The sequence below is a fragment of the Paenibacillus filicis genome (genome assembly GCF_038070315.1).
GTDB lineage: Bacteria > Bacillota > Bacilli > Paenibacillales > NBRC-103111 > Paenibacillus_G > Paenibacillus_G filicis.
Genome location: NZ_JBBPCC010000001.1, coordinates 229,312 through 286,982 on the forward strand (window position 1 = coordinate 229,312; position 57,671 = coordinate 286,982).

Here is a 57,671-nt window from a genome sequence, read left to right on the forward strand (position 1 = left end):
GCTGTTCCAGGGCATTTTCGTAAGCTTCAATTTTCTTGACTAAACGTCGAGAAAGCGAACGCTCATCAGCATCTGCAACTGTACCAAAATCCACTAACCCGGCGTGATGCCCCGCAATGACATAAGCGAGAATATGAGAAGTAACCATTGGCTTATCGCCACGCTTCCAGAGCCGACAAATATATTGTGCTCCTGCTGTAGCATGATCAACAGGAACTGGAGTACCTTCCAGCCTCCGCTGGAACTTATCTGAAAATTTTCCTGCATCGTGTAACAATCCTGCAAGCCTGCCCCATGGGGCTGCCTGAAACTCTGCTGCAAATTGTTCCGACAATTGCGCTACCTTCTGAAGATGAACGGTTAAAAGTTGCCATCTGCTTTTATCCCGTTCTTTGGTCCGATGTGCATAATAATAATCCATTTTTCCTCCTTTCATGTAGAAAAATAGGATATTCAAAACTTACATCATCTTTATTAAATCGACAAAATGGTTCTTTTTACTCATTCTCTACATCCTCTTCCGTTCCTTCTTTTCCAATATTTAATTTTTCTTTATGATTCATCCAACCACAAATATACATTTCTTTTGCAGACAATGAAAAGAGACCTGTACGTCCCACAGGTCTGAGAATGTGCTATGGAAAAGAAGTCGGAGGTAAAAATTTATACTGCTCCCGCACAGGGAGCGACAGGCAGAAGCCCACAACTCGTTCCCCACAGCGGCGTTTCAATCCACGCTCCCGCACGGGGAGCGACTAAAAAGCCGCCTGAGCGACTTTACACTTATGCCGTTTCAATCCACGCTCCCGCAAGGGGAGCGACAGGAACGACTTCTATACCTTATACGGGTGATGGCCCGTTTCAATCCACGCTCCCGCACGGGGAGCGACCTCTTCAACCGTGCGCGTCGTTCCAGTTCCCTCTGTTTCAATCCACGCTCCCGCACGGGGAGCGACGTTATCGTTGATGATTCTAAGCCTGGTCAAGTTAGCTTGTTTCAATCCACGCTCCCGCACGGGGAGCGACATTTCAAAAAGCAGCGTCCAAGTTCATCTTAAAGTTTCAATCCACGCTCCCGCACGGGGAGCGACCGGACCCGTCGCAGCCCGGAGCGATCAGTACGTACCAGTTTCAATCCACGCTCCCGCACGGGGAGCGACCAGTGGACACCGGTTATTTGTGTTGGGCATGGTTTGTTTCAATCCACGCTCCCGCACGGGGAGCGACCGGAACCAAGCGGAGCGCCTTCGCGTCGGGTCCGTGGTTTCAATCCACGCTCCCGCACGGGGAGCGACACTGCGAAAAACTACAAATGTCCATGTCAAGTCAGTTTCAATCCACGCTCCCGCACGGGGAGCGACTTCGCCCCTATCGACCATAATAAAATCTTGGAGGTTTCAATCCACGCTCCCGCACGGGGAGCGACAACTTACCCTCGCTGATCGCATTAAGGGTAACGCGTTTCAATCCACGCTCCCGCACGGGGAGCGACGCCAGGGCTGGACCTCTTTCTTCTTGCGCTTAGGGTTTCAATCCACGCTCCCGCACGGGGAGCGACGGAGTCGCTGCGGCAAAGTCGGTCATCTCCGCCTGGTTTCAATCCACGCTCCCGCACGGGGAGCGACTGGCCCTGGTTATCGAGACTCGCGAGCGTCTGGAGTTTCAATCCACGCTCCCGCACGGGGAGCGACTGGACTTTCGATCGTCTTTCAGTAAAATCATCTGGTGTTTCAATCCACGCTCCCGCACGGGGAGCGACACCTCGTACAGGCCAGCGCAATCAAAGTATGCGTCGTTTCAATCCACGCTCCCGCACGGGGAGCGACTTAGCCACCTGCGTATAGCGGACGGTCGGGTCCGCGTTTCAATCCACGCTCCCGCACGGGGAGCGACAGAAATTTGTTCAGGCGGTCGTACTTGGACAGCTCGTTTCAATCCACGCTCCCGCACGGGGAGCGACGTGGTTCCAGATACTCAATCTCAACCTCACCGAAGTTTCAATCCACGCTCCCGCACGGGGAGCGACCGATTTGGCGTCCAAAACGGACGACACATCAAGGAGTTTCAATCCACGCTCCCGCACGGGGAGCGACTAAGACTGATCCACCGAGAGATTCAGAAACTGCTCGTTTCAATCCACGCTCCCGCACGGGGAGCGACCTAATGCTAGTAGCCCTGCGGTTGTACTCAGAGGTGTTTCAATCCACGCTCCCGCACGGGGAGCGACAAAGTCCGCCGTCCGTGAACTCCATTTCGATGTCGTTTCAATCCACGCTCCCGCACGGGGAGCGACGTAAGGACTGGCGGACGCTCCCAGTCGAGCACTGGTTTCAATCCACGCTCCCGCACGGGGAGCGACGTATAGTTCAACGCTTGGCCTCTGATGCCGGGGTGTTTCAATCCACGCTCCCGCACGGGGAGCGACCATACCGGAGGAAAAGATCGAGATGCCGAATCCGGAAGTTTCAATCCACGCTCCCGCACGGGGAGCGACGGTCATTTTGAGGATTAGGAGGTAGGGACATGACAAAGTTTCAATCCACGCTCCCGCACGGGGAGCGACCATAATAACGCGATTCATATGTTCGCCTCCGAATGAGTTTCAATCCACGCTCCCGCACGGGGAGCGACACGAAAAGGAACGTGATCGAATGTCACTGTTTACGTTTCAATCCACGCTCCCGCACGGGGGGCGACTTTTAAGCGGGCGTGTGCGGCATCACTTTCCGACGTTTCAATCCACGCTCCCGCACGGGGAGCGACCCTGGCGCATGTGGCTAACGAAACGGTACTCATCGTTTCAATCCACGCTCCCGCACGGGGAGCGACGTTGACGTGGAGGTAACGGTGGGTGCGGCGCAAGCGTTTCAATCCACGCTCCCGCACGGGGAGCGACTCCTTCCCGGCATGAGGGTTCACCTCCCAATTCCTGTTTCAATCCACGCTCCCGCACGGGGAGCGACGAGAAACTTCGGGTCATTCGCCTGCAGCTTGGATAGGTTTCAATCCACGCTCCCGCACGGGGAGCGACAGCACCGCCCGTAAACCCTTGCCCAGCAAGGTTTTGCGGGCCCATTTGCGCGAACCTCCTGCAAAGCGGTTCATTTTCCCAGCCCAATTTGCGTCAAAATGCCAAAATCCCTTGCGGAGCCTGAGGTGCGAACCTCCCAGGGATTTCATGTGAGCTTGGGGTTCGCGCTAATAGAACTACTACACTCATTCTCCGTCCAACTCTTTTTTCCTGCCTCAGCCTCAGCGCATCCTTCGTCAACCCTAGTTCCGGTCTTTGCAGCCTCTCAGCCCAAACAAAACCCGCTCGCCCATGCAGGCGTGCGGGTCTCTCGTATTTTCCTATGCCGTCCCCTGCTTCTTCTCCTCTGTACCCCGGTGATACTGCTCCACCAGCTTGTCGAGGCGGCCAATGTGATAGCTGTAGTCGAATAAAGCCGAAGCCACGATGCTGACGCGCAGCTCATCGTCCGGCCGCTCGGACGAGATGCTCATCATTTCGCGTATGAAGCGCACGTTCTCGGCCTCCATCAGCTCGATCTCGGGAGGGTCCGTTTCCTTGAGCTTCTCGTCGAATTTCAGAAGCACGTGCTCGTGGAATTTACTGAGGCGCTCCATCTGCCGGTCGAACTCGGCATCATGCCTCTTCTCCCGGTCGGTCTGGAAGTAGTGCTCCTCCACCGCATCGAGCACATCCACCCCTTTTCGCAGCGCGACGAGCATCTGATGATAAACGACAAGGTCGCGTATTTTGCTGAACTGCTTGCCCCGGAGCTTCTTGTATTCCTCCTCGACGAGCTTGAACTTATCGGAGAGCGACTTGAGCGAATCCTCCAGCCCCCGCTTCTCATCGCGGAAAATATTCTCCTTGATCTCGTTGGAAATCGCGGTGCGCAGCAGCAGCGACAGCTTGGTGAAGACGCTGTGGATCTGGAGGACGAACTGCTCGCGCGGCTTCGGGGGCAGGAAGAAGATATTGACCATCGACGCCGTTCCGATGCCGACGAGAATCTGCACGAACCGGCTGAGCGCGAACTGCCACTCGCCCGAAGCCTCCATCACAGCGATGACGGTGACCAGCGTCAATCCGATGCTGTCCTGCATCTTCAGCTTCAGGCAGATCATGATGACTACGATGCAGATCAGGCCGATCGCGAACGGGTCCTTGGAAAAGTACATCCCAGCCAGCAGCGCCAGCACCGCGCCCAGCGTATTGGCCTGCAATTGCTCCAGAAAATGCCGCCACGAGCGATAAATGGTGGGCTGCATGGCGAACATCGCAGCGACCGCCGAGATGACGGGGGACGGAAAATGTAAGAAAAATGAGTTAAAGTACAAAGTCAAGGTCACGGCCAGGCCGGTCTTGAGCATGCGTGCTCCGAAAGCCACGTCGATCCCTCCTGGTTCTATAGCTTGGAACCGGCTCCGTCGCAATTGTAAGGATTGTGCAGATGCTGCCGGTATTCGGACGGTGACTGTCCGTAGGTTTTCTTGAATTGCTTGGAAAAATACAGCGGGTCGGTGAAGCCGATCGAGGAGGCCACCTGTTCCACGGTCAGCGACTCTTGGAGCAGCAGCTTGGCCCGCTCCATCCTAACCTTCAATAAATATTGCATCGGCGACAGCCCGGTATGCTGCTTGAACATTTTGGACAAGTGCGTGCGATGATACCCGAGAGAGTGCGCCATCTGCTCGATGGAGATCGGCTGATAATATTGCAGCGTCAGCCAGCGGATCGCCTGCTCGATCTGCCGCTCGATGATCGGTCCCTCCTGGTTGCGCACCTCGCCAACCTTGGAAGCGGACGAGTATTCGGCCAGGATCAGGCGCAATACGCCTCCGGACGCCAGCTCCTTGCGAACCTGTCCTTCCTCTCGCAGCGATTGCTCCAGCCGCCTATATAGCGTATGCATGCGGCGGGGGCGTGCTGATAAGGCAGTCGGCGCATGGCGGGTGATTCCGCAGGCGCTGAGCAGCTCCTCGGCGTGAGAACCCTTGAACGCGGCCCAATGATACCGCCACGGGTCTTCGTCCGAGCATTCGTAGCGGACCAGCTCGCCGGGAAAAATGATAAAGCTATGTCCGGGCCCGAGCCGATAGTCCGTATGGCGGCAGCGGAAGACCCCCTGTCCCGAGACGACTGTATGAACCAGATAATAATCGAGTACCTGGGGGCCAACACGATGGCCAGGCATCGTCTGGGCGTGACCGCTAAACAGTACCGTAAGCTCTCCCTTAGCGGGAGACGGATTAAAGGCTGCATCGTATTCTCTATGCGGCATGTGCAAAAACCCTCCTTTTCTCCATAACCATCCTGCATCTGTCTCTTGCGATTATACCCGGCTTTGTATCCCGTGACAACCGCTTCCACTTCGATGCACCAGCAGAGTGAGAAACCATGCTTCAACCTACAAATGTCTATGAGCAAATGGTTTCTATCCATGTTCGTCTTCCCCCGAATCCGCTATAGTCAGAAGCAGGAACTCCCATTGACCTCCATTACGAAAGGAAGAGAAACCTTGAACAAAATTACATTTATCGGTGCTGGAAGTACGGTATTTGCCAAAAACGTGCTCGGAGATTGCATGCTCACCCCTTCGCTGCAGGAGTTTGAACTCGCCTTGTTCGATATTGACGAGCAACGTCTCAAGGATTCCGAGAGCATGCTGAACAATCTTAAGTTGACAACTGGCAGCGGTTGCAAAATCAAAGCCTACAGTGACCGCAAGGAAGCTCTGCGCGGAGCCAAATACGTTGTCAATGCCATTCAAGTAGGCGGCTACGACCCGTGTACGATCACCGATTTCGAGATTCCGAAGAAATACGGCCTGCGCCAGACGATCGCCGATACGCTGGGTATCGGAGGCATTTTCCGTAATCTGCGGACCATTCCGGTCATGCTCGACTTTGCACGGGATATCCAGGAAGTTTGTCCGGATGCCTGGTTCCTGAACTACACAAATCCCATGGCTGTCCTGACGAACGCGATGAACACCTACGGCGGCGTCAAGACCGTTGGCCTCTGCCACAGCGTCCAGGCTTGCTTGCCTCATCTGTTCAAGGACCTCGGCATCGATACGACAGGCGTCCAGACAAAGATCGCCGGCATCAACCACATGGCCTGGCTGCTGGAATGTACCCGTGACGGTGTAGATCTCTACCCGGAGATCAAACGCCTGGCTGCCGAGAAGCAGAAGGAGAAGCATCGCGATATGGTCCGCTACGAGTTGATGCTCCGCTTCGGCTACTACGTGACCGAGTCCAGCGAACACAATGCCGAGTACCATCCGTACTTCATTAAGAAGAATTACCCCGAATTGATCGAAGAGTTCAACATTCCGCTGGATGAATATCCGCGCCGCTGTGTCAAACAGATCGAACGTTGGAAAACGATGCGTGAAGAGCTAGTCCATAATAAGGGTCTGGAGCATACGCGTTCCCATGAGTACGCTTCCTACATGCTGCACGCGATGGAAACCGACGAGCCGTTCAAGATCGGCGGCAACGTCATGAATACGGGACTGATCACCAACCTGCCGAAGGAAGCTGTCGTCGAAGTGCCTTGCCTCGTAGACAGAAGCGGCATTACGCCAACCTACGTAGGCGATCTGCCTCCGCAACTGGCTGCCTTGAACCGCACGAACATCAACACCCAACTGCTCACGCTGGAAGCGGCGATCACAGGCAAGAAGGAGCATATCTATCATGCGGCTCTGCTGGACCCTCACACGGCTGCCGAGCTGTCCATCGACGACATCGTCCGCATGTGCGACGATCTGATCGAAGCGCACGGGAACTGGCTGCCTAAGTACGTCTAGGTTCCGTTCATCGGATTAGCAGTCCTGGCTAACCCAAAAAGGCTTCATACCGGCACCCTACCGGTATGAAGCCTTTTTCCATAACCTTGCCAACAGCATCCTTTATTTAGGAGCGCTCGCCTCCTTGGCTTGCTTCTCTTCCTGCTCCTTCTTGGTGCGGTTCAATATTTCCTGACCTTGCTCCTGTATGACCTTGAGCGCTTCGTCCGCCGTCTTCTTATTGTCGATCACAGCCTGGATCTCTGTTGTAGCCAACTGGGTGAACTGCATGTAGAAATCCTGTGGCAGCTTCTCCATCCCCTTGTACAGAGAAGTTTCATTCATCTTCAGCATATAGAACGGCTCCAGACTCCGTCCTTCGCGCTCCTTCACATAAGCGGTACGCGAGGACATCCCGCCCTGATCAATATTTTTCATCAGCCTGGCCATCTCTTCGCCGTTGATATACTTAATAAACTCCCAGGCGGCTCTTTTCTCGGCGGACTGTGCGTTAACGGCGAATAAATTGGACACCGATACGGCCCCGGACACTTCGCGGTTCTGCGGATCTACCGGAACCGTCACAAGATCCCAGTTCACCGGAGTGACATTCTTGACGTCCTTGGCCCGCTCCAGCTCGGTAAACGTATAGGTATTTCCGATGGTCATCGCCGCTTTTCCTGCTATAAAAGGATTTCTTAAGGCGAAGTCGGCCATCGTCATCGGCTTGTTCGAATCGAAAGCCATCGGGTCCTCCGACAGTACGGCCTTAGAATGGTAGGCGTCCACAGTCAGCTCCAGCACCTTCTTCCAGCCATCGCTCTGAATCGTCAGCACTCCTTTGTCCGCGTCTACGTACGACATGCCCTGTGTAGTGGCGATATTATTCATCATATAATACGCTCCGCTCGGTCCCATGCTGTTCACGCCCAGCCCATACACCCGTTCGTTGTCGGGTCCGTTCGCAGGGAAACGCTTGGCCAGCTGCAGCACCTCTTCCCACGTCATCTTGTTCGTTGGCAGCGGAACGCCATGCTTCTCGAACAAATCCTTGTTATAGAAGAGAGCCTGGCTGTAGAACGTCGGTGACAAGCCGTACAGCTTACCTCCGCCCTTAGCCCGTATGGACCCGGTCACGCTTTCGAGGATATTGTTCAGATCGAACTTGTCCTGCTGGATCAAACCATCCAGCTCCAGCAGCTTACCCTCCTCTGCCGCGGTCTGGAATTCATCGGGACTCATGTACAGCAGTACGTCCGGCTTCTCTTCATCGAGCAGCTTCTGATAGGCCTTCTTAGGATCCGTACCGTCGCCCGCATACACACTATTCATCGATACGACGCTAACCTCAATATTCGGATACTTAGCCATAAATAAATTCCCATACTGCTGGAAGAACGAGGACTTGTCGTAATACAAAACCTTGATGCTTGCCTTCTCATCCTTGCCGAGCTTCTTTAGCGTCTCCCCCTGGGCTGAACTTCCCCCATCGTTAGCTACAAACTGACAACCCGTCAGCCCCATACAACATAGAGTTATGGCCATTCCTGTTTTTGCCCATGTCTTCATTCCATTCCCCTTCTCCAATTATTCGTATAATTACCAAAACCCTCATAATAGACGCAGCTTCTAGACAAAATGTTCCAGTAAACTGAATTTTTACGACGCGCCAGCTCGAACCAGAAAGCGAGCCTCTATAGCATGACAGGGTCCCGATTCCGTATAATAAGGGATATCAAGCTTTGAACAAGGCGGTGAACACGATTACGGAAGAGCTTTCCTACACAACCGAAGAAATTGCCAAGCTGCTGAAGATTTCCAAGCTGACTGTCTATGATTTGATCAAAAAAGGCGACCTGCTCGCCTACCGGGTAGGCCGGCAGATGCGTATCGACGCCAGTGATCTGGAACGCTACAAGCGGCAGGCCAAGGGAGCAACCCCACAGTCAGTCTCTCCCGCCTCCGGACCGAAGGAGGCTTCCTCAGCCCCAAGACCGCTGGTAATTACCGGCCAGGATGTCAGCCTGGATATGCTGGCCAAGCATATTGAGCGGCAAAACAAGGCAGTCCGTCCCCTGCGCTCCCATGCCGGAAGTCTGGACAGCCTGATTGCCATGTATCAGGGGCAAGCCGACATCGTCAGCACGCATCTGCTGGATGGAGATACCGGAGAGTACAATGTACCGTATATTCGCAAACTCTTGGCCGGCTTCAGTTATGTCGTCGTGAACCTCGTAAGCCGCTCGGCTGGACTGTACGTGCAGCGCGGCAATCCGAAGGGAATTTCGGCCTGGACGGATCTGCAGCGGGAAGATGTTCGCATGGTCAACCGGGAGAAGGGAGCCGGAGCCCGTATCCTGCTGGATGAGCAGCTTCGTCTGCATGGCATCGCTTCTAGCAGCGTTCAGGGGTATGACGATGAGAAATCGAATCATCTGAGCGTGGCAGGGCAGGTCGTCAGTGGGGCAGCCGACACGGGAGTGGGCATCGAGAAGGCCGCAGCACTGGTCGGAGCAGAATTCATCCCGCTGATCCGCGAGCGCTATGATCTCGTCATGCTCAAAACCCCCGATAACCTGGACTGGCTCGGCACGGTGATGAGCGTTCTGAAGTCTGAGCTGCTGCATCAGGAGCTCGCATCGATCCAGGGCTATGATCTCAGCCTGACTGGAACGATCCTATACGAAACTTGAGCCCCGTGCCCATAAATGACGACGAGGACGGCCGCCGGGAAGACTCATTCAGAGTCTTCTTCGACAGTCGTCCTCGTTTTTCTAAACCGTATAGAGCTCCTGGCCGATCATATATTAATAGAAACGCGGAGCTTGCTGCAGTTCTTCCCGCTTCTGTAGATAACGGAAGAAGGCGGTAGCTGCTTGGGCACGATTGACATCCTCAGACGGCTTGAAGCTTCCGTCGCTCAAGGACATAATGCCCAGACCTACGACGATCGCCACCTGCCCAACATGCTTCAGCTCCGACGCATCGGCGAAGTTCTTGTTGAATACATCCTGATTCTCGGCAAGCTGCTTGTAGCCAAGGGCACGGACGATCAACTGACTCATATCCTCGCGGGACATCTTCTCATTCGGATTGAAGTTAGTCCCCGGATCGATTAGCCCACGGTCAACCCCGTTCTCCACGTAAGCGAAGTACGCAGAACCGTTAGCTACATCCTTGAAGGAAGCTGTACGTTCAGCTCCGTAATAGATGCCGTAATTGCCTCCGTTCATCGCAATTACGAGCATCTTGATCATCTCACCGCGCGTCATCGCCTGATTAGGGATAACCTTGCCGTCCTTCAGATCCAGCGCCTGATAATCCAGCATCAGCTGAAGCTCCCTCTGCGCCCAGTGACCATCGATGTCCGTAGCCTTCACCGTTTCCAGCACGATGGGCTCTCCGTTGGAGGCATTGCGCCATTGTCCGTTCTGTGCATCGAGGAAGAACGGCTCGCGGGTATATTTCGAAACAAGCGTGTACACGAGCTTGGCTTCGACTTTACCGCTCGCATTGAGAGCAGAAGGAGGTATTTCTCCGGCAGCAATCATCACCTTTAATTTCTGATCCATGATACTATTCCCGGCATACGTTCCGAATCCTTGGCTTGCCACATAGGATAATTGAACATCGTATTGCGAGAAGAGCAGATCCTTGGCCTTCTCTTCGCTGATGACCTCAGGCTTGGTAGTTGGGTAATCAATTTCGCTCAGCGAACCGTAGTAATTCACGATTTGACCCGTTTCCCGGTCTATGCCGATGCTGACATTCTCATGATTCGCGTTGACTCCGTCGATCACACGGTTAAAGCGGATATCCCACGTTCTGAGTTCTTTCAGCTGCTCCTCGGAAACTTGCTGAAGTCCAGCATCGTCAAGCACGAGCTGATGAGTGTGAGCGGGCAGATATTGACGCACAAATTCGATAGCCTTCTTCTTGGCCTCATCCAGTCCGACCTTCGGTTCGAACTTCGTCTGGCCATCCACGGTATAAGGTATGTTCCGGCTAAAGTTGGTCACTTCCCCAGTTTTGGCGTTCACGTTGGCCCAAGCGCCTTCAAAGCCCCTAAGCTTCGAATCCTTATCCGAAGAGTCGACATTCCATCGCAAGGACCAGCTGGCACTGGTTTTGCCGGTAGTCGGGTCAATTTGCTCGTTATAGGACGCATTGTCCAGCTTGTAGCCCTTCAGCAAGCCGAAAGCCGCAGTCGCCTTGGCAATCGCTTCTTCCTTCGTCAGATTCAGGTCAGATGCGGGCTTGCCGGCAAGGGGCTTGTCGGTAAGCGGCTTCTTATCTGAGCCTGATAATACCGGGAGATTCAGCGGATTCCAAGGCTGGCCTTTGCCCGCATCGATCATGAAATTATTCATGGAATACGTGATGATGGGCTTGCGCTCTTCCCGCGGCTGGTAAGGGATTTCATAGGACAGCGCAATATCGGCCTTGTCCCGGAATGCCTGCAGCGCTTTCTCCAGCCCAATCGGCTGAACGCCCTGCTCGAACGTCACGCCGTCCGTCCAGCGGAAGCTGTAGCCCAGAACATCGCCTTCGCCATTCACATCGACGTTGATTCCGTCTTGTGGGAAAATAACGCCATTCACAACCCGGTCATACCGGATATTGTACGTATAATTGCCGTTAAGCGGAGTGCGGAATGATTTTTCCGCCTGATCGTTATACTGCACGGTCTCATCCGGGTTCAGCTTCTTCAGCCAGCCGTCAGCAATGTTCTTAGCTGCCTGGAAATCCACCTTGGGCGGATAGCTCGGTTTCTTCTCCGGGTCGGCGGTATAGGCATTGTAACCCGTAAGCTTACCGTTCAAGCCATGAATGCTGACGTTGATGTTGGCATAGTAGTGGTCTTTGATTTTCTTCGTATAGTTCAGTGACCAGCTCGGAATGTTCTGTCCTGCGTAGCCCCAGAAAGCATTCAGGCTTGCCGACTCCAGCTTGTAATCTGCAGGAATCGTCACGTACTTCTTAGCCAGCTCAATAGCTTGTTCCTTCGTCACAGTGGGTTCAACAGTCTTGCCTTCCTGTTGGCCGGGAAACGGGAGAGAGCTTTGCGTGCTGGCCGTAGCTGCTGGCTCATCGGCGGCCCAGGCCTGAGGAGCTATGGATAGGAGCAGAGCGGATGCGACCGCAATCGGAGCGGCCTTCTTGATCAGTTTCATAGGAATCGTCCTCTCATATAGAAGATCTTGGATCATCTAATACCCTAGACGGAGCGTTCCAGGAAAAGGTTGCGGTGATTTGTCCGTAAAAGCCTAAATATCCATCGCCAGCCGAAAACCCGTGTTGCCGGAGCTGCTATCCGGCGTATTTTTGCTGCGTGCAGCCACTCTGTATCGGTTGCAGTAAGAGCGATGGCAGAGATAGGACCCGCCCCGCAGCGAGCGCAAGCCGCTTCCTGCCGCCCCTTGAGGATTGGTCTGCGAAGAGCGCCGATGGTAGTCACGGTCGAACCAGTCTGCACACCATTCCCATACGTTGCCTGCCACATTGTAAAGTCCGTATCCGTTGGGCTCATAAGCATCGACCGGAGCGGTACCCGCATAGCCGTCCTCGGCATGATTCACAGCGGGGAATTTTCCCTGCCAGATGTTACACCGGTGGCGACCGTCCTGCTTGAGCACATCCCCCCAAGGGTAGGTTCGCTGCTCCAGTCCACCTCTGGCGGCGTACTCCCACTCGGCTTCGGTCGGCAATCTGCCTCCCGCCCACTGACAATAGGCGGACGCATCATGCCAGGAGATATGGACTACAGGATGATCCAGACGCTCCCCGATCGTCGAGCCTTCTCCCTCCGGCTTGGCCCAGTAGGCTCCGCGGACTCCGAGCCACCACGGCGCTTCACGAGAAGAGCCCGCTACATCCGCCCGCCGCTCCTCCGGTACGAACAGATGGAAGACATAGGTCCAGCCGAATCGCTCCGCTTCGGTGATATATCCGGTAGCTTGGACGAAGGACTGAAACTGTCCATTTGTCACCGCATGCGCAGAGATACGGAAGGCGTCCACCGTTACCTTGCGGACCGGGCCCTCCCCGTCATCCGGGAAGCCATCCGAAGCCTGCGTCCCCATCAGATACTCCCCACCGGGAAGTGTAATCATCGAATGCTCAAGACCGGCTCGCAGCCCGGCTGCACGATCCCCAGCCTTAATGGCTGGAGCGGCTGCACGTTCCTGTAGGTGCCCTGAACCAGCGGACAGCTCACCACGGCCGGCGGCGCAGCAGGATTTCGGATTCCTTTCACTCATCGTGCTTGTCCCCTTCCGGAATCAGTAGTCGTCAACACCTGGGCGGGTTACTGACGGAATGCAGAGGAATACCCAGGCTTTACGCAAACGGGCTTGGACAGTGAAAGTGTCCGGCCCGTCGCCGTCAATCGGCCTGTTTCCTTATTGATGTAATAGGTGACGATATTATCCGTGTCGCGGTTCGCCACGATCAGGAAGCCGCCTCCTGGCGTCAGGGCGAAGTGGCGAGGATGCCCCCCCTGTGTCGAAACATGCTCCACCAGAGAGAGAAGACCGGTCTCCGGGTCAGCCTCGAACACCACGATGCTATCATGACCGCGATTGGACCCATAGACAAAGCGACCGTCCTCGGAAATCGTAATTTCAGCGCAGCCGTTCTCTCCTGTAAAGTCCTGAGGCAGCGTTGACACCTGCTGAATCGTGTGCAGCTGTCCTGCTTCAGCATCGTACCGGAAGGCCACGATCGTGGAATCCAGCTCATTGATCACGTAGGCAAAATGTCCATCCGGGCGGAATACCAGATGGCGCGGTCCTGCTCCCGGATGCACCGGAGCATCTCCATGAACACGCAGCTTGCGCTGCTGCGGATCAACCGTGTACGCACGGATCAGATCAAGCCCCAGATCAGGCACGAACAGAAACCGGTTATCCGGGCTAAAGAAAGCCGAATGCGGATGCGGTCTGTCCTGACGCTCCGGGTTCACGCTATGTCCGGTATGTTGGCTCAGATCGAGCACCTCGCCGATCCGGCCGCCTTCCGTCACATCGACCAGTACCACATGACCGCCGTGGTAGCTGACCTGCACCAGGTAACCGACTTCCTCTTGGCGTTGAATATGGCAGGTAGGATCCGGGGAAGTGAACGCACGGCTAATCTCTGCAAGCTGACCTTGCGCCGTATCGATAGAGAAGGAGATGGCTTCGCCTCTTCTGCGCCCGGTCTCGTCCACGCCTTCGGCGATGGCGTAGAGTCTGCCGGCGGCTGTATCGACATTCAGAAACGTCGGATTCTTCAACCCGGATGCCTGATGCAGCAGAGTCAGCTCTCCTGTGGTTTCGTCGAGCTCGCATACATAGACACCGGGGTCTGTTGCTTCGGCATAGGAACCGATATAGATGAGCTTGCGCTGAGATGATGCGGACATAAGATGTACCTCCTGTAATGGGTCTGGCTTCGACATTATTCTTATCTTACAAACAGTTCCACTTCCATGCAAGCCACAGAACCGCTCAGCTTGAATGATCATACGACGAATGGGGCAGCCGCCAGTCCATCGAGTGAATCGGAAGGCTGCTTGACAACGGCAAAAGACCAGGTCCGCGAAAAAAAACGGCCTGGTCCTCTATGACAAGGGCAACCTGTAATTATACGATGGAAACGCGAATGCCACGTTCCTGAAGCTGAGCGACCGTCTGCTCGCCGACGCCACGGTCGGTGATGATCGCAGAGGCCACGTCAAGCTCGGCCACATGGGTGAACGCCCGGACGCCGAACTTGCTGGCATCTGCCAGCAGAAATACCTGCTCGGCGATGCCGATCATCCGCTGCTTCACAAGCGCCTGCTGCTCATTGGATTCACTGATGCCGCGCTCCAGATGAATGCCCTTGCAGGACAGGAACAGCTTGTCGACATGATAAGCATCCATCGACCGTTCGGCCAGCGGGCCTACGAAGGACAGCGAGCGCTTCGCCAGACGGCCGCCCGTGGAGATGACCTCGATCTTCTCCTTGCCACTGAGCTCGCTGACTACCTTCACGGAATTCGTAAGCACCGTCAGCGGGATATCGGGGAGATACGAAGCCATGTACCAAGCCGTCGTGCTGGCATCCAGCAGGACGCGGTCATACGGCTGAATCCAGCGGATCGCTTCCTGCGCGATCCGCCGCTTCTCTTCCGCGTTGAGGATCTCCCGCTCGAAATACGGAATTTCCGCCTGCGCCTGCGTCTCCTTGACACTGACCGCTCCGCCATGCGAACGGCGCAGCCGTCCTGCCGATTCCAGGCGATCCAGATCCCGACGGATCGTCTCCTCGGTCACGCCGCACAGCTCGCTCAGCTCGGAGACACGGATGCTGCCCCGTTCGTTAACCAGTTGGACAATAAGCTCGTATCTTTCCGCTACCAGCATGCGCTCCCTCTCCCATCGTTACCTTGCAGATTCATAAATTCTTCAACTTACTCTGCGATCTATCCTTATATATATCAGCCTTGTAGCTGGCTTTTTCCTATAGCTTCCTGACTCAGCCAAGCCCTGTCAGCGTCTTGAACCGGTCATACGCTTCCGCCCATGCGGTGCTGTTCTGAGGCTCATACGTCCGTACCGGGAACGAGTCGCGGATCGTACGGCGCGCTTCCCAAATATCCGCGAACACGCCCTGCGCGATCCACTGGACGGCCAGATTGCCGATGGCGCTGCCCTCGGCCGGGCCTGCCCAGACCGGCTTGCCGATCGCATTCGCCGACCACTGGCACAGCAGCTCGTTCTGAATCCCGCCTCCGACCATATGCAGACCGCCGAACTGCCGCCCGGACAAGCTCTCCGTCAGCTCCAGGACATAACGGTATTTTAACGCCAGACTCTCCAAAACACAACGGACAACCTCGCCCGGCTGTTCCGGGGGCTTCTGCCCGGTCCGGCTGCAGGAGTCGCGAACCCGTACACGCATATCCCCAGCCGCGAGGAATAGCGGATCGTCGGGATCGATCCAGGCGGAGAAGGCCGGCGCTTGATCCGCCAGCCGGACCAGCTGGGGGAACGAGTAGTCCAGTCCTTGGCGTTCCCACTCCCGCTTCAGCTCCTGTACAATCCATAAGCCCATGATGTTTTTAAGCAGACGGAAGGTCCCGCCCACGCCACCTTCATTGGTAAAGTTATAAGCGAGCGCCCGCTCGCCGAGCACCGGCACATCCACTTCGGTTCCCATCAGCGACCAGGTGCCGCAGCTCAGGTAAGCGAACGAGCGCTCCCGGGTCGGCACGGCGGCTACCGCAGAGCCGGTATCATGCTCGGCCACGGCGATCACCGGGATCGCGTCTACGCCGAGCTCCCCGCTCACCGAGCGGAGCAGGGAGCCTGCAGCTGTGCCTGGCTGAACGACCTGACCGAACCAGGCCGCCGGGAGACCCAGCCTGGCGAGCAGCTCCGCATCCCAGGCGCCCTGCAGCGGATTGTACAGCTGTGTCGTCGTCGCGTTCGAGAACTCGCTCAGCTTCTCGCCGGTCAGGAAGTAGCGCAGCAGATCGGGAATCATCAGGAATCGGTCTGCTTCGCGCAGCAGCGGAGAACCGGCGCGTTTCATGGCCGCAAGCTGGAACGCCGTATTGAACGGCAGAAACTGAATACCCGTGCGGGCGAACAGCTCCTCCCGGCCGATTTCTTCGGCGAATACCCGCTCCATCACGCCCTCCGTATGCCGGTCCCGGTAATGATACGGATTGGCGAGCAGCTCTCCATTGGCAGCGAGCAGGCCGAAGTCGACGGCCCACGAATCGATCCCGAGGCTTTGCAGCTCGATGCCGCGATGCTTCGTCTTGATCAAGCCCTGCTTGATCTCATGATACAAGCGAAGGATATCCCATTGCAGCCGGTCACCCACCTGCACGGGATCATTCGGGAAGCGGTGCAGCTCCTCCGTGACGATCGAACGGTCGGTGAGACGGCCGAGCAGCGCTCTCCCGCTGCTCGCGCCCAGATCATAGGCCAGAATCGTACTCAAGCCCTCACCCCCCGCGCTTCAGCAGAACATCTTGCTCGTAGGCCTTCACCTCGGCCAGCCACTGCTCGCGCACCGGCACGCCCTGCTTCTCGCAGTAATAGTCCCATACCGCTCCGAACGGGTAGGACTTGAACTCCTCCGTCAACGCGAGCCGGGTCGTATAATCGCCGCTCAGCTCGGCCTGCTTCAGCACCTCTATCGGCTCCAGCAGCGCGCGCAGCAGCGCCTTGATCGTGTTGCGCGTACCGATCACCCAGGCCGCTACACGGTTGATGCTCGCATCGAAGAAGTCGAGGCCGATATGTGTCTTAGCCAGCAAGTCACCCCGTACCAGCTCCCGGCCGATCTCCAGCAGCTCGTCGTCGAGCACGACTACATGGTCGCTATCCCAGCGCATCGGGCGGCTGACATGCAGCAGGATACCCTCGGCAAACAGGGACAGACTCGACAGCTTATTGGAGATGACCTCTGTCGGATGGAAATGTCCCGCATCCAGACAGATCAGCTTGTTATTCTGCAGGCCATAGCCCATGTAGAACTCGTGGGAACCGACCACATACGCTTCTGAGCCGAGGCCGAACAGCTTGCTTTCCACCGCATCCAGGTGATAAGCCGGGTTCAGCTCCTCTGCGAAGATTTCATCCAGAGACTCCTTGAGCCGTCTGCGCGGGGACAGCCGGTCCACCGGCACATCCTTGAAGCCGTCCGGAATCCACACATTGGTCACGCAGGCCTGGCCGAGCTGCTCCCCGAAGTAAGCACTGATGCGGCGCGACGCCTTGCAGTGGTCGATCCAGAATTGGCGGATATCTGCATTCGGGTGACTCAGCGTGAAGCCGTCGCTGGACTTCTCATGGGAGAACAGCGTCGGGTTGAAATCGAGGCCGAGCCCCTGCTCCTTGGCCCACTGCACCCATTTCTCGAAATGCCAGGGCTTCAGCTCATCGAGATCCACCTTCTCGTCCGTATCCGCATAAATCGCATGCAGGTTGACCTTATGCTTGCCGGGAATCAAAGAGAGCGCTCTCTCCAGATCGCTACGCAGCTCATCAGGCGTCCTGGCAGCCCCCGGGTAGTTGCCCGTGACAGAGATGCCGCCGGTCAGATCCTGATCGCGGAACAGAAAGCCGCGCACATCGTCCCCCTGCCAGCAGTGCATGGAAATCTTGATCTGCGCGAGCTGCTCGAGCGCCTGGTCGACGTCGATGCCATGACGGGCATACAGCTCCTTGGCTTCGTTATAACTTCTTTCGATAGTAGAAGACATATCGGATTCCCTCCACAATATAGGTTTAACGGACCGGATAAGCCATGACCGACATCAGCGCATTCTCAGCCTGGGTCGCATCCAGTCGGCTGTACTGCACGATCACCGGGATCTGGCTCTTCACCTCGATCGCGTAAGGAACGCCAGCCGGAGGTGGCATCCCCTCCTGGAGCAAGGTGGACGTGCGTATATGCTTCGTACGGCGGGCTTCGACGAGGTAAGGGATATCCTCTACAGGTTCCCTGTCTTCGAAGAAAATCGTGAATAATAGCTGCGCGTCCTCGGAGGACGTGTTCAGCACACAAACCGATTCATGACTGGTCAGCCCGCCGGAGCTTTTCTCAGGAATATAAGCATCCGGGATCACCCAGTAGGTTGCACCCTTGGCTTCATGTAGCGCCATCTTCGATTCCTCCTGGTTAGCGGGTAAATGCCGCCGGTACTCCGCCATCGATCGTCAGCATGCAGCCCGTCGTTTTCTCCGAACGGGAAGAAGCGAAGAAGGCGACGCCTTCGGCGATATCGCGCGGGAAGATATTCACGAGCAGGGTCGTACGCTTGCGGTAGTATTCCTCCAATTGATCCGGCTCGATGCCATAGGCGGCTGCACGCTCATTGCGCCAGTTGGAATTCCAGATCGCCGAGCCCTGCAGGATCGCATCCGGCAGCACCGTGTTCACGCGGATGCCGAATTCCCCGCCTTCGGCAGCGATGCAGCGGGCCAGATGGGCCTCCAGTGCCTTGGCCGCGCTGTAGGCAGACGCGTTCTTCCCCGCGTACACGGAATTCTTGGAGCCGATAAATACCATGCTGCCGCCGGTGGACTGCTCCTTCATCACCTTGAACGCCTCACGGGCGACAAGGAAGTAGCCCGTGCCGAGCACGTTCAGGTTCAGATTCCATTCCTTCAGACTCGTCTCGTCGAATGGGCTGGAGGTCGCAAGTCCGGCGTTGTTGACGATAATGTCTACCCCGCCGTAGGCGACAGCCGTCTCCGCATAGGCGGCAATCACAGCCTCTTCGCTCGTTACATCCATTTTAACGGCAATCGCACGGTTGTCGCCGAATTTGGCATTCAGCTCATCCGCCACCTTCTGCGCGCCCTCCAGATTGAGGTCGGCCAGGACGACATGCGCGCCTTCGGAGACGAGACGGCGGGCTGTTTCGCTGCCGATGCCCCCAGCACCGCCGGTGATGAACGCAATCTTGCGGGAGAACTCAGTCTCAGCCGGAGCCAGCGACAGCTTGTAGAGCTCAAGCGGCCAGTACTCTACATGATAAGACTCGTTCTCGCTAAGCGAGACGAACCGGCCGAGCGCCGTCGCACCGCGCATCACCGCGATTGCGCGATGGTACAGAGCGCCGCTGACCTGAGACATCGCCCAGCTCTTGCCCGTATTGACCATCCCCACGCCGGGGATCAGAATCACGCGTGGTGCAGCTTCGAACATGACGTCACCATCCTGCTTATTGCGGTCGAAGTAAGCCCGGTACTGCTCCTTGTATGCGGCGATGCCTGCCTTCAGCTTGGCCTTCAGCCCGCCGATATCCTCGGCGTTCGGCTCCCAGTCGATGAACAGCGGCACGACCTTCGTATGCACCAGATGGTCTGGGCAGGCGGCCCCGATCTGGGACAGCTCCGGCGAGTCCTGGCCGTTCACGAAGGCCAGCACATCGTCTGCGTCGTCGAAGGACAAGAGCATTTTCTTGGCGTCGCTGACCGCTCCGCGAATCACAGGCATCACGTCCGCCGCCACGCTGCGGCGGACGTCTAGAGACAACGAGGCGTACTTCGCGCCGCCGAACAGCTTCGCTTCATTCACCCGCGCTTCGATATATGCCTCCGCTTCCTTAATGATAGCGATCGTCTGTGCATAGCAGGCCTCCGAGGTCTCGCCCCACGTGACCAGCCCGTGCTTCTCCATCAGCACCAGCTCGGCTTGCGGATTGGCCAGGACGCCTTCGGCGATCATCTTCGACAGCGTAAATCCCGGACGAACATAGGGCACCCACACGAAGCGGTCGCCGAATATGTCCTTGGCCAGCTCCCGGCCGTTATCCGCGCAGCACAGGCTGATGATCGCGTCGGGATGCGTATGGTCCACATGCTTGAATGGCAGGAACGCATGCAGCAAGGTTTCGATGGACGCACGCGGATGCTTGGCATCGATCATGCAATGAGCCAGGTAGCCGACCATGTCCTCATCGGACATCTCTGGACGTTCGAATAGAGGGCGGATATCTTCCAGACGAAGCCCGGTGAAGTTGGAGGCCTTCATCGTCGCCAGATCCGACCCGCTTCCCTTGACGTACATCACTTCTACATCGCGCCCCCGGAAATCCTGCACCGTCGTCTTGGTCGACGTATTGCCTCCACCCCAGTTGCAAACTCTGCGATCGGAACCGATCAGGTTGGAACGGTACACCAGTTCATCCAATCCGCCATGAAGTGCTGAGGCTTTATCGTTTTCCCATAAGTTTCGAATCATGGTAAACCTCCGTTTTGTGTTTGGATTATTTTGTTTATATTTGTTTGTAGTTTAACACGTTTGTTTTTCTGTGTATATATCAAAAACAAAGACAAACAAAGGTATATTTGCATTTGGAAAGCCTCATGCTGAATAAATGGACTTCTGGCTTTCCGACAAGTCCATATTCGATATGGAATTCCATGCATCGATTCCCTATAATGATTGATAATGATTATCATTAATGAATAAAAGGGGATTTTGTTAATGTTTCGTTTACGTCTTAGACATTGTATGCCCGTTGCTCTTGTTACACTGATGACACTTCTATCCGCCTGCAGCGGTACCCAGCCCGCGGCTCCGTCCGCGCAGCCTTCCGCCTCCACGGCTCCTCCTGCCGCTCCTGCAGCCAAAGAAGAAGCAGCGACTCGTCTGTATAAAGACACACTCGGCCGGGAAGTATCCATTCCTACCCACCCCAAGCGCGTGATGACGACCCAATATTTACCGCAAATGCTGGCCGCCGGAATCAGGCCGATCGGCGCCTCCACCCATCTGCTTAAAAACTTTGCTTCGGTGCGGGATAAGATTCAAGGCATCGAAGATATCGGCGCCTCCAACAATCCGAATCTGGAGAAAATGCTGGAACTGAAGCCGGACTTGATCATTGTGCCTGAAGGCAAGTTAGAGGATATCGAGAAATTAAACAAGATCGCGCCTACGGTCGCCGTCAAGTGGGAAGGCAGCGAGCCGTTCAAGCAGCTGCGGGACGTCGCGGAAGTTCTGGGCCAGAAAGAGCAGGCCGAGCAATGGATTCAGGAATACAACAAGAAGGGCGAAGAAGCCAGACAGAAGCTCGCTTCCTTCGTCAAGCCGGGTGAAACGTTCGGTGCGGTCGTCATCGGCGGCTTCAAGAAAGGCCAGCTCAGGGTTTACGGCAATGGCAATGTAGGCTATACTTTATTCGAGACGCTGAAGTTCCCGATGACGGACGTCGTCAAGAAAGAATGGGATAAGGGCGGTAATGAGCTCGGGATGAACATTTCATTGGAGAAGCTGCCGGAATTTGCATCGGCAGACCGGTTGTTCGTCGTCCGCTTCGACAATGATCCTGAGTTTCTCAAAGAAGTCGAATCCAGCAGGCTCTGGAACAATCTGCCCGCTGTCAAAAACAATAAAGTGTACGTCGTCGCTGCGGATCTGTGGTTCACCTACGATGTCCTGTCGTTCGACGCCCAGCTCTCCGATGCTATCCAGCTATTAAGCAAACCATAGGTTCACATACAGGTGTACATTCAAACAAACAAGTTCTTCAATTTCGATTGAAGAACTTGTTTGTTTTGACGGAGGTCGTCATGGTTCCAATCGTGTATATATGGGCAGACTCGCTTCTTCTCTCCTGTGGGGGATTGTCCGACCTGACCGGGCAGACGTTAAGCCAGCATGCGCTGGTTGTCGTTGCTGAGGGCGAAGGCATACTCCGGGCGAACGGCCGGTCCTATGCGCTGAAGCCGGGTCTCTGCTTGGCGTTCGATCCGGATACGGACCTGCACATCAGCAACCGCTCGGCCGGCTGGCTGCAAGCCTTCCTGATCCGGTATGTGCCGGTTCAGGTTCCATCTGCCGCGCCGCCGGGGGCTCCCGGAGCAACGGGATTTCAGGCCGGAGAGGTGATTTCATCCTCCGCCAAGGCGGTTCAGCTTGCGCAATCCTTGTATGACAGCCGTGAGATTGATCGTGAGCTTCAAGAATACAGCAACCACGCCCTTTTCCAGGAACTGATACTTATCTTGATGAAAGCGCAAGCCGGGGGTAAGGAGCAACAGAGCATTCAGGCGGTGGAGAGATCCATCTCTCAGATGGAGGAATCCTCCACGCTCGACTATACGCTTGGACAACTGGCAGAGATGGCGGGGCTCTCGGCCCGGCATTACTCCCGGATCTTCCGCAAGCTGACCGGCCAGAGCCCGATCGATTATCTCATCGGTTTGCGAATGAAACGGGCCAAGGAGCTGCTCGCTGTATCCGATCATGCGGTCCATGCGGTCGCCAGCCATCTGGGCTTCCGCGATCCGTTCCACTTCAGCCGGACCTTCAAGCAGCAGACCGGCGCCTCGCCGCGGCTGTACGCCCAGCTTCAGAAAGAAAGAACGCGCCTCACTTCCCTCCAGTTCCTCGGGGAGATGCTCGCGCTGGGGATCAAACCGGTCGGAGCCCCGACCCAGCTGCTGCGTGGCCGATATCTCAGCAGCCATGCGGCGGGCATCGAGGAAATTGCGGAGACGGTCGTGACGCCCTATATGGACAGGCTTGCCGACTTGAAGCCTGATGCCATCGTCACCTTCAATGGCTATCACCTCTCGGAATACACCAAGATCGCACCTACGCTCGATATTCCGTGGAAGATGCCGTTTTTCGAACGATTCACCCTTATCGCGGATCTATTGGGTAAGAAGACAGCGGCCGAAGCCTGGATACACAGCTACCAAGGTGAAACCGAGGAAACAAAGGCTCAGCTTAGCCGGTATATGTCCCCCGAGCAAACTGTCTCCTTCTTCTGGATGCGTGGGCTTCCGGCTACCTTTCAGGTGTATTTTGATGTGGGCGTGCTGTACAGGGATCTGGGCTTCCAGGCGCCTCCGGCCGTAACCGCCGTGCAGAACCAGAAGGAACATCCGTTCAAGAGGGATATCCCTCTCAGTGAGCTGGCCCGGTATGCCGGTGACTATCTGTTCGTAGTCGTCTCCCTCGATGCACATTCGCAAGCGCAATTTGCAGCCCTCTCCGCCAGCCCGCAGTGGCAGCAGCTCAAAGCCGTGCGCAGCGGGAAGGTCTATCTGCTGACTGAGGACTGGCTGCGCGAGGACCCGCTGTCTATGCTCGGGCAGGTCCGGGATGCACTGAGACTGCTGCATGCTTGAACGGACCCGGCTGTCTTGCAGATAAGCAGATCACAGCAAAACCCCCTCTAGGCGTCAGCCTAAAGGGGGTTTTGCTGTTACAAAGGTTGATTATGCCTGCGACGGCGCAAGCTTGCCGTCTCCGTCCTCCGCCTTCTTCTCCTGCGGCTCGCTCATCTTATTCGAGGTACGCAGCGGAATCTCGCGCAGGAAGAAGGTCAGCAGCATCGCGATGACGAGCAGCGCCGCTCCCGCGAGAAATACGGTGGTCAGCGAGGCGCTCAGCGCATCGCGCAGCATGTCGATCATTTTGGCGAGAATCGGCTGAATCTGCTCCGGCAAGGTATGCTGCAGCTCCGCCAGCCTCGGCTGATCGAGCAGCATCTCCGGATTCTGGAAGGCTGCGAGCTTGGAAGCAACCGCCGGATCCAGCTTGGATATATCCACGCCCCCTCCTGAAGCGATAGTCGCCTTCAGGTTGCTGGTCAGCTGGGAGGTCATAATCGTCCCCATCACAGCAATACCAATTGTACCGCCCAAGTTACGGAACAGCTGGGAGGAAGCCGTCGCTACACCGAGCTCGGATGGTTCGGCGGCATTCTGCACGGTCAGCGAGAATACCGGCATCCCAAGTCCGAGACCGAAGCCGAAGATCAGCATGCTCAGGACAGCCATCCACACGCTGTTCATGTAAGCCATCATGATCATACTCAGCACCATGACCGGCATCCCGATCAGGGCGTAACGCTTGTATTTACCTGTTTTCGTAATCAGTCTCCCCGTGACCGCACTGACCACGACCATACTGAGGGACATCGGCATCGTCACATAACCGGAATACGTCGGAGCAATTCCTAATACCCCTTGCACGAAGAACGACAGGTAGATCAGCGCCCCCATCATCCCAGCGTTCATCAGGAACCCGATGACATTGGAGATCGTAATGATGCTGTTGCGGAATAACGATAACGGCAGTACTGGACTCTTCGCTCTCGACTCGACCCAGATGAAGATTGCCAAGAAGATAAGCGTCGCTGCGAACAGCCCGAGAATTTGCTGGGAGCCCCAGGCATACTTGGTTCCTGCCCAGGAGAAGCCGAGCAGCATCGGCACGATGGTCAAGGTCAGGAACAGCGACCCGGCATAGTCGATCTTCTCCGACGCCCGGCGCTCCACCTTAGGAAACAGAGCCATGATCAATACGAAAGCGATCAAGCCGATCGGCAGGAAAATCCAGAATACCCACTTCCAGCTCATATGGTCGACGATCCAGCCGCCCAAAGTTGGGCCAAGCACGCTGGAGAAGCCGAATACCGCCATCATCAGCCCGGTCCATTTGCCGCGCTCACGCGGCGGGAACAAATCTCCGACGGCGGTAAACGCACAGGACATAATAATCCCGGCCCCGACACCTTGAACTCCCCGATATGTGATCAGCTCGAAGATGTCCCGCGCAAACCCGCTCAAGAAAGCACCTATAATGAAAAAAACAATACCCGCCAATATAAACGGCTTGCGCCCGTAAATATCGGATAGCTTCCCGACAAGCACCGTAGCAATCGTCGAGGTCAGCATGTAGATCGTGATGACCCATGTGTAATAATCCATGCCGCCCAGAATCGCGATAATGCGCGGCATCGCCGTACTCACGATCGTCTGGTTGATCGCGGCGAAGAACATCGCGGCTATAATCGCCACCATGATCGTCAGCTTGCGCTGCTGAGTTAAATGCTCCACTTCTACCTTCTCCTTGTCTCTGCATGTTTTGGACTTGATGAATTCATTTCATACTATAATATTTTAAAAGTAAACAATTAAACTATACAATAAGTATGTGTGATCCGTCAAATCAATGACAAAATAGACCAAATGATTCGCAACAGGAAAAGGACTCCTTGCGGAGTCCTTCCCGGCGGTGACACTGGTTTTGGTCTACTGCGATTGTTACCTGATTGAATCTCGGGTATTCCAACATGGACGATGCAGTACAGGTACTACAGGAACGTCTCTGCGGCACATCCCCTCGCTTCGCTTAGGATTCGATCACGCATTCCTCTGCCTTGGTATTGCTCGTTAGATCGCCCAACGGAACCACACCTCTCTCGTTCACCGCCTGAAAGTAGTATGATCCGTTTGCCTCTTTCCTATACATCCCGATTTAAAATTAGGTAAATAACGAACGGGAGAACGGGTACTTGGGCCGACGGCCAGCCCGTTAGACCGGTTTACCTTCAAGCTTAATGAGGAAAATATTCACTACTTTCGCTTCATGAAGGGGTGTGCCGGATACTTTACAATTAGTAACGGAAAACCAAGATTCTCCGAAGGAGTGAACAAGTATAGTGAAATCGTCTCTCTGGCGAACTCTCCTCGTACTCGCGTGCTGCATATTCGTCATTCAGCCTCTCGCCTTAGCCGAATCGGAATCCTCATCGTCCTCTTCTGTCGGCACCCCCAAACTATGGCAGCAGGAATACTGGTTCAACAGCTATTGGGGCTATCATCTAGGCTATTCTTCGTTCGATAATCGTACTGAGTTTTATGCTGGCGGACCTCAAGGTGAAAGCTGGATGGTCAGCATCGACGGCGATCGCTTCCGCTTGCGCGACTGGAATCATGTGAAGCCCACCATCTATACCAAGGTGCTTAACTACCAAACCTTGAACGGCGCGAATACCGAAATATCTACAGCGATTATCGACAAGGACGGGCGTCTGTACGATACCAAGAATCAAAGCCTGGGTATCTTAACCGTTCGATATTCCGGCAATCTCCAGATCACGACCGATGTGTCTTTTTCCAGAAACTAATCCCTCCAGCAAAGCGAACAGCCCCCGATGATGCTCGGGGGCTGTTCGCTTTGCTGGGTTGGCTGTTCGTAGGATTCCGCAAGTCTCTTTCGGCAAGGCTAGAAGAACTACTTGGCTCCGCCATTCTTTTTTCGTTTCTTCGACTCATCCATTTCGATGATGTGGGCTGGCTTCAGTTCTAAATTTTCGAATAGCGCTGTCATGCTTTTCATCTTTGCGAGCGCTTCATCCTCCCGAAGAGGACCGTACAGGACTTTGCCCTTGTAGCAGATGTTGAATTTCATCAGGCAGCACTCTCCATAACTTAGATCTTTATAGGTCTATAGTATCATATAGATTGACTCTAATGGCAAGTACTGTCTTCAAAATTATAAAAAATTGAGTCTCAAATCCTATTTTTTTGATTTAAAAGTAAATCTTACTTTCATTTCAAAACGTTTGTGGAATCCCGCTTCCATCACCAAGGAAGGCTTTCCATCCTGCGAAGTATAGTTGTCAGGTAAGAAAGGAATAATTAGGTGGACTAAGTACGGGAGAGGAGAACGCTGATGTTCCGCTGGCTGCTGAGAAGCAAATACCGATCTAAGCCGTCATCCCGCCCTGCCAGGGTCGGGCCGCCGCCGCCTCCTGTCGCGGACCCGTTGTCCTATATTCGCCAGGAATTAAAAGGAAGCATGGACGTCAAATTCCGGCATATTGCGGCAGGGTCCGGCATTCCTTGTACCATGGTCTATATCGAGTCCATTATCGACGGTCAAGCTCTGCAGGAATATGTGATCACCCCTTTGATCGAATGGCCTTCTGCCGCTTCAAGTCAGGAGCTGCTGTCTTCGCTGGGCGCGCAGGCGCTGCCCACACTTCAGACCCGATTGACGACCGATATGGGACAGGCGGTCAATGCCCTGCTGAAGGGAGCCGGGGTACTTATTGTAGACAAGGAGCATACGGTCTGTCTGTTTCCGTTAACCTCTTACAGCCAGCGCGCAGTTACAGAATCCCAGAATGAAATGGTTATCGTCGGTCCGCAGGAAGCTTTCGTCGAAAACCTGAATACGAACTTGTCGCTGCTGCGGCACAAAGTCAAGCATCCCAGCTTCAAGACCCTCGAATATATGATCGGCACTTATACGCAAACTCGCACTTGCGTTTTTTATATGGAAGGGCTTTGCGATCCACAGGTACTGAAAGAAGTCACGAACAAGCTCGAGCAGATCCGTATGGATGGCGTCCTGGGTGTGAGTTATATCGGCGAGCATCTGGATACATGCCCCAAGTCTCCGTTCCCGACCGCTCAGTATACCGAGCGTCCCGACACACTGGCGGCCTCGCTGCTGGAAGGACGTATCGGGGTTATGGTAGAAGGGACGCCCCAGACTCTGATTGTTCCCGTCACCTTCTTCTCCCTGATGCAATCGCCCGAGGACTATTTCCAGGGGTCACTCGCAGCAACCTGGATCCGGTGGGTCCGTTTTTTCTTTGTTGTCGTCTCGTTCCTGCTGCCTTCGATTTATATTGCGATTACGACTTTCCATCCGGAGATGATTCCTTCGAACCTGCTCGTAACGATCAGCGCGGCCAGGGAAAGCATTCCTTTTCCCGCTCTTGCGGAGGTAATCATCATGGAGCTGACCTTCGAGGCACTCAGAGAAGCAGGCATCCGGATTCCCCGGCCCTTGGGGCAGACCGTCTCGATCATCGGCGCTATCGTGATCGGACAGGCTGCCGTACAGGCAGGGATCGTATCGGCCCCGACGGTCATCGTCGTGTCGATCACCGGGATCGCTTCGTTTATTATTCCACACTTCGAGCTGGGGCTTGCCTTCAGGCTGCTGCGCTTTCCCTTGCTGCTGCTCGGAGGGACGATTGGCCTGCTTGGGATCATTACAGGACTATGCATCATGTTCTTCCATCTGGTAACCGTTCATTCCTTTGGCGTTCCCTATATGCATCCGCTGGCTCCTCTCGTATTCAAGGACTGGAAGGATGTATTCATCCGTGCGCGGTGGACGAACTTGCAGGGGAAGCCGGATGCTTTCGCCCCCAGGCGAAAGGACGGGCAGGATACGGCATGAACCCATTCGTAAAAAGCAGCCTTCTACTGATGCTATGCGCGCTCCTGAGCGGTTGCTGGTCCAAAATCGAAATTAACGACCGGAACTTCATTACGAGCGCCTACGTGGACCTATCCGACAGACCAGGAGAAATCGAGCTAACGGTCATGTCCCCCCTTCCCAACCGGCTGGGCCTGACCGGACAAACCCAGAATGGGGGGAAGGGCCGCCCCTTTGCAACCGTCACCAAATCAGGTAAAACATTGCCTGAGGCCTTCCAGAATATCCAGTCGGATATGACCCGCAAGCTGACTTGGGGCCAGACAAGAGCCGTGGTCGTCAGCCAGGCCTACGCCGAACGGGGGATCAATGAACTGCTGGAATGGGCGGCCCGTCGTACTTATTTTCCTCTCAAGACCTTTTTGTTTATAGCGCCAGGCAAAGCCAAAGACTTTACGAATTTAACGCCGATCTTCGAACAGACGCCTTCGGAAATTCTGCGGGAATTTGCCAATCAGCACACGCTGTTGGATACGCAAATTAAGGATGTGCTCTTTGCGATCAACGCCAAGCAGGGGACAGCCATTACGCTCTTAAGCTTAAAATCCTCATCGCTGGTCAGTGAAGGCGGCAAGAAAGGAAGCTGGGCCGGAATAGGCGGAGCCGCGCTGATGGATAAGGACAAGATGGTAGGCACACTTCCACACGAGGATGCGGTCATGATCGCCTGGGCTCTCGGCTCGCTGGAAAATCCTTATTTTTCTTTCCAGATGGATGAAGGAAACTTCAGCTTCGCCTTCTATCGGCTGAAAACCCGGATCCAGCCCCGTGTGCAGGATGGACGTATTTCCTACCGCATTTCGCTGGCGGCGCAAGCGGGATTGGAGCAGTCGAAAGGACCGGCCAACCTGAATGAAGCAGGCATTATCCGGCGGCTGGAGCAGCAGATGAATGCCAAGATCGCAGCCGATATGCGGACTGCCCTGCGTAAAACCCAAAAAGCAGGAGCGGATGTCCTGCAGCTCGGCTCCTATCTCGACTGGTACTATCCGAAGACCTGGGAGCAAGTCAAGGAGCGCTGGCCCCAGGTCTATGCCGGAGAGGTAAAATTCGATGTCGACGTGTCGATAACCTTCAAGCGCTACAATTCGGAAAGCACGCCATTCTGGACAACGGGATAAATCCGCTAGCCAAGCGTGCAGCATCAGCCAAGCAAGCTGTCAACCAGGGAGGAGGTGCATCATGAAAACCTACAGCTTATCGCAATTATCCAGGCTTTGGATGACTTTTCTGATCGCATCTCCCCTTACTTTCCTGCTTGGCGGCCTGTTTGTGTCCGGCCGTTTTCTCGGATGGATCGTTATTCCGGCCGCGTTAGTGCTGAGCCTGATTCTGGTGTATGGAGCCCATTCTCTTGGCTCAGCCCATCCCGGAGAGTCCTGGGAGCAATACGGCGCAGCTATTGTAGGCAAGTGGATTCACCAGTTGTTCATCCTGATCATCGCCATGTACTGCCTGTCACTCGCCGCTATCTGCACAACCAAATATACGGTTCTAATGGGCTCCATGTATTTGCCGAACACACCGGACACACTGATTCTGGCCATCTGTATATTCTGTATTCTGCTGGTAGCCAGATCAGGCATCCGGACCCTTGTATTCATGTCCGACGGCTTCTTTCTTCTCGTCTTCGGCGCCAGTATCCTCATGCTCCCCTTTATGGCCGTTAGCGCCAAGATGGAGATGAGCCGGGCTCTGGTCACTCATTGGGACAGCGTCACTTTCCTCAAATCTACGCTGTATGTCGGCGCGTGGTTCAGCGAAATTTTTCTGACCCTTTTGCTGTTTCCCTACTTTCCGGCCCATGGCAAAAGGATGCGTTATCTGACACTCGCTGTTGCGGGCTCCGGGCTGCTTTTGCTGGCATACTGGTTTGTCATTCTGTTTGTATTCGGACCTGATCTGGCCGCGCATTTGCGGTTTCCGCTTATCGAGGTGATCCGGCTCATTTCACTTGGAGATATTATGGAGAACCTGGATCCGGTAGCCATCTCCATCTGGTCCTCCTCCCTGTTGATCAAGGGGTCCCTGCTGCTGTTTCTTGCGGCAAGGCTTGTGTCGCAGCAGTTGCAGTTGACCACCCACAGGCCGCTAACGCTTGGGCTGGCCCCTTTCATATTCGCGGGGTCCTACCTGCTGCTCCAACATCCGGAGATACTCGACCGCATGCTGCTAACCATGTCCACCGCCTTGATCGTATTGGGCATGGCGATGATTCCCTACCTATACCTCGCCATCTATAAAATACGGCACCGGAAGCCTTCGCCTTCTTCCGACCCAACGTAGAAAATATCTGATGAGCTTCATTCAGTCGGCATTACGGGTATGATGTACGGGGGCGGGCCGCTCAGCGTCTGAACCCGCTTTCCTTGCATTGTATAGAAAAGGCCGAATTCAAGGGTCAGGAAAACCCTTGAATTCGGCCTTTTTTTGCTTCATCGCCGCCGGATGGGGCACACTCAGGTGCTAGACATACACTTGATCAATAGAAACCATTAATTTTTGGATAGAAAAATCAAATTAGACGTTCCATCGGCGCAATGCTAGTATTTAAACCATATTCACACTTAACATATTGGAATAATGTAAATTAAGGTTAAGGAGCGAGGCTAACCTATGATCTCCATTAAAGCCCCTGAGCAATATTGGAATGAACCCGATCTTTTGTTAAAAAGCGGTGCATTGATTGCCCCTCTCGGGCAGAGGGCTTTCCTTATCGCCGGCGATAAAGCTCTGAACGCCGTCCATCCCACTTTGCTTGAAAGCTTGGACCAAGCTGGGATTGCTTACGAAATTGCACCGTTCGGCGGAAAAGTCACTCTGCCGGAAATCGAAGAGTATACTGCCAAAGCTTCCGTCTACCAGGCTGAGATCATCATCGGCGTTGGCGGCGGCAAGGTTCTAGATCTTACTAAGGCCATCGGCGACAAGCTCCGTCTCCCCGTCGTTTCCGTGCCGACGGTAGCGGCAACCTGCGCTTCCTGGGCGGCAGTTTCCATCCTTTACGACGATCTAGGGCGCTCGTCCGGGTATCAGCCCAATCGGCGCTCCCCTGCCCTAGTGCTGGCTGATACGCGTGTGCTCGCTTCCGCGCCCAAGCGATATTTGGCCTCGGGGATCGGCGATACCATTGTGAAATGGTATGAAACCGTTGTAAACCTAAGCGACGATCCCGACGGGCTGGATATCCGAATCGCAACTCAGACTGCGAAGCTAGCGCTTGAAAGACTGCGTCTCCATGCTTTGCAAGCCTATGAAGCAGCCGGTACCGGACAAGTGACGCATGCGCTGACGGAGACGATTGATTCGGTTATCGTGCTTGCAGGACTTGCCGGCACGATTCAAGGCTCCACATCTCGTGCGGCCATCGCCCATGCCATCCACAACAGCCTTACCTTTCTCCCCCAGACTGCTGGAACGCTCCACGGAGAGAAGGTGGCCTTCGGACTGCTCACCCAGGTGGTCCTTGAATCACGAGCAGAAGAAGAAATCCGCGAGCTGGCCCTATGGCTCCATAAACTGAACCTCCCCATTACGCTGGAAGCGCTGGGCATCTTCCAAGACCCGGCCTCCGCTGCGCTTGAAATCGCCAAAGGCGTCCAACTGAGAGATGGCGCGACGAAAAGCTTATCGTTCGAGGTGAGCGAATCCCTGCTGGCCGAGGCTATTCAGCGAGCCGACGGATGGGGTCGCCGCATCATTGAGGCAGGCTACGCAGCCATTTAACCACTACTACATACTGAAGGGGCGTTACGAGCATGTTCAGATTCAGAAAGCTTGCCGTGCAAACGGTTATTTCCTTGTTTGTCATCATGCTTGCTGCCGGATGCAGCAGTAAGCCGGCCCCCCAAGAAGCAGCGAAGTCTGAGAAGCCAGCTTCCGCCCCGGCGTCAGGAACTGCTGCCTCTTCCTCCCCCGATCTCAGCAAAGTCACGTTGCGCGTCGGGCAGACCGGCTGGAGCAGCTGGGAATTAGGCTTTAAAGAAGCGGGCCTCAGCGATACTCCTTACAAAGTGCAGTACAGCGTATTCCAGGGCGGCAACCTGCAGCTCGAAGCCATGGCCGCTAACAACCTGGATCTGGGATCTACCAGCGAAATCCCCCCTATCTTCGCTTCTCTCGCAGCCAACGGAGGGAACTTCAAGATCATCGCTTCCTTCGAATCGACAACGCTGAATCAAGAGCTCGTCGTCCCCAAAGGCTCGCCCATCAAGAGCGTAGCGGATCTGAAAGGGAAAAAGGTGGCTTATGTGAACGCCACAACAGCGCACTACTTCCTGGTCAAAATGCTGCAGTCGGCCGGCTTGTCTTGGACAGACATTGATGCTGTGTCCTTATCGACATCAGACGGCTTAAGCGCACTGCTCGGCGGCAAAGTCGACGCCTTGGCGAGCTACGGCAACGCCATCATTTCCGCTCGCCAGAACGGAGCCACCCAGCTCGCCAGCGCCAAAGATATCTTATCGGGCAACTTCTTGTATGCATCAACACCTGAAGCGATCAACGACCCTGCCAAGCACGCCGCGATCGTGGATTTCTTATCTCGCTTGGACAAATTTTACGCATGGACCCGCAATAATCAACAGAAGTGGGCCGAGATTACGGCTACCAATACGAAGCAGCCTGTCGAGCAAGCGCTCGATACCTTGAAGAAAGGGGAAGCTCAGCGTCCCTCCAAGCTCTCCTCCAACTACGAGAAAGCGATCGCCTCCCAGCAGGACGTTGCCGATACGTTAGCCGGCGTAGGACTTCTCAAGAACAAAATCGACGTCAGCAGCACGTGGAGCAAAGCCTTTGAAGAAGAACTGAAAAAAATAACGTCATCCTCCAAATAAAAGATTGAAAGGAGCGTAATTGCCCTTGAAATTGTCAAAGGCCAAGCGCCGATTTCATCAAGTGGCCCCCTGGATTCTGCCTGTCGTGATCCTGCTCGCCTGGCATCTGCTCACCTCTACCGGGCTGCTTCCGGCCAATGTGCTGCCCCAGCCGCTCCAGGTACTGAGTGTCCTGGTCAGCCTGGTGAAATCTGGCGAGCTGTTCGTCCATATCGGGATTAGCGCCCAGCGGGCTTTGAGCGGATTTCTGATTGGCGGGGGCATCGGGTTCCTGTTCGGATTGATCAACGGCTTCTGGCGCACGGCCGAGCGACTATCGGACTCGTCCATCCAAATGGTGCGCACCATCCCCCATCTCTCCTTAATCCCGCTGGTCATCATCTGGTTCGGTATCGAAGAACCCGCCAAGCTGGTACTCGTCGGTCTAGGGGTGTTCTTCCCGGTTTATCTCAATACCTTCCACGGCATCCGGTCCATTGATCCGGGATTAATCGAGATGGGGAAAGTGTACGGACTGAGCAACGTTTCGCTTTACCTGCATATCATCCTGCCGGGAGCGCTCCCTTCTATTCTCGTGGGCGTCCGCTACGCCCTCGGCATCATGTGGCTGACGCTGATCGTCGCCGAAACCGTGGCCGCCAAGTCGGGACTTGGGTACATGGCTATGCATGCCCGGGAATTTTTCCAGATGGACGTCATCGTCCTGAGCATCTTGATCTACGCGCTGCTGGGCAAGCTGTCGGACAGCTCCGCCAAGCTTCTGGAAAGATGGTGGCTGCAGTGGAATCCGAATTATTCGTCACGATAACGAACGAAAAGAGGTGACAAACGGCATGCATCAGTCGAAACCGGGCTCGCACATCCATATCCGAAATGTTTCCAAGTCTTTCGATCAACAGCCGGTATTATCGGACATCAACGTGACGATTGAACCCGGAGAATTTGTCGCGATCGTAGGCCAGAGCGGCTGCGGGAAAAGCACGCTGCTCCGCTTGATCGCGGGGCTGGACCAGCCTTCGACCGGCTTCCTGTCCCTGGATAACCAGACGACGGACACCATGCATCAGGATACGCGGTTCCTGTTCCAGGAGGCCCGGCTTCTGCCGTGGAAAAGAGTGCTCGATAACGTGCGCATAGGCGCGGCCGGCAAGGATCGTGCAAGCGCGGCGGAAGCTCTGGCCATGGTCGGACTCGCTGAACGCGGAGGCGATTGGCCGAGAGTGCTCTCCGGCGGGCAGAAGCAGCGGGTTTCCCTGGCTCGGGCGCTCGTTAGCCGTCCGCGTCTCCTGCTGCTGGACGAACCGCTTGGCGCCTTGGACGCTTTAACTCGAATCGAGATGCAGCAGTTGATCGAGCAGTTGTGGCTGAAGCATGGCTTCACCGTCATTCTGGTCACCCATGACGTCAGCGAGGCTGTCGCCTTGGCGGATCGGGTGCTGCTGATCGAGCAAGGAAACATCGCTTTGGATATCTCTATTACCTTAGCGCGTCCCAGGGAGAGAGATTCCGGCTTCGCCCACTTTGAGAGTTTAATTCTGAATCGGGTGCTCAAGAAGAATCCGCGAGACGCAGAGCTTGCACAAGCCAAGAAATTATCTTATTCCATCTAACTCTATGAAAAGCAGGTGAATCCGATGACTTCACGTTTAGAGCCATTTTCCTTTGCCCGACGAATTCCCTCCACGCCCTCCATCGGGAGCTCAACGGTAACCAAGCCGGATCATATTCATCTCTCCTTCGGCTTCGCCGCTCCGCATTTGTTCCCGATAGAACAGCTGTCCGCCTCAGCAGCCGACGCCGTCACCCAGCATGGCAGGAAAGCCTTGCAATATTCCGGCGCTCCCGGTCCCGGCAAAATTCTGCAGTGGATTCAGGAGCGGTCCCTGGTCCACGGTATCCGCGCGGACTTGAATCAAATTCTGGTCACGTACGGCTCGACGCAGGGCATCGATCTGGCAACCCGAATTTTAGTCGATCCCGGGGATCATGTCTGGGTCGAGTCGCCTTCCTTCTTCAGCGCGCTTCAATCGTTTCGCGCAGCCGAAGCGGTCGTCACTTCTTTCCCCATCGATGAGGACGGGGTTCGTGTTGATCTGATCGAGAACGCTCTGGTCGAGGCCAAGCGGGACGGGCGGCCGATCCCTAAGCTGCTCTACACGATGCCGACCTACCATAATCCGGGAGGGGTAACGCTATCCATCGAGCGGCGGAAGCGATTGGTGCAGCTCGCCGAAGCATACAACTTCTTTATTCTGGAGGATGACGCCTACTCAGAGCTGAATTTTACGGGAAACCAGTATCCGCCCCTCTACACCTTGTTTCCCGAAAGAGTCATCTATCTCAATACCTTCTCCAAAATTATCGGACCCGGTCTGCGTCTGGGCTGGGTGATCGCGGATCAGCAGGTGATCCAGAAAGTGAGATTGCTGAATTTGGGCGGCAGCATCGGCGTATTTACGCAGGAAATATTGGCACAGCTCATCGATAACTTCGCTTTCCAGAACCATGTGGACGCTCTGAGCGCGCACTACCGCAAGCAGCGAGATGTTATGGCTGAAGCCCTTCGTGAACATTTCGGGGAGCATGTATCGTTTCATTTGCCGGAAGGAGGCTTCTACATCTGGCTTCGATTCGCCGATCATGTGAACACGAGCGAATGGGTGCAGGATGCCGCGAGCCGAGGCGTAAGCTTCGTGGAAGGAAAGAGCTTCTTCGCGGACCCGGAAGGCTACCATTATGCGAGGCTGTGCTTCAGTTATGTGAGCGAAGAGCAAATTGTAAGAGGCGTCAAGCTGCTGGCGGACAGTTATTTTTCGTACATCGGTCGCGAAGCGGTACGCTCAAGCTAAAACAAAGCTTTGAAGTGAAACAAAGAAACCGTCTCCTGGTTCCTGATCGGATGCGATCCTGTCATTGGCCAAGAAACGGTTTCTTTGTGTCGCTAGGGTTATATGCGGGTACGCCTAAGCTAGACTACACCATGATTTTGCAAATATCGTTCGTGAATTCGACCGGATCTTGCAGCGGCAAGCCTTCGATCAGCAGCGCCTGGTTGTACAGCAGCGCCGTGTACAGGTTCAGCTTTTCCTTGTCCGTCTCGAATGCCGCCTGCAGCGATTTGAACACGTCATGCTGGACGTTGATTTCTAAGACCTTGTCGGCCTTTACATTCGGGTTGTTCGGCATCGCGTTCAAGATTTTCTCCATCTCGATCGTAACCTCGCCCTCGGTGGACAAGCAGACCGGATGCGATCTTAGACGCTTGGAGGCACGAACGCCTGTAACCTTATCGCCAAGCAGACTCTTCATATGCTCGAAGAGCTCCTTGTCGGCTTCCTTCGCAGACTCGTCCTTGTCTGCAGACTCCTCAGGCTCGATACCCAGGTCGCCGCTCGATACGGAACGGAATTCCTTGTCCTTGTACTTCGTGATCATCTTGATCGCGAACTCGTCGATATCGTCGGTGAAGTACAGGATCTCGAAGCCCTTCTCCGCCACCAGCTCGGTTTGCGGCAGCTTCTCGATGCGCTCGTTGGACGGACCGGAAGCGTAGTAGATATACTTCTGATCCTCTGGCATGCGGGACACGTACTCGTCCAGTGAGACCAGTTTCTTCTCCTTGGAGGAATGGAACAGCAGCAGATCCTGCAGCACGTCCTTGTGGGTGCCGTAGTCGCTGTACACGCCGAACTTCAGCTGGCGGCCGAAGGCGCCGTAGAACTGCTCGTACTTCTCGCGCTCGTCCTTCAGCAGGCTTTGCAGCTGGCCCTTGATCTTGCTCTCGATGTTCTTAGCGATCAGCTTCAGCTGGCGGTCATGCTGGAGCATCTCGCGGGAGATATTGAGCGACAAGCTCTCGGAATCAACCATCCCTTTGACGAAGCTGAAGTAATCTGGGAGCAGGTCGGAACATTTGTCCATGATCAGGACGCCGTTCGCATACAGCTCCAGGCCCTTCTCGAACTCCTTGGTGTAGTAATCGAATGGCGTGCTGCCCGGTATGTACAGAATCGCCTGGTAGACGACCGCACCGTCCGCACTGATATGAATATGCTTGATCGGCTTGTCGAAGCCGTAATGTTTCTCTTGGTAAAAGTTCTCGTAATCCTCAGCCGTCAGCTCACTCTTGTTCTTGCGCCAGATCGGCACCATGCTGTTGACGAGCTGCTCCTCGCGGTATTCCTCGAACTCGCCCTCGCTGCCTTCCTTCGGCCGGCTGCCGGATACGTCCATCTTGATCGGATAACGGATGAAGTCCGAGTACTTCTTGATGATCGAACGGAGGCGGTACTCTTCCAGGAACTCATCGTAATTGTCGTCTTCCGTATTGTCCTTGATTTGCAGGGTAATCTCCGTACCGACGGAATCCTTCTCAGCCGGTTCGATCGTATAACCGTCCGCACCGGTCGATTCCCACTTGTAGGCGGTATCGCTGCCCAGAGCCTTACTGACCACCGTGACGACATCCGCGACCATGAAGGCCGAGTAGAAGCCGACGCCGAATTGCCCGATAATATCGTGGCCGTCCTTGGACTCATTTTCTTTCTTGAATGCAAGCGAGCCGCTCTTGGCGATGACCCCGAGGTTATTCTCGAGTTCTTCCTTCGTCATCCCGATCCCCGTATCGCGGAGCGTCAGCGTTCTGTTCGCCTTGTCGGCATTCACTTTAATATAGTAGCTGTCCTTCTCGAAAACCAGGTTGTCGTCGGTCAGCGCTTTGTAGTAAATTTTGTCGATCGCGTCGCTCGCATTGGAAATCAGCTCTCTGAGGAAAATTTCCCTTTGCGTGTAGATGGAGTTGATCATCATTTCCAATAGTCGTTTGGATTCAGCCTGAAACTGCTTTTTTTCCACTCCGGATCTCTCCCCTTTCATAAATGAAGCGTCAACCTGTCGTTAGCACTCTCAACATCCGAGTGCTACTCACTTTTTTATAACATTCCTCATTTTCGATGTCAAGGCGGAATAGGAACAAGCGGGGAAATCTACAAAAAGACCGCTGCCTCCCCAAGGAAGCAGCGGTCTAATTCAAGGTAAGGCTTCCCCTGGCTAGCTATGGAGATTCCATCAGCTGCCCGATCTCCATCCCTTCCTGAAGCTCGAGCAGGCGCTGCCACAAAGCCTGGTCATAAGGAGACGCAGGACGGACGTGCCCCTGCTCTCCTCCCCGGAGCAGAAGCGGAAGCACGGCTCGGAAAGCCGATGCCTGCTGAAGCTCCGTACCGGCCAGCACCGACCTGCGGGCCGGTGCATAGCCGGATTCCAGGCTTAACGCGACCGACGATGCCGGCTCTGCTGCATATCGCAGGAAGGAAAGCGCGCGGTTCTCCTGCTCCGGGTCGGACTTGAACAGCATCAGCCCGGTCCCTCCCGGGCTGTACGCCGGCTGCCGCCCGTCCTCCGTGTACGGAAGCTCTCGCACGCCCAGCTCGAATCTCTCGGCAATCAGCTTCATGTAGCTCATATATTTATCGGAGAAGCTGAGCAGCACAGCTCCCTGACCTTGAACGAACTGTCCCGCAGCTCTCTGATGCGTCAGCGGAGGAATAAGCGCATGCGTTCGGACGGCGCTCATCCACAGAGGCGCATCCTGCGGCTTGAGCGGCCCCTCTGGACCGCCTGTATGCGCCTCTCCCGCACGATCCAGCAAGCCCGGGTGCATCGCCAGCAGGTAGGCAGGCGTCCGGGCGTCCGTATGGAAGCCCCAGATCGAGCCACTGGTCTGATGAACCTTGTCCATCAGCTGCCGGCTCTTCGTCCACAGTTCTTCCCAAGTCAGCTCTCCACCCAGCGCGAACCGGTTGGAGGAAAGCAAGCTCTGATTATAATAAAGCACCGGCAGGCTGAAGCCGACCGGCATCGCCCAGTACTGGCTCTCCATCTGAAACCGGGACGCAATCCCCGGCAGGAAGTCATCCCTGAGCCTCTCCGGCAGCCTGTCCGTCAGCTCGGCTATATGCCCACGTTCCACGAAGGACGCGATTCCGAAGTCTGCGCCGATCTCCGCGAGATCGGGAGGGGTGCCGGCCGAGTCGGCGGCGGATAGCTCATGCAGCAGCACATCCGGATTCGCGAACAGCCGGACCTTCACGCTCACATCGGCATGTTCGCGTTGAAATTGTTCCGCAAGCGTGTAGAACGCGGAGGTACTCGCCCATAATTCGACCGTGGGACGGGAAGGGGATTGACGGACCAGATAGAAGTTCTGCGTGCTTAACCGAACCCAGTAAGCGGACAGGCCGACAAGCGCGATCAAGCTGAGAAGCATGGCCTGTCTTCGATTCATCGTGCATCCCTCCCCTCTCAGGCGGTCTTCCGTTATTTATACCCGCAGTCCCCGGTTTCTGGACAACTTGTTCGCGATCACGAGCGAGATCACTGTACTGACGGACAAGATCGAGGACAGCGCTGCCGCCGGACCGAAGTTGGCGTTAATGACCTCGCCGTAGATCGTCACTGTGATCGTAGCTGTAGCTCCGTAATACAAGACAATCGTGGAGCTCAGCTCATTGATTGTCGTAATCCAGCTCAAGACGGCTCCCGACATGACACCAGGCAGCATCAGCATGGCCGTCGTCCGGAAGAAGGTCTTCATCGGCGGCACGCCAAGGCTCAGCGACGCTTCCTCCACGCTCTTGTCCACCTGATACAGAATCGCCGTGCTGGAGCGGATCGTATACGGGAGCTTCCGGATGACATAAGCCACGACCAGAATGACCCAGGTGCCGGTCAGTACGATCGGCGGCTTATTAAAGGCGATGATCAGGCTGATGCCCATAACCGTTCCCGGCATGACGTAAGGAATCATCAGCAGAGAATCGAGCAGAGCCGTCAGCCTGGACTTGCGGCGGACGATCACGTAGGACATCAGCAGCCCCAGGATGATCATCAGCACGATGGCGACCGAAGAGAACGTGAAGGTGTTCAGAATCGACCGGGGAACGCGGTACAGGATTTCCTTGTAGCTGTCCAGGCTGAATTCTCTCAGCAGCACCGGACCGTTCCGTTTTTGAAATGAAGTGATGATGACGGTAGCTTGCGGAATCATCGACACCCCTACGATAAGCGCGACGAATGCCGTCGCCAGCACACGTGCGGGAAGCTTCAGCACCCGGACGGCGGGAGGCCTCAGCATGCTCATCGCATACGATTTCTTCGAAATCATGTACCGCTGCAAGCCGAGCAGCGAGGTCGTGATCGCCAGCAGCACCATGCTGATCGTACTGGCCATCGCGGGATCGGTTCCCATCTCGCTGATGAATTCCTCGTAGGCCAGCACCGGGAGCAGCTTCACCCCTTGTCCGAGCAGCATCGGCGTACCGAAGTCGGAGAACGATGCCATGAATACCATCAGCGCGCCGGTCGACAGCGTCGGGAAGATCAGCGGCAGCGTAATCTTCATCACCCGCCTCCAGCCGTACACGCCAAGACTGGCCGACGCTTCCTCCAGCGAGGCGTCCACAGACTTCAGCGCACCGGACACATAGAGGTAAATATGGGGATAATACTGCATCGTAAAGGCGAGGATCATCCCGTGCAGCCCATAGATCGACTTCACCGGCAGGCCCATACCGCTAAACAGCTGAGTCAGGAAGCCGTTGTTGCCGAGCAGCAAGATCCAGGAGTAAGCGCCGATGAACGGCGGCGACATCAGCGTCAGGATGATCAGAATCTGGATCAGCCCTTTGCACGGTACATTGTAACGAGTCATGACGTAAGCCAGTGGGACACCGATCAGACAAGCCAGTACCGTCGTCACCGATGAGACGATGAAGCTGTTCAGCAAGGCGCTATAATAATACTTGTATTTGAAAAATGTCTCATAGTGGCTGAGGTCCAGCCGGCCCTCTTGAACAAAGCTGTTAACCAGAATATGGAACAGCGGATAGATCAAAAACACCAGGCAAATCAGCAAAGAAACGGCCGTCACGGCCGTCCAGAAATCAAACCTCAGGCGGAACCGCCTGCGAGCGGGAACAGAAGCGTTAGCGGGTTGCATACTGCTTCACAGCCTCCCTCCCCTGCCCGTCGAAGATGACGGCGCAGGCCAGATCCAGGCTGAGACTCACCGCTTGTCCGGGCCGGTGCAGAGAATCGTAGGCCGTCTGATACGCATGAACCTGAACCTTTCCCACGGCCCCCGTGTCGACGATATACTCCACCTTCTCACCCAGAAAGGTAAGCCCGGAGACCGTTCCGCCTAACACAGCCTGACCGTCTTCCGGCTGCGGGTCCAGCCGGATATGCTCCGGACGGATCGACACGATCGCCTCGCCTTCGTAAGGCTTATCCAGCCTGACGGTAAAGCGCTGCCCGCCCAGCTCCAGAGCTGCCTTACAGCTCGCTTCGTCATACCCGGCAACCCGGACGGGGAGAAAGTTGCTCGTGCCGATAAAGTCAGCCACGATCCGGTTGGCCGGATTCAGATAAATCTCATGCGGCCGCCCGATCTGCTGAATCCGCCCCCCGCTCAGCACGGCGATCCGGTCCGAGACCGCGAGCGCCTCCTCCTGGTCGTGGGTCACATAGACAGTCGTGATGCTTAGCTTCTGCTGCAGCGCCCGAATCTCGGCACGCATCTTGAGCCGAAGCTTGGCATCCAGATTGGACAATGGCTCGTCCATCAGCAGCAGGCCGGGATGAATGACGATCGCCCTCGCCAGCGCGATGCGCTGCTGCTGGCCGCCGCTCATCTCCGAAGGCTGCCGGTCGCGGTAAGCCCCCAGCTCGACCAGCTCAAGCGCCTCCATCACCCGGCGCTCCAGCTCGGGCTTTTTCACCTTGCGGGCCTTGAGACCGTAAGCGACATTCTCGAATACCGATAGATGGGGAAATATCGCGTAATTCTGGAACACCATGCCTGTATCCCGGTTGTACACCGGCTCATCGTCCATCAGCCGGTCGTCGAAATAAATATGCCCTTCCTCCTGCCGGTAGAAACCGGCCAGCGTGCGAAGCAGCGTCGTTTTGCCGCAGCCGCTGGGTCCCAGCAGGGTGAAAAATTCACCCTGCTGGATGTGAAGATCAGCATCGTCTATACCCTTGGAACGACCAAAATATTTACTGAGATGCTCGATACGGATGCTGCTCATGGTTTGCCGATCACGATGTCCTGGAACTGCTTCAAGATTTCCTTTTGCTTCGTGCCTGTCCATTCGGGATCGTACTTCAGAACCTTTACGTCCTCTTTGGGCAGCAGACCTTCGGTTGCCTTCACATCATCCCGGACAGAGCGGCGCTTGAAATCTGTGGATACCAGCTCCTGAACCTCCTTGCTCAGCAGGAAGTCGATGAACTTTTTGCCGTTATCGGCGTTTTTGCTGTTCTTGATGAGAGCGATCGTCTCGGCGGCGAACAACGTTCCCTCCTCCGGATAGATGATGCCCACCGGCGCTCCGCCTGTCAGATAGCGGTATGCCGCTTCCTCATACGTAATCCCGATCGGGAATTCCCCGTCGGCAATCGCTTTAGGCACGGCACTGGAGCCGCTGAGCAGCTTGCCGTCCAGATTCGATACGAGCTTCTTGGCGTAGTCCCAGCCCTTCTCCCCATTTTTCTCAAAGGCGGTGAGCAGAATCGTCAGTTGGAAATAAGAGGAGCTGGCCTTGCTCGGGTCGGCGAATGCCACCTTGCCCTTGAATTTGGGGTCCAGCAGACCGCTCCAGCCTGTCGGCACCTGATCCTTGACCTGGTCCTTATTGTACATGATGACCTGCGGCACGATGGTGAATGCTGTCCAGAGTCCTGTCGGGCTCTTGTATGGCGCCGCAATATGGGCGGACTCGGGGCTGTTGTAGGACTCGAAGTTCTTCTTGTACAGCTCTAGGGAATCAGCCGCTCCTCCCCATAATACATCGCCCTGCGGGTTAGCGGCCTCGGCATCGATCCGCTTGTACAGCTCGCCGGTCCCTCCGGTTACGATCTCCACCTTGATCCCTGTACGGTCCTGAAATTCCTTGACGATCGGATTCATAATTTCCGAAGGAAACGAGGTATACAAAGAAACGGATTGGCTGCCCGTCTTGCCTGCTTCCTTGGGTTCCTTGGACGCCTCTCCACTGCCTGTCCCCGCGCCGGAGCCCGCCGTACCGCTTGTTCCACCTGTGCTGCCGCATCCGGCCAGCGCTAACACCAGAAGGGACAACGCCCCGAGCCTAGCTATCTTCTTCATATAAATCCCCTTTCGTATATACCTGCTATTTATCACCAGTATAACTATAGGGATTAATGAGTTTTTACTCAATCCGACAAAATTTCCGATAGGTTTAAATATTTTCCTGTCTCCGGTATTCACTGGGCGTCATGCCTGTCGTCTTCTTGAACACCTGGCTGAAATACCGCTGATCGTTGTAGCCGACCCGCTGGGCTATCTCATACGTCAGGTAATGGGTTTCTCGCAAGTAATGCTTGGCTTCCTCGATCCGTTTGTCCGCCACATAATCGGTAAATTTCCTCCCCGTCACCTGCTTGAACAGCTTGCTGAAGTAGCTTTCGCTCATATACGCCTCGGCCGAGAGCTCAGTAACTGTCAGCGGTGCTGCGTACAGCCGGTCCACCCGCTCCACGAACTGAAGCATTCGCTCCCGGTGGTTCATGGAGGAAAAGAAGGCTAGACCCTGGCCGTAGGCCGCCTGCCGGGACAGCGCATAGCCCGCTTGCCGGGCAGCTAGCGGAAGCTCCTCCGGACGGTGGAATACTTCACTCACGCCCAGGGAAAGCGCCGGGTCCAGACCCTGGCCTGAGAGCTGCAGGCGGATTGCAGCCTCCGTCTCCTCCAGCTTGCCGTCCTCCCCGTCCAGCCACACAACGGCTCTGGGACTTATCGCTTCATCCTGCCAGGCAGCGACAACGTAGGACGCTCCGGCCGGGAAGCGGCTCAGCAGCTTGCCCAGCGACGCTTCTCCGGGCTCCTGCATATACCGGTAGCACAGCAGCTGAAGCAGATCTCGTTCCTCCTGCTCCTGCAGCCCGATATCACGGACAGCCCGCTCCATGACCGCCATCAGCTGCTGCTCATCGGTAGGCTTGAGCACGAAATCATACGCCCCCAGCTTCACAGCCTGCTGGGCATATTCAAACTCGCCATGCCCGGTCAACAGAATGCACTTGATAGGTGGAAACTGCTCCAGCGTCCGGCGGCACAGCTCCAGACCATCCATTCCCGGCATCCGGATATCTGAGAGCAGAATATGCGGCTGGCCTTGCCGAACCAGCTCCCAGCCGGAGCAGCCGTCAGCTGCCGTTCCTATCACCTCGATCCCTAGCTCGCTCCAAGGGATCATCGTCTGCAGTCCATCCCTGATCAGAAATTCATCATCGACGATGATCAGCTTGATCATGGAGTCTCTCTCCTCTCTCTGTCGGCAGGAAGCACGAGCCGTATACGCGTTCCTTGTCCGGCAAGGCTTGTGATATCAAAGCCCGATCTTCCCGGGTACAGCAGCTCCAGTCGGCTGCGGACGTTGTTTAATCCGATGCCGGTATGTTCTCGCCCATCGGGCAGCTCCACTCCGCTTCTGAGCTTCTCCAGCATGACTTCGTCCATTCCGACCCCGTCATCCTCAATCTGAATGTGAAGCTGCCCTCCGGTAACCCGGATGCCGACATCCAGCCGGCCCTGCCCCAGCTTCATCTCCAGCCCATGGACGATGGCGTTCTCCACGAGCGGCTGCAGCAGCAGAGCGGGCATGAAGCAATCCAAGGCGTCGTCCGCCACCTCCACGGTGACTAGGAAACGTTCGCCATGACGGATCTGCTGAATGGTCAAATAATGCTGAAGCTGCTTCACGTCATCGCTGACCCGAACGAGCTGAATGTTTTTGCGGATCGAATACCGCAGCATTTCCGCCAGAGCCACGACGATGGAGCTGATAGCGGGTATCCCGTTCTTCTTGGCCATCCAATTCACCGTCTCCAAGGTGTTGTACAGAAAGTGCGGCTTGATCTGTGCCTGCAGTGCCTTGAGCTCGGCTTCCCGCAGATGCACCTTCTTCTCGTATACCTCTTGAATCAGCGCTCCTAACCGCTCGACCATCGTATTGAAGCTGCTACCCAGCGTCCCGATATCGTCATGGTACCTGGCCTTGAATCTGACCTGCAATTGGCCCGTCTCGACCTTCTGCATCAACTGTCCGAGCGATGTTAGCGGCCTGGTCACAGTCTGCGACAAAAAATAAGCGAGCCACGCCGCGACGAGAAGGCCTATAGCGGCGAGCACGATCGTCATGCTGCGGATTTGTCCGATTTTATCGGCAAATTGGCGCTTCGCTATGAAGTTCACGATCTTGAACCCGGTCGCATCCTCCGTATCATAGACCGCTATATAAGCCTCGTCCGACCAGCGGGTTTCCATATAGCCTTGCTTGCCGTCCAGAATCCGGCCCAGCCCCGCATATTCAAATCTCGTTCCGGCAGGAGTCTGGTTCAGCTCACCAGAGATGAGGTAGCCTTGGCTATCCAGCAGAAGCATCCGGTTATCCCTGTCCGCGCCATCTGTTCCTGTCCGGTAAATATTGGACAGGGACGGCTCCATCATCTCGATGATCAGATACCCGAGGGTGTAACCGGCGGAAATATGCTTGATCACCCGGCCTGCGCTCAGCACGCCGGTCTGCCGGGATATAGGCTGGGCCGTATAGGGCGTATCCCATACCAGCTTGCCGCCAGCCGCCTTCGCCTTGCGGATAATCCCCCAGTTCTCCCGGTACTTGTCATACTTGAGTGGCAAGTAATCGCCGGTAAAATAGCGGTCTCCATTCAGGCCGGCCAGGTAAATCTGAACGTTCATCCTCTTGGAGTCGAGTACCGACTGGAGCAGCTGCTGGATCTGCTTGGCGTCTGAATACTTCTCCAGCGGCGACCTTTCGCCGGACTTCGCCAATACCTGCTGCACCGTCTCATGACGAAACAAGTACAAGGACAACTGATCCACATCCTCCGTCAGGAACGATAAGCTCTTGTTGACCTGCTTCACCTTATCGAGAGCGCCCAGACTGATCTCTTCCTGAATCATCCGGGCGGATTTTTTGTACGATGATATGCCAAGTATACACAAGGGAATAATCAGGATTATAACAAAAAAAATAGTGAGCTTCGTACGCAAATTCAAATCCATAAATCTTCGCATGACCGTCATCCCTCACTCCTGATGCTATCGCCAGAGCTTCATCTATTATAGGGGCAAGCCTGATTGAATACAACTCGGACATTACTAGACTTAAGCCCAGCAATAGTCATTACTCGAGCAGGGGGACAGCACACTCTATATCATGGTAATTTTAGGATAAATAAGCCGGGCTGACCAAAGCCTCAGCGAGGAGATGCAAGCAGTGAAGCCATTAATCGAATTCAAAAACGTAACGAAAGAATATCAAATAGGCGAGGTGACGATCCAGGCACTTGCCGGTGTTGATTTCTCCATATCAGAGGGAGAATTCGTCGTTGTTCTGGGTGCAAGTGGTGCCGGTAAAAGTACGATATTGAATATTCTCGGCGGTATGGATACGGCCTCCTCAGGTCAAGTGTTTGTTAGCGATCAAGAAATAACCGGATTGGGCGAAAAGAAATTAACGGAATATCGCGGTGAGAAGGTTGGCTTTGTCTTTCAATTCTATAATTTAATTCCGAATTTAAACGCTCTGGAGAATGTTGAATTTGCCACCGAAGTATGCAAAAACCATCTGGATGCCAAAGAGATCTTATATAAAGTCGGATTAAAGGACCGGATCCATAACTTCCCTTCCCAGCTCTCTGGAGGAGAACAACAAAGAGTGGCTATAGCTAGAGCTGTTGCCAAAAATCCCTTACTTCTACTCTGTGATGAACCGACCGGTGCTTTGGATTATGTGACAGGGAAGTCCGTCCTCAAGCTGCTTCAGGATTTGAACAGGGAAACGAAGAAGTGCGTCGTATTGATCACACATAACTCCGCCATTGCTCCTATGGCCGATAAAATTATTAAGGTGAAAAGCGGAATGATCGAAAGCGTTACGATAAATGATGAAAAACAAAGCGTTGAAAGGATCGAGTGGTAAACATGAAATTATTTATAAAATTAATAAGGGATATCAAACAATCTCTAGGGCAATTTATAGCCTTAGTTGTGGTGATCGCAGTAGGAACTTTTTTCTATGCGGGGCTTGTCACCTATAGCAATAAGCTTAGTGCTTATACGGAGAATTATTTTAGAGAGCATCGTTTAAGCGACCTCAACGTGTATTACAGTCAAATTTCCAAAGAGGATGTAGCTGGTTTAAGTCAAGTTGAAGGTATTCATAAACTAGAAGGACGTTACACCTTTGATGCTACACAAGTCTTTGACAAGGATAAAGCTTCATTAAAAGTTCATTCGATTCCTGTGAACAATGAAATAAATACGCTTACTATGATTGAAGGCAATCCCCCGTCAACAAAGGATGAAATCTTATTGGATTCCCATTATGCCAAAGAACATCAGTATCATGTCGGTGATCAAATAAGTATACATACGAATGGAAGAGATTTTACATTTACCATTAGCGGCTTAGGTGAGAATGTTGAATATGCCAAAAAGAACGACACACAAGACCATAAAGCCTACGGAATCGCTTATATGGCCGAGGCGACCATACCTGAAATGGCAAATGGCTTTTACTACAATGAAATCATGATGGATGCTGTAGAAGGTTACGATATGGACAAGTTAGGCAAAGCCATAGAGGTACAGTCCAAGCCTCTCACCTATCTAAACCAAGTAAGTAAAGAACGGACTTTCAATTATTCTAAAATACAGGAAACGATCTATAATAACGGGATGATGAGTAAAGTGATACCTTTCGTTCTCTTTCTGATCTCAGCTATCATCGTATTTCTTGCCATGTCCAGAATTATAGATTCTCAAAGAAATCAAGTAGGTATTATGAAGGCTCTCGGTGTAAAAAACAGAACCATCATGCTTCATTACATGGGATATCCTGTACTCGCAGGGATAGTAGGGTCCATCCTAGGTTACGTCATGGCCGCTGTTATATTTATTCCCTTAGTAACGGCGTCGAGTGCAAGGTCTTACTCTCTGCCAGGCATTACATACTCTCTTTCGTTTTTTTCGATCCTTCCTCCCATCATTTTCTCCAGTGCTTTTGGAATCCTATCCTGTTACTTAAGCGGTAGAACCCTGCTGAAAGAATGTGCGGCTCAGGCCATGCGCCCTAAACCGCCCAAGAAGATGAAAAAGCTGCTCATAGAACGAGTACCGGGCATTTGGAGCCGTATTCCCTATAGCTACAAACTCATTATAAGAAATATAGGGTTAAATAAACAAAAAGCTATAGCGAGCTCTGTTGGTGTTGTGATAAGCACGGTTTTATTGATCACTGCTTTTGGCACGCAAATGGCCTTGTTGAAGGTAGCTAACCAAATTGAAGAGGTCTATAGCTATGATTTACGAATCAACTATACGATGGGAACATCAATGGATGCCTTAAAACTACCTTCCGGAATTAAAAACAGTTATCGGTTGTCTACCTTTCCCGTTGAATTCATCAAGGATGAGGAGCATGAAAATGCCACGCTCGTTGTTACGGAGAGGGATAACCATCTCATACATTTCTTTGATGAAAAGGACAACCGAATATCTCTAGAAGATTATGGTGTGCTGGTACCCAAATCTTACGCCGACAAATACCACATCTCGGAAGGCGATACTATCAAAATAAAGTTCGTAGCACCAGAGTTTAAAAATAAATCTGTAGATATGAAGGTTTTGAACATATCTACACAGTTTTCGAATCCGTCGTTCTATAGCACACCGGCCTATTTAAAAAACTTTGGCATCGACTACAGTCCAAGCTCGCTTCTGGTTGAATCCAATAGTCCTGCAGATCTGATAAGCTTGCGCAGCTTCTTTGAACAAGATCGGCAAGTAGATACCATGGCAGATAAGAATGATCTCAAGAAATCAGCTCAATATATGTTGAAGCAAAATAGCTTTGTATTTATCATGTTTATCATTTGTGCCGTCATCCTCTCCTTCGGCGCGATCTATACGATATCTTCCATTAACATGTATGAAAGAAACCGCGAGCTTGCAACCCTCAAGGTATTAGGCTATCAAAAAAATAAAATAAACAGGCTGATATTTTTGGAAAACATCATCTTAACCACCTTTGCGGTCATTGTAGCTTTACCGGTCAGCGGCTATACCTTTACCCTTGTCGTAAAAGCACTGTCGAGTACCCATCAACAAATCCCGGATCAAGTCAATCTGTCTGTCATCTTGATATCTGTTATTCTTGCATTCTTGCTTACCGTTCTATCTAATTTATTCCTTAGGAGGAAAGTAGCCAAGATCCATATGATTGAATCCTTGAAAAGTATAGAGTAAGGCTTTTCGTTGATAAGTTTTTTCAAGTATGCCCTCGGTACTTTGTAAATCGGCATCTTAGTTACCTAACAGACTCCACAACAAAAGAGGGGTTCGACTCCCCTCTTTAATCTTCTTCTCCACGCCTTGTGCCTTTGGGACGTTTGGCAGTGAACCTAAACAGTCGGTAAGCGAATGTACTTTCTCAAGAGTCCTAATGGCAGGGGCATCCGGATTCGAACCGGAGATGCGGGAGTCAAAGTCCCGTGAATTAGACCACTATTCTATACCCCGATGATTGGCAGGGGGCGTGGGCATCGAACCCACCACAATCTGCTTTGGAGGCAGACTCGCCGGCCAAGGAACATGGACCCCTACGGTTAAAATCTTCGGGACGTTCGGCACCGAACCGAACCATTCGATAAGCGAATGTACTTTCTCAAGAGTCCCGATGGCAGGGGCATCCGGATTCGAACCGGAGATGCGGGAGTCAAAGTCCCGTGAATTAGACCACTATTCTATACCCCGATGATTGGCAGGGGGCGTGGGCATCGAACCCACCACAATCTGCTTTGGAGGCAGACTCGCCGGCCAAGGAACATGGACCCCTACGGTTAAATATCTGTCAGTCAGTTAATCTACCTTTTAAGCTACTACTTCTGCATGTGGACACGGTAAATCCTAGCTAGGAGCGGGTTAATCTCCCACCGATTTTTTACAGCTTATGTTTCGTTCAGCCACAATTCTGAACCCCACTCATAGCCAACTCACACTTTGCGAACCGTTCTATTATGTACTTTTTTGGTGCGGCCAGTGGGACTTGAACCCACACGTCAGCTTTCGCTGCACGAACTTTTGAAGCTCGCATGTCTACAATTCCATCACAGCCGCATGGCTACTTCTCAGAAATCGAACCTGGAATCGCGTCATCATAGACTGTTGCCTTATCAGCTTGACTAAGTGGCAAGATTATGGGGAGGTCAACCGGAATCGAACCGGTGATAACGGGACCACAACCCGTCGCGTTGTCCATTTCGCCATGACCTCCATGGTGGTTGGTGCCGGAATCGAACCGACGACGCATGACTTTTCAGGCCATCGCTCTACCAACTGAGCTAACCAACCATTAAGTAGCCTAGACCTCTTGCCTAATGCGCCCAATTTGGGATGGACCAAGAAGAAATCCTACCCATGATTGGCGATTTTGTTTATCGCCATAACAATCCCGCTTACCCATGGATTCACATGGAAACATTCGTTCCCATTTCAGAATGCAGAAAAGGCTATTCGCCTCACCATGGTACCACCTGAGTCGCCTATCGAGCTGCTCACTCGAAAATGACGTGCACAAATGGACCACTTGCTTGAGTGCAAGTAGCCTTTTACGTAGAAATCTATGGATCAACGGGTTCTGATTCAGAACGGTCCGTGATTCAAGATCACGTTAGCGCCGCTCCTCCTCTTCTCGGGATTGAACGGATCAAACGTGGCACGTAAAAGCTACTAATGATCGGTTGAATATAGGCTTTCTGAAAGCCGCTAAATTGTTCGTTATTGCCGATTTCTCGCCAATCTTCTGCGCCGTAATGACCAAATGGCTGATGCTGCTGATAACGCTGCTGAAAACCATTTATAAATAATTGCAATCTCATAGCCTATTCCTTCCTTTCTTCGTAGTTTTCGAACCGAATTACTTTCTCGCGTTATCGATGTAACGCTGTACCGTTTAGATGTACATAATCTTACCATGGATATTTTTTAATGTCAAACCTTATTTTTCTTTATTTTGATTTTCCATCCATCTAGGATAAAAGAAAAAGACCGCTGAATACCAGCGGTCTTTTCATATCCAGACAATTACGTCAACAAGACGCTATTTTGCCCCCAGTTCCTCCCCGCTTATAAGGGGGGGACAGTGATATCGAAAAAGTCGCGTGGCGAGGTATAAGGCTTTTGGGCATTAAAAAAATATGGCCGCCTTCAAATTGGCGCCACTGCTGGTTGTCCCCATACACAAATGGAAAAATTACCTTTTTCATCCTCGCTCACGCTCCTTTCCATGTACCTAAATTTTCCTTATCATAAATCAATAGTAAACAACGTGTCAAGCGGTACTATGAACCGGCAAGACGTCCTGTATTACCACACCAGCCAGGGAGCATCGCTGACATTGGTTCATTTGTAATGAAGTATGTACAATCTGCACCTCCTAGAGGAATCACGCCCCGGCAAACCGCCCCTCCATAACAAACAGCCGAACTGGATCTTTCCCAGTCGGCTGTCCGTCCGGCCGCTCAAGGCTTATTCGTTGTCGAACGCATAAGGAATCAGCTCGATCCCAAGCGCCTGCTCGACCTCTGGATAGACGGTGCGGTCCTTGACGCTGGAGCTGAGCGGGATGTGCTGCTTGTCGATGTGGAAGACGGCGATCTCCATGCCCGGCTTCAGATGACCGACGCTAACCGGCAGACCCGTCTCGGCGGAAATCGTTGTGATGACGTCCGGGAACGTAGCGAGACGCTTGCCATGGCTGTCCTCGACAGCCATGTGCTCGTTCATAATGTGAAGCTTCAGCGGGTTGCCCGGTACGTCGATCGTCACCGTGCCGATGTCGAACGCGCCGGAGTAATGCACGTCGTACTCTTGAACCTTGCCTACACCCAGTACCTTGCCGCCCGTATGACTGCAGATGATATCGATGATCTCGGAGCCGCTGGCTTCGCGGGCTTCCACCTCCAGTATCTTCTTGCCCAGCTCGATGGCGATGGATACGCCGCCGATGGCCGCATGCTTCTTGATATAGCTGCCTGGCAGCGGATGACGGGCTGCAGCGATGAAGCCGCCCGACATATCGGAGGCGGTACGCAGGATATTCGACGTCTTGGCCGGCGTACCCTTGACCACAAGCTCCAGATAGGAGCCGGTCGAGCGCTTCCCTCCGACGACGACCTGAATCGTCTGATAGTCCAGACGGCTGGCGACGCCCATCGAGCCCATCTTGCCCGTCGGATGCGCACGGATATCTCCGGTCGCATCGACGACGACCAGATCGAGGGCTGCCGCAGGCAGCCAGCCGTTGATCGTGCTGGACATGCCGTTCTGCGGCGTCATGATGCCGTAAATTTTGCCGTCATAGTTATCCATCAGCAGCTTGACCGCCTTGATATAGTCGGCGCCGAGCATCTCCCATTCATTGCCCGCGGGAGCCCCGATAGCTGTCGCCGTAATAATGATCGCATCGTCCGGAATCTCATCGACCGAAGCCAGCTTCGGACGGCCGATAGCAACAGCCGCGCCGCCGATTTCCAATCCATGATCGACCCAGCCTCCGCCTCCGCAGGCAAATACAGAGCCTCCCTTAACCGCCGCTTTCACATCATCTATTGTTAATTCACGCATGTCGATTCCTCCGCTCCTGTAGTTGGTCTTACCTTTCAAACCTCGAGCCTATCGCTTACCGGACTGCTTACCGGGCTTCCATCAAATTCGGATACCGGTCCGTATCGATCCGGCGAATCCCCTTCTCTTGCACCTCATCCAGCGAGGCTTCATAGCCTGCATCGGCATACCGCAGCACACCGAGACCCGTGTCGTTATCCAGCGTCGTCTTCAGCCGGAGCCCGGCCGCTTCGCTGCCATCGGCGACAAGCGTCACGCCTGCACTCGTCATATACCCTGAATATCCGCCGCCCCCGGAATGGATCGTGACCAGATCGGCCATCGAAGAGCAGTTCAGCATCGCATTGAGCAGCGGCCAGTCCGACACGGCATCGCTGCCGTCCCGCATCCGCTCGGTCATAATATTCGGATGCGTCATCGAAGCCGCATCCAGGTGATCGCGCGAGAAGGCAACCGGTCCGCTGAGCCGACCGTCGCGCACCATCTCGTTGACGGCGAGTGCCAGTCGGGTCCGTTCCCCGTGCCCAAACCAGCCGATCCGTGCCGGCAATCCCTCCACCGGTACATACTTATTGGCCAGCCCGATCCAGTTGGTTGCGATATCGTTATCCGAGAATTGCTCCAGAATGTACTTATCGATCACCGCAATATCATTCGCATCGCCGGAAAGCGCCACCCAGCGGAACGGCCCGATTGCCCGGGCAAATAACGGCCGCAGGAACGCCTCCGTGAAAATATCGATCTCGAAAGCCCGCGTTACGCCCTCCAGCTTGGCTTGGGTCCGAATGTTATTGCCATTATCAAACACGATAGCACCGCGGTCCTTGAAGCCAAGCATCGCCGTCACCTCGCGGGCGATAGAACGTCTTGCAGCTGCCTGCAGCCCGGCCGGGTCTTCCTTCCGCTGGCGCTTCACCTCATCCAACGTCAGCCCCTCGGGAATATAACCGTAGAGCAGATCATGGGCAGAGGTCTGGTCCGTCACCACATCGGGGATAATCCCCCGCTCTAGCAGAGCCGGATATACCTCGGCGGCATTCCCGTGCAATCCAACTGAAATGGCGCGCTTCTCGGCCTGCGCCTCTCGGATCAGGTCTAGCGCCTCGTCCAGCGAAGCGGTCTTGACCTGCAGGTATCCGGCAGCCATCCGCTTATCGATGCGGTTCTCATCCGTCTCCACGCACAAGATCGCCGCACCTGCCATAACGCCTGCAAGCGGCTGGGCGCCGCCCATCCCGCCAAGCCCTGCAGTCAAAACGAACCGGCCGGCCAGGCTGCCGGCAAAATGCATCCGGGCGATGGACATGAAAATTTCATAGGTGCCCTGAATAACGCCCTGGGAGCCGATATACTGCCAGGCTGCCGCCGTCAGGCCTCCCCAGATGATGAGTCCCTTCTCCTGGAGGTCATAGAAATTGTCGCTCGTCGCCCATTTTCCAACCAGGTTGCAGTTCGCCATGACGATGACCGGTGCATAAGGATGCGTCTTGAAGATGCCGATTGGCTTACCGGACTGGATCACGAGCGTCTCCCCGTCCTCCAGCTGTTTGAGCGTATCGACGATCGCATGATACGATTTCCAGTTCCTTGCCGCCTTGCCTAGGGCCGCATACACGATTAGCTCCTGCTGATTCTCGCCATTCTCCAGCACGTTCTCCAGCATCCGAAGCAACGCTTCCTGACGCCAGCCCTTGCAGCGCAAGGCCAATCCTCTCGCAGCGGTTATACGTTCCATCCTCAGATCACCTCTTTAGTAAGCGTAGAAAGTTAACTTCATTACAGGATAAAGCGCGACTAACCGTTGCAGCTCCCCAGGGCAGCTACTTCTTCACCATCAAGGCATCTTTCATAATTAATTCCGATAAGAAAACTTTTTATCAATATATGATTATCAATTATCTCTATATGATATTTTAATCCCAAACCTGCGAAGTGTCAATTCCTCTGACGACTGCAAGCACTACCATTATCGTATGATGATACTGGCCGATCTCCATTTGTAGAATTACGATAATGGATCGGTTATACTGGACAAATAGAGAGACAGGAGGCACCTGATGAACGGAAATCAAACCTTGAGCCGCGCGCTCGATATTATATTTACACTGGCTGAGAACCCGTCGACCTTAACAGTCGCGCAAATCGCAGAAAAAGTCAGCATTCCCGAAAGCACAGCCTACCGCTTCATTCAAATTCTGGAGCAGAACGGCATCGTCGAACGGAAGAAAAAAGGCGAAATCGCACTCGGCCTGCGCATCCTCGATCTGGCCCGAAGCCTGCATCAGCAGATCGACCGCAAGCTGCTAGAGCTGTCCAGACCACTGATGGAAAAGCTGTCGGAGACGACGGGCGAAACGATCGTGCTCGCCATCCGCTCCGGCATGTATGCGGTATGCATCAGCTCCATGGAAAGCCGACGGCTGATCCGCGTCGTTATCGAGAACGGCCGGACATTGCCGCTTCATACCGGAGCGACAGGCAAAGCCATTCTCGCCCACGAATCCCCCAAGATCGTGGATCAGGTTCTAGAGCGCCTCGGCCCGGGCCTGCGCAGCACCGAGCTGCTGGAGGATTTGTCGCTGATCCGGCAGCGGGGCTACGTCACCACCTTCGGCGAAATCGACGAGGATGTGTTCGGAGTTGCCGCCCCTGTCTTCGATACGCAGAACCGGGTGATCGCCAGCCTGACCATCGCCGGGCCTCTGAGCCGGTACGAGGATAACCTCCATCTGGAGCAGCCGCTGTGCGAAGCCGCACGGGAGCTGTCGCTCGGGGCAGGCTAAAGCCCTTGCTATAATCCATTCACAGCAAGGCCTTTCCGGGCCGCCACCGGGGTGGCCCGCCCCTTCCCAGTAACGAGCATCAAGATAACTCCGCTCAGCCGAGCGCCCTCTACTCAGATCTTGAAAGTAACCAGCGCGCTCTGCAGTTCCTCTGCCAACTCGGATAAAAACTTGGCCGAGGCCGCTACCTCCTCCATCGAAGACAGCTGCTCCTGGCTCGCTGCGCTGGCCTGCTGGATGCCGGACGCCCCTTCGGACGAGATCCGGTTCACCTGCTGCATCGCCGCCGTGAGCTCCCGGGTCTGGCTGGCCGCCTGTATGATCTCCGTACCTACCGCACCGAGCCGGTCCACGACCTCCAGCGAAGCCATGCGTATGGATTCGAAGGAACCGGCCACAATCCGGCTGCCTTCCACTCCCAGATGTACACTTTGCGCGCCGCGCTCCATCGAGACGACTGTCTGCTGCGTTTCTTCCTGAATCTCACGCACGATATCCGATATCTGCCGCGAGGCCTGGACGGAGTGATCGGCCAGCTTGCGGATTTCTCCGGCAACCACGGCAAATCCCTGCCCCGCTTCCCCGGCACGCGCAGCTTCTATAGAAGCATTGAGAGCGAGCAGATTCGTCTGACCCGCGATCTCATGAATCGCCGTCAGGATGCCCGCGATTTGCTGCGACTTCGCATGGAGCGACCCGACCAGCTTGCCCGTCTCGCCCACATTCGCTTCAATATCCTCCATTTGTCTGAATACCGACTGCACAGCGCCCGCTCCCTTCACCGTCTCGGCCGCAGCCGATTCCGAGAGCTCCATGACTTCTTGCCCGCTGCGCTCCATAAATGCAATCCGCGCAGCCATATCCCGGACGGCTCCGCTGACACCGTCAATTTCCCTGGCCTGCTCCTCGAAGCCTGCGGACAGCTCAGATGTCGATCCGGAGATCAGCTCGGAAGCCCGGGCGGTTTGCTCCGCACTGGCCGTCAACTGCTCCGAGGAAGCGGAGATGACCAGCGCGCTCTCGTTCACCTTGGTGACGATGCCGCGAAGTCCCGAGACCATGCCGTTAAACGACAAGGTCACCTGTCCCAGCTCATCCCGGGACCGGTAAGCCCCTTCCACGGTCAAATCGCCATTTTCCGCCCGGGCCATCAGACGCCGCAGCTCAGACAGCGGCTTCGTAATCAGGCCGGAGACGATGAAACCCAGCGTCAGTCCTGCCACCACCGCGAGTATACTGACCCACAGGAGCAGGGTTTTGACCACACCCGCCTCCTGCTCGCTGGAGACTGCCCGCTCCGCCGCCGTATTCTGATTGGCACCGGACGCCTCGAGCAGCAGGGCATTCATCCGGTCCCGCAGCACATTGACGCTTTTGGCGAAATACTGATAGGCTTCATCCCGCCTGCCGATCATCGCCAGCTCCACCACCTGCCCCCGCTCCAGTTCATACACGGGCAGCAGATCCTTGTAGGATTGCAAGCTTTCCGAAGCCAGCAAATTCATCGAGGCCCCATCCAGCAAGCCGCGCAGCTGCTCGTTGTCCGTCTCGAGACGACTGATCTCTGCAGCCAGCTCCGAGCGGCGCTTGGCATCCTGGCTCAGCGTCATCTCCAGCAAGGCCGACTCCATCGCGCGATGATTGACCCTTAGCTGATTCGTCCATACAATAGGCGACACATTCTCGCGCTGCATGCTGCCGACCGTCTCCGAGATCCGGGACAACGAGATATAAGCGGCCGTGCCGACCAGCGCCATCATGATCAGATTGACGGCGATCAGCAGAGCAATCTTATGCCTAACCTGCATATGTTTCATACGAACGCTCCATTCTTATCCGGATTGCCTCTCTATGTTTCTTCAAACGGGTCAAACTCAAAAAAAGTCTGCGCCCGGTCCTGAGGAGCCGGTGACGCGAGACTTTTTTCGTGGTGTGTGCCAAGGTACAGGGGACTGGATGAATCAGGCTGCCGCGT

Annotated in this window: 41 protein-coding genes, 5 tRNA genes, 1 pseudogene and 1 CRISPR repeat array (2 of these 48 only partly in view); of the genes and pseudogenes, 16 read left to right on the plus strand and 31 right to left on the minus strand. The window is 54.6% G+C overall.

Features of this window, described 5'->3' with window-relative positions:
- From cas3 to WMW72_RS01125, 3 genes are all read right to left on the minus strand, one after another.
- Positions 1-436, minus strand: partial view of a CRISPR-associated helicase Cas3' gene (cas3, locus tag WMW72_RS01115; RefSeq protein WP_341413563.1) — the 5' portion only. It extends 1,841 nt beyond the left edge of the window; the window shows 436 of its 2,277 coding nt (coding positions 1-436); the start codon lies at positions 434-436; its stop codon lies beyond the left edge, outside the window.
- A 288-nt stretch (positions 437-724) separates the two neighbouring features.
- Positions 725-3,031: a CRISPR direct-repeat array (repeat unit 32 nt; unit sequence GTTTCAATCCACGCTCCCGCACGGGGAGCGAC).
- 320 nt (positions 3,032-3,351) lie between these two features.
- On the minus strand, positions 3,352-4,398 hold the full coding sequence (locus WMW72_RS01120) for an aromatic acid exporter family protein (protein ID WP_341413564.1): 1,047 nt from the start codon (positions 4,396-4,398) through the stop codon (positions 3,352-3,354).
- A 17-nt stretch (positions 4,399-4,415) separates the two neighbouring features.
- Positions 4,416-5,291: a helix-turn-helix transcriptional regulator gene (locus tag WMW72_RS01125; RefSeq protein WP_341413565.1), complete on the minus strand. Its 876-nt coding sequence runs from the start codon at positions 5,289-5,291 to the stop codon at positions 4,416-4,418.
- 237 nt (positions 5,292-5,528) lie between these two features.
- Between WMW72_RS01125 and melA the strand changes: the two genes are divergently transcribed.
- Positions 5,529-6,827, plus strand: a complete 1,299-nt coding sequence (gene melA, locus WMW72_RS01130) for an alpha-glucosidase/alpha-galactosidase (protein ID WP_341413566.1) — start codon at positions 5,529-5,531, stop codon at positions 6,825-6,827.
- A gap of 102 nt (positions 6,828-6,929) precedes the next feature.
- On the opposite strand, the gene WMW72_RS01135 is transcribed toward melA, so the two are convergent.
- Complete coding sequence (locus WMW72_RS01135; RefSeq protein ID WP_341413567.1) at positions 6,930-8,351, minus strand: ABC transporter substrate-binding protein; 1,422 nt, start codon at positions 8,349-8,351, stop codon at positions 6,930-6,932.
- 218 nt (positions 8,352-8,569) lie between these two features.
- On the opposite strand from WMW72_RS01135, the gene WMW72_RS01140 reads away from it, so the two are divergent.
- Entirely contained in the window at positions 8,570-9,499 is a 930-nt protein-coding gene (locus WMW72_RS01140) for a substrate-binding domain-containing protein (protein ID WP_341414082.1), read from the plus strand.
- Positions 9,500-9,613: 114 nt separating this feature from the next.
- On the opposite strand, the gene WMW72_RS01145 is transcribed toward WMW72_RS01140, so the two are convergent.
- From WMW72_RS01145 to WMW72_RS01180, 8 genes and pseudogenes are all read right to left on the minus strand, one after another.
- Positions 9,614-11,980 (minus strand): S-layer homology domain-containing protein, encoded by a 2,367-nt coding sequence (locus WMW72_RS01145; protein WP_341413568.1) that lies wholly within the window; start codon positions 11,978-11,980, stop codon positions 9,614-9,616.
- 93 nt (positions 11,981-12,073) lie between these two features.
- Complete coding sequence (locus tag WMW72_RS01150) at positions 12,074-13,066, minus strand: formylglycine-generating enzyme family protein (RefSeq protein ID WP_341413569.1); 993 nt, start codon at positions 13,064-13,066, stop codon at positions 12,074-12,076.
- A 47-nt stretch (positions 13,067-13,113) separates the two neighbouring features.
- A complete protein-coding gene (locus WMW72_RS01155; RefSeq protein WP_341413570.1) occupies positions 13,114-14,211 on the minus strand; it encodes a lactonase family protein in 1,098 nt (365 codons plus the stop codon).
- 220 nt (positions 14,212-14,431) lie between these two features.
- Complete coding sequence (locus WMW72_RS01160; protein ID WP_341413571.1) at positions 14,432-15,196, minus strand: DeoR/GlpR family DNA-binding transcription regulator; 765 nt, start codon at positions 15,194-15,196, stop codon at positions 14,432-14,434.
- A 112-nt stretch (positions 15,197-15,308) separates the two neighbouring features.
- Positions 15,309-16,784 (minus strand): rhamnulokinase, encoded by a 1,476-nt coding sequence (locus tag WMW72_RS01165; RefSeq protein WP_341413572.1) that lies wholly within the window; start codon positions 16,782-16,784, stop codon positions 15,309-15,311.
- 4 nt (positions 16,785-16,788) lie between these two features.
- Positions 16,789-18,051 carry an L-rhamnose isomerase gene (gene rhaA, locus WMW72_RS01170; RefSeq protein WP_341413573.1) on the minus strand — a complete coding sequence of 421 codons (1,263 nt, stop codon included), beginning with the start codon at positions 18,049-18,051 and terminating at the stop codon, positions 16,789-16,791.
- Positions 18,052-18,076: 25 nt separating this feature from the next.
- The gene (locus WMW72_RS01175) at positions 18,077-18,454 is read right to left on the minus strand and encodes a sensory rhodopsin transducer (RefSeq protein WP_341413574.1); all 378 of its coding nucleotides are present in this window, start codon (positions 18,452-18,454) and stop codon (positions 18,077-18,079) included.
- Between the two features lie 16 nt (positions 18,455-18,470).
- Positions 18,471-20,543: pseudogene (locus WMW72_RS01180) on the minus strand (bifunctional aldolase/short-chain dehydrogenase); the annotation flags it as partial.
- A 270-nt stretch (positions 20,544-20,813) separates the two neighbouring features.
- Here WMW72_RS01180 and WMW72_RS01185 point away from each other — a divergent pair.
- Both WMW72_RS01185 and WMW72_RS01190 read left to right on the plus strand, forming a co-directional pair.
- Positions 20,814-21,794, plus strand: coding sequence for an ABC transporter substrate-binding protein (locus WMW72_RS01185; protein WP_341413575.1), 981 nt, complete (start codon positions 20,814-20,816; stop codon positions 21,792-21,794).
- A gap of 56 nt (positions 21,795-21,850) precedes the next feature.
- Complete coding sequence (locus WMW72_RS01190) at positions 21,851-23,440, plus strand: helix-turn-helix domain-containing protein (protein ID WP_341413576.1); 1,590 nt, start codon at positions 21,851-21,853, stop codon at positions 23,438-23,440.
- Between the two features lie 90 nt (positions 23,441-23,530).
- Here WMW72_RS01190 and WMW72_RS01195 read toward each other — a convergent pair whose 3' ends face one another.
- On the minus strand, positions 23,531-25,156 hold the full coding sequence (locus WMW72_RS01195) for an MDR family MFS transporter (RefSeq protein WP_341413577.1): 1,626 nt from the start codon (positions 25,154-25,156) through the stop codon (positions 23,531-23,533).
- Positions 25,157-25,989: 833 nt separating this feature from the next.
- Between WMW72_RS01195 and WMW72_RS01200 the strand changes: the two genes are divergently transcribed.
- Positions 25,990-26,229: a hypothetical protein gene (locus WMW72_RS01200; protein WP_341413578.1), complete on the plus strand. Its 240-nt coding sequence runs from the start codon at positions 25,990-25,992 to the stop codon at positions 26,227-26,229.
- Positions 26,230-26,336: 107 nt separating this feature from the next.
- Here the strand turns inward: WMW72_RS01200 and WMW72_RS01205 are convergent, their stop codons facing one another.
- Entirely contained in the window at positions 26,337-26,513 is a 177-nt protein-coding gene (locus WMW72_RS01205) for a hypothetical protein (protein ID WP_341413579.1), read from the minus strand.
- A 264-nt stretch (positions 26,514-26,777) separates the two neighbouring features.
- Between WMW72_RS01205 and WMW72_RS01210 the strand changes: the two genes are divergently transcribed.
- From WMW72_RS01210 to WMW72_RS01245, 8 genes are all read left to right on the plus strand, one after another.
- Positions 26,778-28,301, plus strand: coding sequence for a spore germination protein (locus WMW72_RS01210; RefSeq protein ID WP_341413580.1), 1,524 nt, complete (start codon positions 26,778-26,780; stop codon positions 28,299-28,301).
- Positions 28,298-29,461: a Ger(x)C family spore germination protein gene (locus tag WMW72_RS01215; protein ID WP_341413581.1), complete on the plus strand. Its 1,164-nt coding sequence runs from the start codon at positions 28,298-28,300 to the stop codon at positions 29,459-29,461. The genes WMW72_RS01210 and WMW72_RS01215 overlap by 4 nt, the downstream gene beginning before the upstream one ends.
- A 61-nt stretch (positions 29,462-29,522) precedes the next feature.
- Positions 29,523-30,626 (plus strand): GerAB/ArcD/ProY family transporter, encoded by a 1,104-nt coding sequence (locus tag WMW72_RS01220; protein ID WP_341413582.1) that lies wholly within the window; start codon positions 29,523-29,525, stop codon positions 30,624-30,626.
- Positions 30,627-30,956: 330 nt separating this feature from the next.
- A complete protein-coding gene (locus tag WMW72_RS01225) occupies positions 30,957-32,066 on the plus strand; it encodes an iron-containing alcohol dehydrogenase family protein (RefSeq protein ID WP_341413583.1) in 1,110 nt (369 codons plus the stop codon).
- Between the two features lie 32 nt (positions 32,067-32,098).
- Complete coding sequence (locus WMW72_RS01230) at positions 32,099-33,175, plus strand: ABC transporter substrate-binding protein (RefSeq protein ID WP_341413584.1); 1,077 nt, start codon at positions 32,099-32,101, stop codon at positions 33,173-33,175.
- Between the two features lie 31 nt (positions 33,176-33,206).
- Positions 33,207-33,983: an aliphatic sulfonate ABC transporter permease SsuC gene (gene ssuC, locus WMW72_RS01235; RefSeq protein ID WP_341414083.1), complete on the plus strand. Its 777-nt coding sequence runs from the start codon at positions 33,207-33,209 to the stop codon at positions 33,981-33,983.
- 25 nt (positions 33,984-34,008) lie between these two features.
- Positions 34,009-34,785, plus strand: a complete 777-nt coding sequence (locus WMW72_RS01240) for an ATP-binding cassette domain-containing protein (protein ID WP_341413585.1) — start codon at positions 34,009-34,011, stop codon at positions 34,783-34,785.
- 24 nt (positions 34,786-34,809) lie between these two features.
- On the plus strand, positions 34,810-36,024 hold the full coding sequence (locus WMW72_RS01245; protein ID WP_341413586.1) for an aminotransferase-like domain-containing protein: 1,215 nt from the start codon (positions 34,810-34,812) through the stop codon (positions 36,022-36,024).
- A gap of 124 nt (positions 36,025-36,148) precedes the next feature.
- Here WMW72_RS01245 and htpG read toward each other — a convergent pair whose 3' ends face one another.
- The 7 genes from htpG to WMW72_RS01280 all read right to left on the minus strand — a co-directional run bounded on the left by htpG (position 36,149) and on the right by WMW72_RS01280 (position 46,187).
- Positions 36,149-38,029 carry a molecular chaperone HtpG gene (gene htpG / locus WMW72_RS01250; RefSeq protein ID WP_341413587.1) on the minus strand — a complete coding sequence of 627 codons (1,881 nt, stop codon included), beginning with the start codon at positions 38,027-38,029 and terminating at the stop codon, positions 36,149-36,151.
- Positions 38,030-38,228: 199 nt separating this feature from the next.
- Positions 38,229-39,461 (minus strand): ABC transporter substrate-binding protein, encoded by a 1,233-nt coding sequence (locus WMW72_RS01255; RefSeq protein ID WP_341413588.1) that lies wholly within the window; start codon positions 39,459-39,461, stop codon positions 38,229-38,231.
- A 36-nt stretch (positions 39,462-39,497) separates the two neighbouring features.
- Positions 39,498-41,174, minus strand: a complete 1,677-nt coding sequence (locus WMW72_RS01260) for an ABC transporter permease (RefSeq protein ID WP_341413589.1) — start codon at positions 41,172-41,174, stop codon at positions 39,498-39,500.
- On the minus strand, positions 41,161-42,267 hold the full coding sequence (locus WMW72_RS01265; protein ID WP_341413590.1) for an ABC transporter ATP-binding protein: 1,107 nt from the start codon (positions 42,265-42,267) through the stop codon (positions 41,161-41,163). Before WMW72_RS01265 ends, WMW72_RS01260 begins: the two co-directional genes overlap by 14 nt.
- Complete coding sequence (locus tag WMW72_RS01270; RefSeq protein ID WP_341413591.1) at positions 42,264-43,346, minus strand: ABC transporter substrate-binding protein; 1,083 nt, start codon at positions 43,344-43,346, stop codon at positions 42,264-42,266. The genes WMW72_RS01265 and WMW72_RS01270 overlap by 4 nt, the downstream gene beginning before the upstream one ends.
- Positions 43,347-43,440: 94 nt before the next feature.
- Complete coding sequence (locus tag WMW72_RS01275) at positions 43,441-44,514, minus strand: response regulator transcription factor (protein ID WP_341413592.1); 1,074 nt, start codon at positions 44,512-44,514, stop codon at positions 43,441-43,443.
- On the minus strand, positions 44,511-46,187 hold the full coding sequence (locus WMW72_RS01280; protein ID WP_341413593.1) for a cache domain-containing sensor histidine kinase: 1,677 nt from the start codon (positions 46,185-46,187) through the stop codon (positions 44,511-44,513). The genes WMW72_RS01275 and WMW72_RS01280 overlap by 4 nt, the downstream gene beginning before the upstream one ends.
- Before the next feature lie 316 nt (positions 46,188-46,503).
- On the opposite strand from WMW72_RS01280, the gene WMW72_RS01285 reads away from it, so the two are divergent.
- Together WMW72_RS01285 and WMW72_RS01290 are read left to right on the plus strand one after the other, a co-directional pair.
- Positions 46,504-47,208, plus strand: a complete 705-nt coding sequence (locus tag WMW72_RS01285) for an ABC transporter ATP-binding protein (protein WP_341413594.1) — start codon at positions 46,504-46,506, stop codon at positions 47,206-47,208.
- A gap of 2 nt (positions 47,209-47,210) precedes the next feature.
- Positions 47,211-49,535 carry an ABC transporter permease gene (locus WMW72_RS01290; protein ID WP_341413595.1) on the plus strand — a complete coding sequence of 775 codons (2,325 nt, stop codon included), beginning with the start codon at positions 47,211-47,213 and terminating at the stop codon, positions 49,533-49,535.
- 197 nt (positions 49,536-49,732) lie between these two features.
- Here the strand turns inward: WMW72_RS01290 and WMW72_RS01295 are convergent.
- The 8 genes from WMW72_RS01295 to WMW72_RS01330 form a co-directional block, all read right to left on the minus strand.
- A tRNA-Gln gene (locus WMW72_RS01295) sits at positions 49,733-49,808 on the minus strand.
- Between the two features lie 158 nt (positions 49,809-49,966).
- A tRNA-Gln gene (locus WMW72_RS01300) sits at positions 49,967-50,042 on the minus strand.
- 274 nt (positions 50,043-50,316) lie between these two features.
- Positions 50,317-50,405: transfer RNA gene (locus WMW72_RS01305), tRNA-Leu, on the minus strand.
- An 81-nt stretch (positions 50,406-50,486) separates the two neighbouring features.
- Positions 50,487-50,561 (minus strand) — tRNA-His (locus tag WMW72_RS01310).
- Positions 50,562-50,563: 2 nt separating this feature from the next.
- Positions 50,564-50,639 (minus strand) — tRNA-Phe (locus WMW72_RS01315).
- A gap of 314 nt (positions 50,640-50,953) precedes the next feature.
- Positions 50,954-51,166, minus strand: a complete 213-nt coding sequence (locus WMW72_RS01320) for a hypothetical protein (RefSeq protein WP_341413596.1) — start codon at positions 51,164-51,166, stop codon at positions 50,954-50,956.
- 649 nt (positions 51,167-51,815) lie between these two features.
- Entirely contained in the window at positions 51,816-52,913 is a 1,098-nt protein-coding gene (locus WMW72_RS01325; RefSeq protein ID WP_341413597.1) for a DUF917 domain-containing protein, read from the minus strand.
- Positions 52,914-52,980: 67 nt separating this feature from the next.
- Entirely contained in the window at positions 52,981-54,648 is a 1,668-nt protein-coding gene (locus WMW72_RS01330; RefSeq protein ID WP_341413598.1) for a urocanate hydratase, read from the minus strand.
- Between the two features lie 322 nt (positions 54,649-54,970).
- On the opposite strand from WMW72_RS01330, the gene WMW72_RS01335 reads away from it, so the two are divergent.
- Positions 54,971-55,696 carry an IclR family transcriptional regulator gene (locus tag WMW72_RS01335; RefSeq protein ID WP_341413599.1) on the plus strand — a complete coding sequence of 242 codons (726 nt, stop codon included), beginning with the start codon at positions 54,971-54,973 and terminating at the stop codon, positions 55,694-55,696.
- A gap of 113 nt (positions 55,697-55,809) precedes the next feature.
- Here WMW72_RS01335 and WMW72_RS01340 read toward each other — a convergent pair whose 3' ends face one another.
- Complete coding sequence (locus WMW72_RS01340; RefSeq protein ID WP_341413600.1) at positions 55,810-57,504, minus strand: methyl-accepting chemotaxis protein; 1,695 nt, start codon at positions 57,502-57,504, stop codon at positions 55,810-55,812.
- 153 nt (positions 57,505-57,657) lie between these two features.
- Positions 57,658-57,671, minus strand: partial view of a tripartite tricarboxylate transporter permease gene (locus tag WMW72_RS01345; protein WP_341413601.1) — the final stretch only. The gene runs 1,492 nt beyond the window's last position; the window shows 14 of its 1,506 coding nt (coding positions 1,493-1,506); its start codon lies off the right edge, out of view; its stop codon occupies positions 57,658-57,660.

Coding starts and splice junctions, on each gene's coding strand:
- WMW72_RS01320 (WP_341413596.1), bottom strand. CDS start 51,166: ATGAGATTGCAATTATTTATAAATGGTTTTCAGCAGCGTTATCAGCAG.
- WMW72_RS01265 (WP_341413590.1), bottom strand. CDS start 42,267: ATGAGCAGCATCCGTATCGAGCATCTCAGTAAATATTTTGGTCGTTCC.
- WMW72_RS01275 (WP_341413592.1), bottom strand. CDS start 44,514: ATGATCAAGCTGATCATCGTCGATGATGAATTTCTGATCAGGGATGGA.
- WMW72_RS01125 (WP_341413565.1), bottom strand. CDS start 5,291: ATGCCGCATAGAGAATACGATGCAGCCTTTAATCCGTCTCCCGCTAAG.
- WMW72_RS01200 (WP_341413578.1), top strand. CDS start 25,990: ATGGTCAGCATCGACGGCGATCGCTTCCGCTTGCGCGACTGGAATCAT.
- WMW72_RS01210 (WP_341413580.1), top strand. CDS start 26,778: ATGTTCCGCTGGCTGCTGAGAAGCAAATACCGATCTAAGCCGTCATCC.
- WMW72_RS01340 (WP_341413600.1), bottom strand. CDS start 57,504: ATGCAGGTTAGGCATAAGATTGCTCTGCTGATCGCCGTCAATCTGATC.
- WMW72_RS01160 (WP_341413571.1), bottom strand. CDS start 15,196: ATGCTGGTAGCGGAAAGATACGAGCTTATTGTCCAACTGGTTAACGAA.
- WMW72_RS01215 (WP_341413581.1), top strand. CDS start 28,298: ATGAACCCATTCGTAAAAAGCAGCCTTCTACTGATGCTATGCGCGCTC.
- WMW72_RS01230 (WP_341413584.1), top strand. CDS start 32,099: ATGTTCAGATTCAGAAAGCTTGCCGTGCAAACGGTTATTTCCTTGTTT.
- WMW72_RS01155 (WP_341413570.1), bottom strand. CDS start 14,211: ATGTCCGCATCATCTCAGCGCAAGCTCATCTATATCGGTTCCTATGCC.
- WMW72_RS01270 (WP_341413591.1), bottom strand. CDS start 43,346: ATGAAGAAGATAGCTAGGCTCGGGGCGTTGTCCCTTCTGGTGTTAGCG.
- WMW72_RS01220 (WP_341413582.1), top strand. CDS start 29,523: ATGAAAACCTACAGCTTATCGCAATTATCCAGGCTTTGGATGACTTTT.
- WMW72_RS01335 (WP_341413599.1), top strand. CDS start 54,971: ATGAACGGAAATCAAACCTTGAGCCGCGCGCTCGATATTATATTTACA.
- WMW72_RS01290 (WP_341413595.1), top strand. CDS start 47,211: ATGAAATTATTTATAAAATTAATAAGGGATATCAAACAATCTCTAGGG.
- WMW72_RS01280 (WP_341413593.1), bottom strand. CDS start 46,187: ATGATTCAGGAAGAGATCAGTCTGGGCGCTCTCGATAAGGTGAAGCAG.
- WMW72_RS01240 (WP_341413585.1), top strand. CDS start 34,009: ATGCATCAGTCGAAACCGGGCTCGCACATCCATATCCGAAATGTTTCC.
- WMW72_RS01255 (WP_341413588.1), bottom strand. CDS start 39,461: ATGAATCGAAGACAGGCCATGCTTCTCAGCTTGATCGCGCTTGTCGGC.
- WMW72_RS01185 (WP_341413575.1), top strand. CDS start 20,814: ATGCCCGTTGCTCTTGTTACACTGATGACACTTCTATCCGCCTGCAGC.
- WMW72_RS01150 (WP_341413569.1), bottom strand. CDS start 13,066: ATGAGTGAAAGGAATCCGAAATCCTGCTGCGCCGCCGGCCGTGGTGAG.
- WMW72_RS01145 (WP_341413568.1), bottom strand. CDS start 11,980: ATGAAACTGATCAAGAAGGCCGCTCCGATTGCGGTCGCATCCGCTCTG.
- WMW72_RS01245 (WP_341413586.1), top strand. CDS start 34,810: ATGACTTCACGTTTAGAGCCATTTTCCTTTGCCCGACGAATTCCCTCC.
- WMW72_RS01330 (WP_341413598.1), bottom strand. CDS start 54,648: ATGGAACGTATAACCGCTGCGAGAGGATTGGCCTTGCGCTGCAAGGGC.
- WMW72_RS01225 (WP_341413583.1), top strand. CDS start 30,957: ATGATCTCCATTAAAGCCCCTGAGCAATATTGGAATGAACCCGATCTT.
- WMW72_RS01325 (WP_341413597.1), bottom strand. CDS start 52,913: ATGCGTGAATTAACAATAGATGATGTGAAAGCGGCGGTTAAGGGAGGC.
- WMW72_RS01175 (WP_341413574.1), bottom strand. CDS start 18,454: ATGGCGCTACATGAAGCCAAGGGTGCAACCTACTGGGTGATCCCGGAT.
- WMW72_RS01135 (WP_341413567.1), bottom strand. CDS start 8,351: ATGGCCATAACTCTATGTTGTATGGGGCTGACGGGTTGTCAGTTTGTA.
- WMW72_RS01205 (WP_341413579.1), bottom strand. CDS start 26,513: ATGAAATTCAACATCTGCTACAAGGGCAAAGTCCTGTACGGTCCTCTT.
- rhaA (WP_341413573.1), bottom strand. CDS start 18,051: ATGTCTTCTACTATCGAAAGAAGTTATAACGAAGCCAAGGAGCTGTAT.
- WMW72_RS01260 (WP_341413589.1), bottom strand. CDS start 41,174: ATGCAACCCGCTAACGCTTCTGTTCCCGCTCGCAGGCGGTTCCGCCTG.